This window comes from Streptomyces bikiniensis (assembly GCF_000716625.1).
In the GTDB taxonomy this organism is placed as follows: Bacteria; Actinomycetota; Actinomycetes; order Streptomycetales; family Streptomycetaceae; genus Streptomyces; species Streptomyces bikiniensis.
Genome location: NZ_JNXJ01000015.1, coordinates 229,211 through 286,881, shown reverse-complemented (window position 1 = coordinate 286,881; position 57,671 = coordinate 229,211). Strand labels below are relative to the sequence as shown.

Annotated in this window: 38 protein-coding genes and 3 pseudogenes (2 of these 41 running past the window's edge); 22 read left to right on the top strand and 19 right to left on the bottom strand. The window is 74.1% G+C overall.

Features of this window, described 5'->3' with window-relative positions:
- Positions 1-1,331 carry the 3' portion of a cytochrome P450 gene (locus OO47_RS14400; protein ID WP_030213796.1) on the top strand. Its footprint begins 115 nt before the window's first position, so 1,331 of the gene's 1,446 nt are visible here — the last part of the coding sequence; the start codon falls outside the window, past its left edge; its stop codon occupies positions 1,329-1,331.
- A gap of 39 nt (positions 1,332-1,370) precedes the next feature.
- Here OO47_RS14400 and OO47_RS14395 read toward each other — a convergent pair whose 3' ends face one another.
- The 3 genes from OO47_RS14395 to OO47_RS14385 all read right to left on the bottom strand — a co-directional run bounded on the left by OO47_RS14395 (position 1,371) and on the right by OO47_RS14385 (position 4,664).
- Positions 1,371-2,402 carry a terpene synthase family protein gene (locus OO47_RS14395; RefSeq protein ID WP_030213793.1) on the bottom strand — a complete coding sequence of 344 codons (1,032 nt, stop codon included), beginning with the start codon at positions 2,400-2,402 and terminating at the stop codon, positions 1,371-1,373.
- A gap of 695 nt (positions 2,403-3,097) precedes the next feature.
- The gene (locus OO47_RS14390) at positions 3,098-3,862 is read right to left on the bottom strand and encodes a GntR family transcriptional regulator (protein WP_033209062.1); all 765 of its coding nucleotides are present in this window, start codon (positions 3,860-3,862) and stop codon (positions 3,098-3,100) included.
- A 34-nt stretch (positions 3,863-3,896) separates the two neighbouring features.
- Positions 3,897-4,664, bottom strand: a complete 768-nt coding sequence (locus tag OO47_RS14385) for a GntR family transcriptional regulator (RefSeq protein WP_030213788.1) — start codon at positions 4,662-4,664, stop codon at positions 3,897-3,899.
- A 209-nt stretch (positions 4,665-4,873) separates the two neighbouring features.
- On the opposite strand from OO47_RS14385, the gene OO47_RS14380 reads away from it, so the two are divergent.
- The 8 genes from OO47_RS14380 to OO47_RS37775 all read left to right on the top strand — a co-directional run bounded on the left by OO47_RS14380 (position 4,874) and on the right by OO47_RS37775 (position 15,648).
- A complete protein-coding gene (locus OO47_RS14380; protein ID WP_030213785.1) occupies positions 4,874-6,130 on the top strand; it encodes an extracellular solute-binding protein in 1,257 nt (418 codons plus the stop codon).
- A complete protein-coding gene (locus tag OO47_RS14375) occupies positions 6,127-7,026 on the top strand; it encodes a carbohydrate ABC transporter permease (protein WP_234323173.1) in 900 nt (299 codons plus the stop codon). The genes OO47_RS14380 and OO47_RS14375 overlap by 4 nt, the downstream gene beginning before the upstream one ends.
- 14 nt (positions 7,027-7,040) lie before the next feature.
- The gene (locus OO47_RS14370) at positions 7,041-7,874 is read left to right on the top strand and encodes a carbohydrate ABC transporter permease (RefSeq protein ID WP_030213779.1); all 834 of its coding nucleotides are present in this window, start codon (positions 7,041-7,043) and stop codon (positions 7,872-7,874) included.
- Between the two features lie 9 nt (positions 7,875-7,883).
- Positions 7,884-9,383: a beta-N-acetylhexosaminidase gene (locus tag OO47_RS14365; protein WP_030213776.1), complete on the top strand. Its 1,500-nt coding sequence runs from the start codon at positions 7,884-7,886 to the stop codon at positions 9,381-9,383.
- 23 nt (positions 9,384-9,406) lie between these two features.
- Positions 9,407-10,834: a cellulose binding domain-containing protein gene (locus OO47_RS14360; RefSeq protein WP_030213773.1), complete on the top strand. Its 1,428-nt coding sequence runs from the start codon at positions 9,407-9,409 to the stop codon at positions 10,832-10,834.
- Positions 10,835-11,034: 200 nt separating this feature from the next.
- On the top strand, positions 11,035-12,615 hold the full coding sequence (locus OO47_RS14355; RefSeq protein ID WP_030213769.1) for an oleate hydratase: 1,581 nt from the start codon (positions 11,035-11,037) through the stop codon (positions 12,613-12,615).
- A gap of 30 nt (positions 12,616-12,645) precedes the next feature.
- Positions 12,646-14,646: a SpoIIE family protein phosphatase gene (locus OO47_RS14350; protein WP_051736391.1), complete on the top strand. Its 2,001-nt coding sequence runs from the start codon at positions 12,646-12,648 to the stop codon at positions 14,644-14,646.
- 102 nt (positions 14,647-14,748) lie between these two features.
- Positions 14,749-15,648, top strand: a complete 900-nt coding sequence (locus tag OO47_RS37775; RefSeq protein ID WP_030213763.1) for a TIGR04222 domain-containing membrane protein — start codon at positions 14,749-14,751, stop codon at positions 15,646-15,648.
- Positions 15,649-15,823: 175 nt separating this feature from the next.
- On the opposite strand, the pseudogene OO47_RS38760 reads toward OO47_RS37775, so the two are convergent.
- Positions 15,824-16,504: pseudogene (locus OO47_RS38760) on the bottom strand (TIGR04222 domain-containing membrane protein); the annotation flags it as partial.
- A gap of 331 nt (positions 16,505-16,835) precedes the next feature.
- Between OO47_RS38760 and OO47_RS35005 the strand changes: the two are divergent.
- The 4 genes and pseudogenes from OO47_RS35005 to OO47_RS14320 all read left to right on the top strand — a co-directional run.
- Positions 16,836-17,087: pseudogene (locus OO47_RS35005) on the top strand (GlsB/YeaQ/YmgE family stress response membrane protein); the annotation flags it as partial.
- Positions 17,088-17,185: 98 nt separating this feature from the next.
- Complete coding sequence (locus tag OO47_RS14330) at positions 17,186-17,905, top strand: GvpL/GvpF family gas vesicle protein (protein WP_030213754.1); 720 nt, start codon at positions 17,186-17,188, stop codon at positions 17,903-17,905.
- A gap of 4 nt (positions 17,906-17,909) precedes the next feature.
- Positions 17,910-18,707: a GvpL/GvpF family gas vesicle protein gene (locus OO47_RS37265; RefSeq protein WP_078489651.1), complete on the top strand. Its 798-nt coding sequence runs from the start codon at positions 17,910-17,912 to the stop codon at positions 18,705-18,707.
- Positions 18,708-18,946: 239 nt separating this feature from the next.
- Positions 18,947-19,108: a hypothetical protein gene (locus OO47_RS14320; RefSeq protein ID WP_030213748.1), complete on the top strand. Its 162-nt coding sequence runs from the start codon at positions 18,947-18,949 to the stop codon at positions 19,106-19,108.
- Positions 19,109-19,267: 159 nt separating this feature from the next.
- Here the strand turns inward: OO47_RS14320 and OO47_RS14315 are convergent, their stop codons facing one another.
- Positions 19,268-19,495 carry a DUF5133 domain-containing protein gene (locus OO47_RS14315; RefSeq protein ID WP_030213745.1) on the bottom strand — a complete coding sequence of 76 codons (228 nt, stop codon included), beginning with the start codon at positions 19,493-19,495 and terminating at the stop codon, positions 19,268-19,270.
- 340 nt (positions 19,496-19,835) lie between these two features.
- Here OO47_RS14315 and OO47_RS14310 point away from each other — a divergent pair, with 340 nt between their 5' ends.
- The 4 genes from OO47_RS14310 to OO47_RS14295 all read left to right on the top strand — a co-directional run bounded on the left by OO47_RS14310 (position 19,836) and on the right by OO47_RS14295 (position 28,138).
- Entirely contained in the window at positions 19,836-23,852 is a 4,017-nt protein-coding gene (locus OO47_RS14310) for a HAMP domain-containing protein (RefSeq protein WP_030213742.1), read from the top strand.
- Between the two features lie 92 nt (positions 23,853-23,944).
- On the top strand, positions 23,945-26,479 hold the full coding sequence (locus OO47_RS14305) for a SpoIIE family protein phosphatase (protein WP_030213739.1): 2,535 nt from the start codon (positions 23,945-23,947) through the stop codon (positions 26,477-26,479).
- 46 nt (positions 26,480-26,525) lie between these two features.
- Positions 26,526-26,894, top strand: coding sequence for an STAS domain-containing protein (locus tag OO47_RS14300; protein WP_030213736.1), 369 nt, complete (start codon positions 26,526-26,528; stop codon positions 26,892-26,894).
- Between the two features lie 44 nt (positions 26,895-26,938).
- Positions 26,939-28,138: a PP2C family protein-serine/threonine phosphatase gene (locus OO47_RS14295; protein ID WP_030213733.1), complete on the top strand. Its 1,200-nt coding sequence runs from the start codon at positions 26,939-26,941 to the stop codon at positions 28,136-28,138.
- Between the two features lie 180 nt (positions 28,139-28,318).
- On the opposite strand, the gene OO47_RS14290 is transcribed toward OO47_RS14295, so the two are convergent.
- On the bottom strand, positions 28,319-28,834 hold the full coding sequence (locus OO47_RS14290) for a MarR family winged helix-turn-helix transcriptional regulator (protein ID WP_030213731.1): 516 nt from the start codon (positions 28,832-28,834) through the stop codon (positions 28,319-28,321).
- 377 nt (positions 28,835-29,211) lie between these two features.
- Here OO47_RS14290 and OO47_RS14285 point away from each other — a divergent pair, with 377 nt between their 5' ends.
- From OO47_RS14285 to OO47_RS33980, 4 genes are all read left to right on the top strand, one after another.
- A complete protein-coding gene (locus tag OO47_RS14285) occupies positions 29,212-30,102 on the top strand; it encodes a PP2C family protein-serine/threonine phosphatase (protein WP_234323171.1) in 891 nt (296 codons plus the stop codon).
- Positions 30,103-30,216: 114 nt separating this feature from the next.
- Positions 30,217-30,660, top strand: a complete 444-nt coding sequence (locus OO47_RS14280) for an ATP-binding protein (RefSeq protein WP_030213723.1) — start codon at positions 30,217-30,219, stop codon at positions 30,658-30,660.
- Positions 30,661-30,818: 158 nt separating this feature from the next.
- Positions 30,819-31,664, top strand: coding sequence for an RNA polymerase sigma factor SigF (locus OO47_RS14275; RefSeq protein ID WP_407696304.1), 846 nt, complete (start codon positions 30,819-30,821; stop codon positions 31,662-31,664).
- 622 nt (positions 31,665-32,286) lie between these two features.
- The gene (locus OO47_RS33980) at positions 32,287-32,676 is read left to right on the top strand and encodes a hypothetical protein (RefSeq protein WP_051715995.1); all 390 of its coding nucleotides are present in this window, start codon (positions 32,287-32,289) and stop codon (positions 32,674-32,676) included.
- Positions 32,677-32,730: 54 nt separating this feature from the next.
- Here the strand turns inward: OO47_RS33980 and OO47_RS14265 are convergent, their stop codons facing one another.
- The gene (locus OO47_RS14265; RefSeq protein ID WP_030213715.1) at positions 32,731-34,347 is read right to left on the bottom strand and encodes an ADP-ribosyltransferase domain-containing protein; all 1,617 of its coding nucleotides are present in this window, start codon (positions 34,345-34,347) and stop codon (positions 32,731-32,733) included.
- Positions 34,348-34,486: 139 nt separating this feature from the next.
- A complete protein-coding gene (locus OO47_RS14260) occupies positions 34,487-35,137 on the bottom strand; it encodes a macro domain-containing protein (RefSeq protein ID WP_234323170.1) in 651 nt (216 codons plus the stop codon).
- Positions 35,138-35,377: 240 nt separating this feature from the next.
- Between OO47_RS14260 and rph the strand changes: the two genes are divergently transcribed.
- Positions 35,378-37,981, top strand: coding sequence for a rifamycin-inactivating phosphotransferase (gene rph, locus OO47_RS14255; protein WP_030213709.1), 2,604 nt, complete (start codon positions 35,378-35,380; stop codon positions 37,979-37,981).
- A gap of 16 nt (positions 37,982-37,997) precedes the next feature.
- Here the strand turns inward: rph and OO47_RS14250 are convergent, their stop codons facing one another.
- From OO47_RS14250 to OO47_RS34995, 11 genes and pseudogenes are all read right to left on the bottom strand, one after another.
- On the bottom strand, positions 37,998-39,191 hold the full coding sequence (locus tag OO47_RS14250) for an MFS transporter (protein ID WP_030213700.1): 1,194 nt from the start codon (positions 39,189-39,191) through the stop codon (positions 37,998-38,000).
- Between the two features lie 46 nt (positions 39,192-39,237).
- The gene (locus OO47_RS14245; protein WP_030213697.1) at positions 39,238-41,187 is read right to left on the bottom strand and encodes a sigma-70 family RNA polymerase sigma factor; all 1,950 of its coding nucleotides are present in this window, start codon (positions 41,185-41,187) and stop codon (positions 39,238-39,240) included.
- A gap of 431 nt (positions 41,188-41,618) precedes the next feature.
- Complete coding sequence (locus OO47_RS14240) at positions 41,619-41,891, bottom strand: GlsB/YeaQ/YmgE family stress response membrane protein (protein WP_030213694.1); 273 nt, start codon at positions 41,889-41,891, stop codon at positions 41,619-41,621.
- A gap of 105 nt (positions 41,892-41,996) precedes the next feature.
- Positions 41,997-43,493 (bottom strand): MFS transporter, encoded by a 1,497-nt coding sequence (locus tag OO47_RS14235; RefSeq protein WP_030213691.1) that lies wholly within the window; start codon positions 43,491-43,493, stop codon positions 41,997-41,999.
- A 121-nt stretch (positions 43,494-43,614) separates the two neighbouring features.
- A complete protein-coding gene (locus OO47_RS14230) occupies positions 43,615-44,265 on the bottom strand; it encodes a 4'-phosphopantetheinyl transferase family protein (RefSeq protein WP_078489649.1) in 651 nt (216 codons plus the stop codon).
- A 6-nt stretch (positions 44,266-44,271) separates the two neighbouring features.
- The gene (locus OO47_RS14225) at positions 44,272-44,895 is read right to left on the bottom strand and encodes an isochorismatase family protein (protein WP_030213684.1); all 624 of its coding nucleotides are present in this window, start codon (positions 44,893-44,895) and stop codon (positions 44,272-44,274) included.
- A gap of 67 nt (positions 44,896-44,962) precedes the next feature.
- A complete protein-coding gene (locus OO47_RS14220) occupies positions 44,963-46,630 on the bottom strand; it encodes a (2,3-dihydroxybenzoyl)adenylate synthase (RefSeq protein ID WP_280923821.1) in 1,668 nt (555 codons plus the stop codon).
- The gene (dhbC, locus tag OO47_RS14215; protein ID WP_407696300.1) at positions 46,627-47,898 is read right to left on the bottom strand and encodes an isochorismate synthase DhbC; all 1,272 of its coding nucleotides are present in this window, start codon (positions 47,896-47,898) and stop codon (positions 46,627-46,629) included. The genes OO47_RS14220 and dhbC overlap by 4 nt, the downstream gene beginning before the upstream one ends.
- Positions 47,899-47,974: 76 nt before the next feature.
- Positions 47,975-48,790, bottom strand: coding sequence for a 2,3-dihydro-2,3-dihydroxybenzoate dehydrogenase (locus OO47_RS14210; RefSeq protein ID WP_030213677.1), 816 nt, complete (start codon positions 48,788-48,790; stop codon positions 47,975-47,977).
- 144 nt (positions 48,791-48,934) lie between these two features.
- Positions 48,935-56,227 (bottom strand): amino acid adenylation domain-containing protein, encoded by a 7,293-nt coding sequence (locus tag OO47_RS14205; protein WP_030213674.1) that lies wholly within the window; start codon positions 56,225-56,227, stop codon positions 48,935-48,937.
- A gap of 20 nt (positions 56,228-56,247) precedes the next feature.
- Positions 56,248-57,671: pseudogene (locus tag OO47_RS34995) on the bottom strand (amino acid adenylation domain-containing protein); its annotated part runs 4,483 nt beyond the window's last position; the annotation flags it as partial.

Genomic DNA, 57,671 nt, shown 5'->3' with positions numbered 1-57,671 from the left:
CGGCGGCGACGGACCCCATGGGCCTGTACGAGGAACTGCGCGCCGCCCACGGCCCGGTGGCGCCCGTCCTCCTCGACGGCGACGTGCGCGCCTGGCTCGTCCTGGGGTACCTGGAGAACCGCGACGTGGCCAGCCGCCCGACCCAGTTCTCCCGCGACCCCCGCGTCTGGCACGGCTGGCGGACCGGGGAGATCGACCCCGCCACCTCGCCGCTCATGCCGATGATCGGCTGGCGCCCCGACTGCGTCTGCGCGGACGGCGAGGAGCACCAGCGGCTGCGCGGCGCGGTCACGGCCGGCCTCGGCCAGTTCGACCACCGGGGGGTCCGCCGCCACATCACCCGCTTCGCCCACCAGGTGATCGACGGGTTCTGCGAGAAGGGCGAGGCGGAGCTGGTCGGGCAGTTCACCGAGCACCTGCCCATGCTCACCCTCATCCACCTCCTCGGCATGTCGGACGAGGACGCCCCCGAACTCGTGCACGCCGCCCGGGACCTCTTCAAGGCCACCGAGACCTCGCTCGCCAGCAACGCCTTCGTCCTGGAGAGCCTCGAACGGCTCGTCACCGCCAAGCGCGCCCACCCGGGGCACGACATCGCCTCCGCCCTGATGGCCCACCCCGCCGGCCTCACCGACGAGGAGGTCAAGCACCACCTGCGCCTCGTCCTGCTCGCCGGGTACGAGACGACCGCCAACCTCATGTCCAACGTCCTGCGGATGGTCCTCACCGACCCCCGGTTCCGCGGCTCGCTGGCCGGCGGCCAGATGACCCTGCCCGAGGCCGTGGAGCAGGTCCTCTGGGACGAACCGCCGCTGATGGTGTGCCCGGCCCGCTGGGTCAACAGCGACACCACCCTCGGCGGACAGGAGATCAGGACGGGGGACATGCTCCTCCTCGGCCTGGCGGCCGGCAACGTCGACCAGGCGATCCGCCCGGACCCCGCGGCCCCCGTGCACCACAACCGGGCGCACCTGTCCTTCAGCGCCGGCACGCACGAGTGCCCCGGCCAGGACATCGGCCGCATCATCGCCGACGCCGGCATCGACATCCTGCTCACCCGGCTGCCGGACGTGGCCCTCTCCGTACCGGAGGAGAGCCTCGCCTGGCGCTCCAGCACCTGGGCCCGGCACCTGACGGCGCTGCCCGTGAGCTTCTCCCCGCGGCCTCCCCGGGCCGACGACGGTCCGGCCCCGCTCCCGGCCCCGCCCGTCCAGAGCGACGGGGTCCCGCCGGTGCCGCCGATGCCGCCGGGCGCGCCCGGCGGGGCGCGCCGGCCCGAGGCCCGCGCCTCGTGGTGGACGCGCCTGAAGCGCCTGCTGGGCGGAGGGTAGGAGCCGGGAGGGCGGGCGGGGGTCCGGCCCCCGCCGCCCTCACTCCGGGAAGGAGACGTCCGAGGAGGTGTAGCGGGGCGCCCCGGTGTACCAGGCGTGGATCCCGGAGAGGAACCCGCAGGCCCCCCGGAGCCACGCCTCCAACTCGGCCCGTTCGTCCGGGCGCAGCCCGGCCCGCCGCACGAGCGGCGGCACCTCGTTCCGCCGGAGGTGCTCGAAGTCCCGCAGCCGCGCGTTCACCAGGTTCAGGGCGGCGGGCACGGCGTCGTGGAGGGCGATGCCGAGGGACGTCCCGACGACCACGACCAGGTTGTTGACGTCGTTCTCCTCGTGCACCTCCCGCTCGTAGGAGGCGATGTCGTTCGCGAGCCCCATGAAGTCCATGAAGGCGTCGAGGAGGGCGCGGACGGTCCGGTCGTGCCGTATCTGTTCGGGTATGCGCGCGCCGGTTGCCAGCTCGACGGAGTAGGGGGCGGTGTGGGCGGCGAAGCTCTCCCGCCGGAACGGCGCGTAGTCGATCAGGTGGGGGACGCGGCCGGTGCGGCTGTTGGCCAGTTCCTCGACCCCCGCGTCGACGTACCTCGCCAGGGCCCGGTTGAAGTCGTGCCGCCAGTGCGCGAGGCCCGGCGGGAAGAGGTGCCGCTGCAGATCGGCGATGCCCCGCTCGACGGCGTTCACCGGCTCGGGCAGCCGGGCGTCGGGCTCGGGCCGCAGGAAGGCGTGCAGCCGGGCGGTGAAGAGCCGCGCGCCGGCCAGGTCGCCGGTCTGCTTGAAGGCGGCGGCGAAGTGGTCGTCCCAGGCCAGGGCCCAGATGTTGAACCGGTGGTTGAGCCGGAGGGCGGGCAGCGGGGCGTCGGGGAGCGTCCAGGCGGTCAGCTGGTCGACGGTCATGGCGTGGAACTTGGCCCGGGACCATATGGCCGGGTGGCCGGGCAGCTCTCCGTGCCCCTCCAGCATCCCCATCTCGCGTGCCCAGGTCTCGCTCTCCTCGTGCAGCTTCGACAGGTGGGGGTTCACCCGCAGCGGATGGGGCATCCACAGCTGCGGGGGTTCGGCGATGCGCACGGTCACGGGGACCGACCTCCTTCTCTCCTCGGGCCCGCCCCGGTGTGCGGACCACCATGCGGGCGGTGCCTGAGGGATGGCGGTGCGCTGCGCGCGCCCGTACGTGACGACGGCCGTCCCGGCCGTGGGGCCGGAGGGTTCCCACCCCGCAACCCTCCAAACCTGCCCGCCACGAACGGCCGGCAATCGCCCAACAGTCGCTGACCCACCATCAGAACAGGTTCGCTCGCGGAACGGAACGATCCTTCCCGTGCGCATTCCGTAAACCGGGAGCGGATCCGATCGCTCCACCCCCCCTCGCGGGTGCCCGCGGAGACACCCGGGAGCCCGCCCCGGAGGAGGACGGCGATCCTGCCCGCCGGGCCTCCCCGGCGAAACCGCTCGTGGGCGGCCCGTACCGCCCGGCGACCGGGGACGGAGTGCCCGCGCGGCCGCGGGGCGCCGCCGTCGGCGGGCCGGCTCGGCCCCGCACCGTACCGGCGGACCCGGCGGACCCGCCGGACGGCGGTGCGCGTCCCGGGGGAGCAGGGGACGGGGACCGGCCCGGCCCGGGCGGCGATCGACGCGTACCGGCCATCCCCGGCCGTCCCTGGCCGTCCCGGCCGTCCCCGGCCCCGGAGGGCACGGCAGCCCCGGAGAGCGCTCGGCCCGGAGAGCGCTCGGCCCCGGAGAACGCTCGACCCCGGAAGGGGAGCGCGCGGTCAGTCCACCGTCCCCCACCACGCCCCCGCGCGCCCCGCCCCGGGTTCCGGGTGGTCGGGGAGGCGGGTGTCCAGGGTGAGGCGGGAGACGATGCGGTAGCGGTCGCCGCGGTAGAGGGCGCGGACGTACTCGACGGGGCGGCCGGTCGTGTCGGAGGTGGTCCGGTCGAAGAGGAGGGCGGGAGAGAGGACCGGGACGCCGAGGAGGTCGGCCTCCTCCTCGCTCAGGACGGTCGGCTCGATGGACTGCACCGCGTGCGCCGTGCGGATGCCGCGCCGCTCGCGCAGATGCGCGTAGAAGCCGCCCTCCATGTCGGCGGCGGTGAGGCCGGGGACCAGGTCGGCGGGGACGTGGAGGTGCTCCAGGGCGATCGGGGCGCCGTCGACGTGCCGCAGGCGGGTCACGTGCACCAGCTCCGCCGCCGGGGAGACCGCCAGCTTCCGGCCGATCCGGGCGCCGGCCCGTACCGTCCGCAGGTCGAGCACCGTGCTCGTCCAGTCGCCCCGGCTTCGGGGCGCGCCCGCCGCGTGGCGCTCGGCGACCAGCTCCTGCGTCACCTTGTCGGGGGCCACGAACATGCCGCGGCCGTGCTCCCGCACCAGCAGGCCCGTCGCCACCAGCTCGTCGACGGCCGCACGGAGCGTGGGCCGGGAGACGCCCAGGGCGGCGCAGAGGGTGCGCTCGGAGGGAATGGCGTCGCCGGGGCGGCGCCCGTCGATCACGGTCAGCAGGTGCTCCCGTACCCGTTCCCGCTTGAGCTCCATGCCCGCCCCTCCCCGCCGTGCCGTCCGCCGCCGGTCAGTATGCATCCCCCTCGGTGGAGGAGGTCACGACGCCGTCGCGGGTGAAGTCGAGGCGGGAGACGATGCGGTACCGGTCGCCCCGGTAGACCGAGTGGACGTACTCGACGGGCCGGCCCTCCGTGTCCAGGGTGAGGCGCTCGATGAGGAGGGCGGGGGAGAGGACGGGGACGTCCAGGAGCGCGGCCTCGTCCTCGCTGACGACGGTCGGCTCGATCGACTGGGTCGCCTCCTTGACCCGGACCCGGTGGTGCTCCCGCAGGTGGTCGTAGAGGTCGCCCGCCTCCAGCTCCTCCGGGGTGAGCGCCGAGCCGACGAGGGCCGCCGGGATGTGCAGGTGCTCGATGGCCATGGGGGAGCCGTCGACGAGCCGGAGCCGGGCGACGTAGAGCAGTTCGGCGGCGGGGGAGAGGCGGAGCCGGCGTCCGATCCGGGCGCCGGCCCGGACCGTGGCGGACTCCAGGACGGTGCTGGACCAGGTGCCCGACGCGCGGGGCACGGCGAACGCCGCCTCGTCCGGGGCGAGTTGCTGCACGATCTTGGCGGGCGCCACGAACATGCCGCGGCCGTGCTCCCGTACGAGCGCGCCCGTGGCGACGAGTTCGTCGACGGCCGCGCGCAGGGTGGGCCGGGAGACGCCGAGGGCGGCGCAGAGGGTGCGCTCCGACGGGATGGGGTCGCCCGGACCGCCCGCCTCGATCAGGCCGAGCAGGTGCTCCCGTACCCGCTCCCGCTTCAGCACTCCGCTGGAGGAGCCGTCCTTCATCCCGTTCTCCCTGGCATGCCGTTCTCCCTGACTGATCGGTTGATCCTGACTGGTCAACTGGTAAGTCCGATGGTAACCCGGCGCCTTGACCTGTCGTCGAGTGAACGGCACATGTTTTCCGGGGGATTGACGGCCAGAACGGTCCGTGCCACCTTCTGCTCACACGCCTGACCACTTGACCAATTGGTCAAACAAGCAGCGAGGTGCCCGTGAACATCCGTCCCCTCGGCAGAACCGCCGCCCTCGCGGCGGCCGTCGTGCTCGCCGCCACGGCCTGTGGCGGCTCGGACGATCCGAAGGCCTCCGGAGGACCGGAGAAGGTCACCGTCTGGATCATGAAGGACAGCGTCACCGACGCCTTCCTCGACCGCTTCCGCGCCGGCTTCGAGGCGGAGCACCGGGACATCGACCTCGACATCCAGATCCAGGAGTGGGACGGCATCGGCGAGAAGGTCACGGCCGCCCTCGCCAGCAAGGACGCCCCGGACGTCATCGAGGTCGGCAACACCCAGGTCGCCCAGTACGCGGCCAGCGGCGGCGTCCGCGACCTCGGCGACAAGGTCGCCGAACTGAACGGCGCCGACTGGGTCCCCGGCCTCGCCGAGCCCGGGAAGGTCGACGGCAAGCAGTACGGCATCCCCTGGTACGCGGCCAACCGCGTCGTGATCTACCACAAGGACCTCTTCGCCGCGGCCGGCGTCACCCCGCCGAAGACCCAGGACGAATGGCTCGCCGTCACCGCGAAGCTCAACAAGGGGAAGGTCCAGGGCATCTACCTCCCCGGCCAGAACTGGTACACCCTCTCCGGCTTCGTCTGGGAGGCCGGCGGCGACCTCGCCGTCCGGGAGGGCGGGAAGTGGAAGGGCGCGCTCGACACCCCGCAGGCCCTCGCCGGCATGGACTTCTACCGCAAGCTCCAGGCCCTCGGAAAGGGTCCCGAGGACGCCGACGAGTCCAAGCCCCCGCAGGCCGAGGTCTTCGCCAGAAGCGACGTCGCCCAGATCATCGCCGTCCCCGGCGGCGCGAAGATCGTCGAGGAGATCAACCCCGCCCTCAAGGGCAGGCTCGGCTTCTTCCCCGTCCCCGGCCGCACGGCCGACAAGCCCGGCGCGGTCTTCACCGGCGGCTCCGACCTCATCGTCCCCGAGGCCTCCGCCCACCCCGACGCCGCCTACGAGGTGGTCAAGGCGCTGGCCGGCGAGAAGTGGCAGACGGACATGGCCAGGACGATGAGCTACGTCCCCAACCGCACCTCCCTCGCCCGGGCCGTCCAGGACGACGAGGGCACGGCCGTCATGGCCGCCGGCGCCGCACAGGGCCGGGCCACCCCCAACTCCCCGCAGTGGGCGGCCGTCGAGGCCACCAACCCGATCAAGCAGTACATGACCGCCGTGCTCACCGGCACCGACCCCGCCGCCGCGGCGCGCACCGCGTCCGAGAGCATCACCAGGACCCTCGGCTCGTGAGACGCCCCCACGGGCCCGCCCTGTGGCCCTACCTCCTCGTCGCCCCGACCGTCCTCGGCGGCGTCCTCCTCCTCGGCTACCCCCTCGTGCGCAACCTGCTGATCTCCTTCCAGGAGTACGGCATGGGGGAACTGATCCGCGGCGGCGCCGGGTTCACGGGGTTCGACAACTACCGGACCGTCCTGGCCGACCCCGTCTTCTGGGAGGTCGTCCGGCGCACCTTCTGGTGGACCCTGGTCAACGTCGTCCTGATCATGGTCATCGGCACCCTGGTCGCCCTGATGACGCAGCGGCTCGGCCGCCGCATGCGCGTCCTGGTGACCAGCGGGCTCGTCCTCGCCTGGGCCAGCCCGGTCATCGCCACCACGACCGTCTTCCAGTGGCTCTTCGCCTCCCGCACGGGCGTGGTCAACTGGGTGCTCGTCCGCCTCGGTTTCGAGTCCTTCGAGGGGTACTCGTGGCTGGCCGACGGCCCCGCCGCGTTCACCGTCCTGGTCCTGCTCGTGGTCTGGCAGTCGGTCCCCTTCGTCGCCATCACCCTGCACTCGGCGCTCCTGACCGTCCCCGCCGAGCTGTACGAGTCGGCCCGGCTCGACGGGGCCGGCGCCGGGCGGATCTTCCGCTCGGTCACCCTGCCCCTCCTGCGGCCGGTCTTCGGCCTGGTCCTCTGCCTCGAAGTCATCTGGGTCTTCCGCTGCTTCGCCCAGATCTGGGCCGTCACCAAGGGCGGCCCCGGCGACGCGACGACCACCCTGCCGGTCTACGCCTACCGGGTGGCCCAGTCCCTGCACCGCTACGACCTCGGGGCGGCCGTCTCCACCCTCACCGTCCTCCTCCTCGTGGCCGTCCTGATCGCCTACTTCCGCCAGCTGCTCCGACAGGAGGCCGACCGGTGACCCCCGCACGACGGGTGACCCCCCGCGCCCTGCGTCGGCTCCCCCTGAACGCCGCCGCCGCGATCACCTTCCTCGCGGCCGTCTTCCCGGTGTACTGGATGGTCCTCACCGCCTTCCGGCCCACCCGCGACATCCAGTCCGAGACCCCCGGCTTCCTGCCCCTCTCCGTCACCCTGGAGCACTTCGAGCGCGCCGTCGCGGCGGACGGCTTCTGGACCTTCTGGCGCAACAGCCTGCTCGTGACCGCCGGTTGCGTCCTGCTCGCCCTCGTGGTGGCCCTCGCCGCCGCCTTCGCCGTCGCCCGGATGCGCTGGCGCGGCCGGCGCGCCTTCCTCCTCATGGTGTTCGTCGCCCAGATGGCGCCCTGGGAGGCGCTGCTCATCCCGATGTACGTCATCGCCCGGGACGCCGACCTGCTCGACCGGCTCCCCACCCTCAGCCTGATCTACTTCATGATCACCCTGCCCTTCACCGTCGTCACCCTCCGCTCCTTCCTGGCCGGCGTCCCGGCCGAGCTGGAGGAGGCCGCGCAGGTCGACGGCTGCACCCGGGCCGCCGCCTTCCGCCGGGTGACCCTCCCGCTCCTCGCCCCCGGCCTCCTCGCGACCTCGCTCTTCGGATTCATCACCGCCTGGAACGAGTTCGCCTTCGCCAACATGCTCATCATCAAGAACCAGGACGACCGCACCCTGCCCGTCTGGCTCTCGTCCTTCTCCAACGTCTTCGGCACCGACTGGGGCGCCACCATGGCCGCCTCCACGCTCTTCGCCCTGCCCGTCCTCGTCCTCTTCCTGGTCCTGCAGGGCCGGGTCGCCGCCGGAATGACCGGCGGAGCCGTGAAGGGATAACGCACCGCGATGCCCCTGCCCCGCCTCGTCCCCGACCCCACCCACCTCTCGCCGCTGCCCGGCCGCTTCACCTTCGACGCCGCGACCGCCCTCAAGGTCACCCCCGGCGCCGAGGGCGCCGCCCGGCTGCTGCGCACCCTGATCGGCCCGGCCACCGGCCTGCCGCTGCCCGCCCGCCCGGACGGCTCCGTGGTCCTCGCCCTCGACCCCGCCCTCACCGGCCTCGGCGAGGAGGGCTACGGCCTCACCGTCGGCACCGGGGGCGTCCTGCTCCGGGCCGCCGGCCTCCGGGGCCTCCTCGCCGGCGTCCAGACGCTCCGCCAGCTGCTGCCCGTCGAAGCCCTCGCCGACGGGCCCGTCGCCGGCGTCGCGTGGACCGTCCCCTGCGTGCAGGTCACCGACACCCCCCGCTTCCCCTGGCGCGGCTCCATGCTCGACGTCGCCCGCCGCTTCCGCCCCGTCTCCTACCTGCGCCGGTACGTCGACCTCCTCGCCCTCCACAAGCTCAACGTCCTCCACCTCCACCTCACCGACGACCAGGGCTGGCGCATGCCGGTCCCCGCCCTGCCCCGCCTCACCGAGGTCGGCGGAGAACCCCACGGCGGCGCCTACACCCGCGCCGAACTCACCGGACTCGTGGCCTACGCGGCGGAGCGCGGCATCACCGTCGTGCCCGAGATCGAGATGCCGGGCCACGTCCGCGCCGCCCTCGCCGCCCACCCCGAACTGGGCAACACCCCGGGCCGCACCTATGACGTGTGGGACCGGTGGGGCGTCTGCGACACCATCCTCGGCGTCCACGACACCGCCCTGGACTTCTGCCGCACGGTCCTGGACGAGGTGATGGACGTCTTCCCCTCCCCGTACGTCCACATCGGCGGCGAGGAGTGCCCCACCACCGAGTGGCACACCTCCCCGGACGCCCTCCGGCGGGTCGCCGAGGAAGGCCTCCCCGGACCCGACGCCCTGCACGGCTGGTTCATGGGACGCATCGGGGAGCACCTTCTGCGGGCCGGGCGCCGCCCGCTCAGCTGGACCGAGAACGGCGCGGACCTCCCGCCGTACTTCACCGTCATGCCCTGGCGCGACTCCGACCACGGCCGCACCGCCGTCCGCCGCGGACACCGGGTCGTCATGGCGCCCCACCGCACCACCTACCTCGACTACCCCCAGTCCACCAGCCCCGCCGAGCCGCCCGGCCAGGCCGGCGAGGTGGTCGACCTGCGGACCGTCCACGGCAACGACCCGGCGCCGGCCGACTGGACCCCCGAGGAGGCCGCCCGGGTCCTCGGCTCCCAGGTCCAGCTGTGGACCGAGTACGTCCCCACCGCCGCGCACGCCGAGTACCTCACCTTCCCCCGGCTCTGCGCCCTCGCGGAGGTCGTCTGGACCGGCCGCCACGACTGGCCCGGCTTCCAGGAGCGCCTGCGCCACCACAGGACCCGGCTCGACGCCCTCGGGGTGCCGCGCCGTCTCTCCACCACCGCACCCCCCGTCCCCCGCCCCTGACACCTCCGAGGAGAGGAACCCCCATGAGCGACCAGACCAGGACGCGCACCGTGCGCCTCCGCGCCGCGCTCGCCGTCGCCGCCGTGACCGGGCTCGGCGCCACCGCCCTCACCGCCCTCCCGGCCGCCGCCGCCGGCGAGGCCGTCACCGTCCGGTACCGCCAGAGCGCCACCGGGAGCGACCAGGCCGAGCCCTGGCTCAAGGTGGTCAACACCGGGACGACCGGCGTCCCGCTCAGCCAGGTCAAGGTCCGCTACTACTTCAAGGCCGACGCGGGAGCCTCGTACACCTACGCCTGCTCCTGGGCCGTGAAGGGCTGCGCCCACATCACCGGCACCTTCGGGACCCTGGCCAACCCCACCGCGACCGCCGACCGCTACCTGGAGGTCGGCTTCACCGCCGGGGCCGGCACCCTCGCCCCCGGCGCGGACACCGGCGACATGCAGCTGCGCTTCCACCGCTCCAACTGGCAGCCGCTGAACCAGAGCGACGACTACTCCTTCGGCCCGGCGCAGACCGCGTACGCCGACTGGACCAAGGTCACCGCGACCGTCGGCGGCGTCCCGGTCTGGGGCACCGCCCCGGCGGGCAACGAGCCCACCCCGACCCCCACGCCGACCGGCCCGACCACCCCGCCGCCCACCGGCGCCGCGCTCTTCGACGACTTCGACTACACCGGGCACACCGACCCGGCGATCGGCGCCCACGGCTGGAGCGTCCGCTCCAACGCGGGCGGCCCCGGCGTGCCCGGCGCCACCTGGGCGCCCGAGAACGTCACCTTCGCCAAGGAGGGCACCAACTCGATCATGAACCTGCGGACCTCCACCGCCGGGACCGGCGAGTCCACCCGGCACACCGAGGTCCTGACGAAGGCCACCAAGTTCAGGAACGGCACCTACGCCGCCCGGGTCCGCTTCTCCGACGCCCCCGTGTCGGGTCCCGACGGCGACCGGGTCGTCCAGACCTTCTTCACCATCAACGACCTCAAGGCCCCGATGGCCGACGACTACGCCGAGTACGACTTCGAGTACCTGCCCAACGGCGGCTGGGGCGAGCCCGCCAACATCCTCTACACCACCTCGTGGGAGACCTACCGGCCCGACCCCTGGGAGGCCGTCAACCAGCACTCCGAGGTCCGGGCGAGCTACGCCGGCTGGCACGACCTCGTCCTGACCATCGACGGCGACAGCATCGTGTACTACGTCGACGGCCAGGAGTTCGGCCGCCACGACGCCCGCTACCTGCCCGAGCGCCCGATGTCGATCAACTTCAACCAGTGGCTGATCGACCTGGCCGGCCAGACCTCGACCACCCCGCGCTCCTACGACCAGAAGGTCGACTACGTCCTGCACGTCAAGGACCAGGTCCTGACCCCGGCGCAGGTGGCCGCCAAGGTCGCCGCCTACCGCTCGGCGGGCACCGCCTTCGAGGACACCGTCCCGGCGTCGTAGCCGGCGCGTCCCCGCCCCCGTGACCCCGTCCCTCGTCCCGCCGCACGCGCGTGCGGCGGGACGAGGGACGTCCCCCCTCACCCGTACGGCCCCCGCCGCCTCGCCCGCCCCACCGGCCCGCGCGAGGGTCGACACCGGGGCCGCGCCCGACCGCCCGACCGCCCGCGTCGCGTCCGTCCACCGAAACCGGAGGTCAGCCCGTGCCGGCATCGAAGCACTCCAAGGTCCACCTGGTCGGCGGCGGCCTCGCCTCGCTCGCCGCGGCCGTCTTCCTCGTCCGGGACGCGGGCGTCCCCGGCGAGAACGTGCGCGTCCTGGAACAGCTGCCGGCCGCGGACGGCGCCCGCGCCCCGACGCGCGAGGGCGGACACGTCGTCCGGTACGACCCGGTGTTCGGGGACGAGCACTGCGTCTGCCTGTGGAACCTCCTGGAGACGATCCCGACCCTGGACGACCCGGCGGTCTCCGTACGGCAGGAGATCCGCGCCTTCGACGCCGAACGCCCCCCGCACGCCAGGGCCCGGATCATCAACGGCGACCGCACGATCGCCGACGCCTCGAAGCTCGGCCTGGACGTCCGCGACCGCGCCGACCTGACCCGGCTGCTCGCCCTGCCCGAGCGGCTGATCGGGGCCCGGAGCGTCGAGGACCTCTTCCGGCCGCACTTCTTCACCACCCACTTCTGGTGCATGTGGCGCACCACCTTCGCCTTCCAGCCCTGGCACTCGGCCGTCGAACTCAAGCGGCACCTCCTCGCCTTCGTCCAGGAGTTCGACCACCTCCACACCCTGTCCGGGCTCCGGCGCGGCAGGTACGACCCGTACGACTCCGTCGTCCGCCCGATCCGGGAATGGCTCACCGCCCGGGGGGTGCGCACCGACTTCGGGACCACCGTCGCCGACGCCGACTTCTCGGGACCCGCCGCCCGCCGCCTCTCCCGGCTGCACCTCCGGAAGGACGGGACCGAGGCCGGGACGATCGAACTGGGCGAGGACGACTACGCCTTCCTGACCCTCGGCTCGACGGCCGCCGACACCGCCTACGGCGACAGCACCACCGTCCCCGAACTGGTCCGCGGCAGACGGGACGGCTCCTGGCGCCTGTGGGAGTCGATCGCCAGGAACGCCCCCGACTTCGGGCGTCCCGCCGCCTTCTGCGGGAACGTCGAGGAGACCGGGCGGGAGTCCTTCACCCTCACCACGACCGGCAGCCTCCTCCTGGACCGCATCCAGAAGCACACCGGTGACGTCCCCGGCGAGGGCGCCCTGATGACCTGGAAGGACTCCCGCTGGCTGCTCTCGGTCGCGGTGCCGCCCCAGCCCCACTTCCGCGACCAGGAGGAGGACACGTACACCCTGTGGGGGCACGCGCTGTCCGGCGGCGTCCCCGGCGACCACGTGCCGAAGCGGATGGGCGACTGCACCGGCGCCGAGATCCTGGACGAACTCCTCGGCCACCTCGGCTTCGACGACATCGCCGACGAGGTCCGGGAGACCACCCGGGTCACCACCGTCCAGATGCCCTACGCCACCGCGCGGTTCCAGCGCCGCGCCGCCTCCGACCGCCCCCTCGTCGTCCCGGACGGCGCCGTGAACTTCGCCTTCCTCGGCCAGTTCGTGGAGCTCCCCGAGAGCGCCGTCTCCACCGCCGAGTACGCGGTCCGCTCCGCGATGACCGCCGTCCACCACCACTTCGGCGTCGACAGGGGGATCCCGGCCGCGTACCACGGCCTCGCCGACCCGGAGGTCGCCCGGTCCGCGCTGAGAACCGCCCTGGCCTGACATGTCCGGCCCGACACGGAAGAGGGACGCATGAACGCGGACCCCGGACGGTCCCCCCGCCCCGCCGCCCCGGACCAGTGGGACGAGGCGGTCCTGGACGCCATCTTCACCCAGTCCGACGTCGGCCTCCACGTCCTCGACACGGAGCTGCGCGTCGTCCGCGTCAACCCGGTCGCCGTCGGCGTCCGCGGCATCCCGGCCGAGCGGATCGTCGGCCTGCCCGCGTCGGAGGCGTACGCCCCCCTCGGCGTGGACGTGGACGAGGAGATGCTGCGGGAGGTCCTCGCCACCGGCCGCCCGGCGCTCGACCACCTCGTCACCGGACACCCCTTCACCGACCCGCGCAGCGAGTACGTCTTCTCCGTCTCCGCCCATCGCCTCCTGGACGACGCGGGACGGGTCCTGGGCGTCGTCCTCACCAGCACGGACGTCACCGAACGCGAACGGGCGCAGGCCCGCCTCCGGCTGCTGCACGACGCCCACGAGCGGATCGGCTCCAGCCTGGACGTGGAGCGCACGGCCCGGGAACTGGTCGACGTCACGGTGCCCGGGTTCGCCGACACGGTGGTGGTCGCCCTCACCGACGCCGTACTGCGGGGCAGGGAGCCCGGCCTCCGCTCCCACGACCCGGCGCCCCTGCTGCGCTGCACCGCGACCGGCGCGACGGAGACCGGCCCCCGGATCCCGACGGCCGGCGCCCTGCTGCTCCCCGGGATCTTCGGGAGGGTGCTGCCGACGGAACCCCGGCTGCTCCCCCCGGAGGAGGGCGGGGCCGGGGGCACGCGGCTCGTCGCCCCGCTGCTCGTCCGGGGCCAGGTCTTCGGGGCCGTCGTCTTCCAGCGCGCGGAAGGGGCCGAACCCTACGACGAGGACGACCTCGAACTGGCCGAGGGCATCGCCACCCGCACGGCGACCTGCCTGGAGAACGCCCTGCGGTTCACCCGCGAGCACATCGTCATGACGGCGCTCCAGAGCTGGCCGCTGCGCCAGGAGGAGGCCACCCAGAAGGCCGTCGACATCGCCCGGCGCAACCAGCCCGACGGCAGCGGCGTCGGCTCCTGGTACGACGTCGTCCCCCTGTCGGGGGCCCGGGTGGCGCTCGTCGTCGGCCAGGTCGACCGCGCCGGGCTCAGCGCCGTCGCCACCATGAGCCGGCTGCGGACCGCCGTCTACAGCCTGACCACCCTCGACCTGGAACCGCACGAACTGCTCGCCCGCCTCCACGCCACGACCCTCCGGCTCGCCGGGGAGCAGGAGGCCGGACCCGGGGGAGACGGGGCGACGGCGAGCTGCACGGTCGCCGTCCACGACCCGGTCGACGGACGGCTCGACGTCGCCCGCGCCGGCACCTCGCTGTTCGCCGTCGTCCGCCCCGACGGGTCGGTCGACACCCGGCCGGTCGACGACGGCCCGCTGCTCGGCGGGGAGGGGCCGCCCTTCGCCTGCGCCTCGCTGGTCCTCCCCGAGGGCAGCACCCTCTGCCTGGCACCGGGCGAGGGCGGTCCGCGGACGGAGGACCTGGTGAACGCCCTCGCACACCCCGGGCGCTCCCCTGAGGCGATGGCGGACGACGTCGCCCGGCTCCTCGACCCCGACCGCGTCCTGCTCCTCGCCCGCACCCGGCACCTGTCGCCGCACGAACTGGCCGAGTGGACCGTCCCCTTCGACTTCTCCGCCGTCGGCATCGCGCGCGGGCACGTCGAGGAGCAGCTCCGGAAGTGGAACCACCCCGTCGACCCGTTCACGGCGACCCTCGTCGTCAGCGAACTCGTCACCAACGCCCTCCGCTACGGCGCCGCCCCGATCGTCCTCCGCCTCATCGCCGACTCCACCACCCTGATCTGCGAGATCGGCGACACCGGCCAGGCCGCACCCCACCTGCGCCACGCCAAGGCCGTCGACGAGGGCGGCCGCGGGCTGCTCATCTGCGCCACCCTCGCGGAGAACTGGGGCATCCGCTACACGCCCGGCGGCAAGACGGTCTGGGCCGAGATCGGGGCGGAGGAGGAAGCGGAGGCGGCGGACGGCTGAGGAGGGCGCCCGGACGGCGCCGGGACGGACGAGGAATGTCTCGTACCGGCCCGGCACGGGCAGGAAGGGCGTGAAGGACACCGTTCCACGGAGGGGAAGCACATGGGGACGTGGTGGGGGAACCTCTTCGGGGCCCTGCTGTTACTGGCCTCGCTCGTGACCGCGTCGGCCACGGCGGCGGCCCTGCGGCGCGCCCGTCGCGCCATGACGGCCGGGATCCGGCCGCCACGGCCGCCGGAACAGCGCCTGGACCTGTACGAACTCGCCTACCTGCACGGGCAGGGCTCCCGCGTCGTCCACGTGGCCCTGCTGCGCATGCACCGGGGCCGGCGCCTGGACGTGCGGCGGACCGCCGCCGACCGCGTCGAGCTCCGCCCGTCGGGCCGGGGCCCCCGGGACGACGTGGAGGCCATGGTGCTCGACCTCGTGGCCGGGGACGCGGACGGGGAGGGCGGCCTCCGCCGGCCGCCTGTCGTCGGAGACCGGCACCCCCGGATGCGGGCCCTGCGCGACCGGCTCGTCCTGGACGGCCTGATGACCGACGACGGCTTCCCCCTCGGCGTCCTCCGCCGGTCCCCGGCCACGCAGCGCTGGCTGGCCGCCCGCAACCGCCACGCCACCGTCGTGCGGTGGCTCCCCGCGGCCGCCGCGGCCGGCGTCGTCCTGGCGGTCGCCGCCCACGCCCCGCTGCCGTTGTCGGGATACCCGCTGCTGCTGTGGTGGGCCCGCGCGGTGCGGGAGCGGGCCGAGGGGTCCTTCACCCCGTTCTCCGTCACCGACGCCGGGCGCGCGGCGATGAGGGCGGCCGAGCGCCCCGAGTGGATCCGCCCGGGCGAGAACGCACGGCTGCGGGACCTCGCGGTCCACGGTCTCGCCGTCCTCTCCGCCCGGCACCCCCTGCACCTCCCGGAACCGCCCCGCCGGGCCGATCCGCCCCCGCGACCCGAACCGCCCGAGGAACCGGTGGTGATCTACGAGGGCCCCGGCCTGGGCGGCCTGTGACCGGGTGACGTCCCGGGGAGGCACGCCGGCCGGGTGCCCGCCCGGCTCCGGGAACACCCCTAGAGCCCCACCCGCCCAGTCCCGGCGGGTGGTCGTCCGGCCGGTGGTCCGACGGGGCCGGACGCCACAGGGCGCGGCGGAGGTCCTGCGGCATGACGGACGATCCGGTGCCCAGGGCGGCGACCTGGTACAGCACCCGGTCGGTGTCGGACGTCCCGGTCGGGAGGGTCTCCGTCAGGCGGCGGCCCGCTTCGGTGGGGCCCCGTGGAGTGACGGGGACGCGAACGGCGGGCACCAGCGACAGCAGCCCGAGGACCGGGGACAGGACCGCCGTCCAGGCCGCGCCGACACCGTCGGGGCCGTCCAGTGCGCCCACGGCGACCATGCCCACGACGAAGGCCGAGAGCCCCGTCATGAACACGGCCGACTGCCAGTCCTCCAGCCGGGCCGCCGGACGGGTGCGGAAGAGCAGGCCCTCCTCTCCCAGCGAGGTGCCGAGCCGGCGCACGGCCCGGCTCCTCTCGACGCGTCCCTCCGTCCTCGTGCCCCGCTCGCCGCGTCCGGACCGGCACAGGGCCAGCGCCGCCGCCTCGACGGGGTCGGCCGGGAGGCCGCGGCCCGCCGCCCCGGCCGCGTCCACACGGACGATCCGGTTCCCCACGACGGTGACGAGCCCTGCCAGGTACAGCGCCGTCAGCGCCGTCTGGGCGGTCGCCCGGGCACCGCCGCGGAGGTACGCGCACGCGTGCGGACCCGGCGGAACGTCCGTGGGCGCGGCCCGGGGAGGGCGGTGGGCCAGGAGCCGGTGGTGGGCCGCCCGGAAGCCGAGCGACGCCACGCACACCGCGGTCCACATGCCCCCGCCCAGCCACCACCACATGAGCCCACCCCCGTGACCGGAGCGCCGCGAGCGCCCCTCGAGCCCATTGTCCGCGGGGCGCGCACGTCTGCACAGACCGCCTGGCACGCCGTCACATCCGGAACGGAGCGCCGCCCCGGCGGCGAGGGCGGCGGCCTCCCCGTGCCGGCGGCCGACCCGGCCGACGCCGTCCGTCACGCGGACGGCGTCGGTGGGGGAACCGTCCGGGAAGGGGCCGTTCGCGCCCTTTCGCGGTGGACGGGGCGTGGAGTCGCGTCCGGCGGGCAGGCGGATGCGGAGCACCCGTCCGGAACCCGAGGAGGCGGCCGTGGAGATCTCAGGCGTCGTCAGCGCCCTGCTCGTCGGAGCGGTCGTCGGAGTGCTGGGGCGGCTCGTCGTCCCGGGGCGCCAGCACATCGGCACGCTGTGGACCGTCGTCGCCGGCATCGCGGCGGCGCTGGCGGGAACCGCGATCGCGCGGGCGACGGGACTCTCCGACACCTCCGGCCCCGACTGGGCCGAGTGGTCGGCGCAGGTCCTGCTCGCGGCACTCGGCGTCGCCGCGCTGACCCGGGTGAAGGGCCTGGACCGACCCCGGCCCGCGAGGAGAGGAACAGCAGCGGGAGCAGCGCCGGCGGGCCGCGCCGCCGCGCTTCCGCACCACCGGGAGGAGAAGGAATGAGTACGTACGTCTACGGCATCGCCCCCGCCGACCGGGAACTCCCCGACGCCATCGAGGGCATCGGCGACCCCCCGAGGCCCGTGCGCACCGTGCGCGGCGGCGACCTGGTGGCCCTGTGCAGCGACGCGACGACCGAGGTGAAGGCGGACCGCCGCGACCTCCTCGCCCACCAGCACGTCGTGATCGAGGCCGGGAGGGAGGGCCCGGTCCTGCCCCTGCGGTTCGGCAGGATCTCCCCCGACGACGCGACGGTCGCCGCGATCCTGGAGGAGCACCACGACCTCTACGCGGAGCGCCTGAGGGCGCTCGCCGGCAAGGACGAGTTCAACCTGAAGGTCCACCACGACCGGGAGGCGTTGCTCCACGCGGTGCTCGCCGAGGACCCCGACCTGACGGCCCGGCACGCCGCCGACCGCGCGTCGGGCTGCACGGGCCGCGAGGAGCGGAGCGTCTTCGACGAACTGGTCGCACGGGCCGTCGCCGAACGCGAGAGGGCCGACGCCCTCCTCGTGGAGCGGACCCTCTCCGCCCACGCGGCGGCGACGGTCCACGGGCCGGGGGACACCGGCCACCTCGTCAACCTGTCGTTCCTCGTGGAGCGCGAGCGGCGCGACGCGTTCCTGGAGGCCGTACGCGCCCTCCACCAGGAGCACGAGCACCTGCGGGAGCAGGTGATGGGGCCGCTGCCCCCGTACAGCTTCGTCGAGGAGGGCTGAGTCCGTGGAACCGCTCACCGGCGGGGAACCGCTGCTGTACGTGTACGCCGTCGTCCGCTCCGCCGCCGTGGACGGGCCGCCCGCCGACCCCCCGCCCGACGTGACCCTGGGCGGGGGGCTCACGACCGTCGAGCACCGGGGCCTCACCGCCCTGGTCGAACCGGTCCCGGCGGCCGACTTCGGCGAGGCGCCCCTGCGCGAACGGCTGGAGGACCCCGACTGGCTCGCGAGGATGGCCAGGGCCCACCACGGCGTGCTGGCCGCGGCGGGCCGCCGGACCACCGCCGTCCCCCTGCGGCTCGGGACCGTCCGCCGCGGCGAACCGGGCGTGCGCCGCCTCCTCGAAGAGGGGGAGGACGGTTTCTCGAAGGCCCTCGGCCGACCGGCGGGCGCCCACCGGCCGCGGCCGGGCCGTACGCCCGGCGAACTCCGTGGAAAAGGGTTTGCTCCCGCCCGGTCCGGCTACACGGATGACATGAGCGCATCGGAGAAGAACAGCGAGAAACCGGCCTCGACGGGAAATGCCGGAAAGGCCGAAAAGGGTTCCGAGGGGACCGGGGGAGCGGCGTCCGGAGCGCTGTCCGCGCTTCCCGCGCCCCTCGCGGAGAAGACCCTCGCGGCCGTTCACGCCGTCCGGGGCGTCGGCGGCCTCGCGTGGAACGCCGTGCGCACCCGCAAGGCGCTCACCGGCGGCACCGCCGCCTTCGGCGCGGCCGCGCTCACCGGTGCGTACGCCCTGGGACGCCGGACCGGGACGCGCTCGCGCGGCCCGCTCACCCGGCTCACCGGCGGCCGCATCTGACATGCGCCGAGGGCCGGCCCCGGGGTCGGGGACCGGCCCTCCCGGCGGGGTGACATCCTTTTCCGAAGGTGCTCCCCTTCATTCCTTGACTTCATTCTTTGACGTTCTGTGCAGTATCCCGGATCCGTTTCCCCGACCACCGGAGAAGAAGTAGCCGCATTCCCGTCCGCGTGACGGGGATGCCCGGTGGACGGGAGAACGGGCGTGGGAGTACGTGAAAAATTCGGAGGTTGACGGAAATGGTTCCTCTTCTGCTGGTTCTGCTGCTCGCGCTGATCCTCTTCGGCGCCGGTTTCGCGGTGAAGGCCCTCTGGTGGGTGGCCGTGATCGTGCTCGTCCTCTGGCTGCTCGGCTTCGTGGCCCGGCCGAAGGGCGGCACGGGCCGCTGGTACCGCTGGTAGACCGCGTACCGCGTACCGCAGACACGGCCGGCGCCCGCCACCGACACCGGTGGCGGGCGCCGGCCGTGTGCCGTTCACGGATGCCGTCCACGGGCCCGGAAACGCCGGAACCCGGCACACCCCCACGGAAGGGGGCGTGCCGGGTTCCGGCGTACGGAATCAGGCCATCAGCACCGAGTCGTCCTCGGGGCGCGCGCCGGGCAGCCGGTGGCGGGCGGCGACCAGCGCCGTGTCCACGTCGCGCGTGCCGGTCGAGACGCACAGCGTGTACGCGATGTCGTCCATGCGCTGCCGCACCTCGGGGCTTCCGTCCTCCGCGTGCAGCACCCTCAGCGTCTCGTACTGCTCGATCAGGTTGCTCAACACCGCGGGATGGGCCATCAACACAGCGGGTCTCCCCTCTCCGTCAGGGCGCCGACCGCCCGGTTCGATGCGCCGCATACCCCGGCCTCCCCGTTGTATGCGACCGGTGTGCGCGACCGGGACGGCCGGGCGCGGTGGCGAGGACACGACACCCCCGGGACCGGCCGGCCCGCCGCACCGGCGCGTTCCGGCCGCTTGATTCCCGCCGCCCTCCTCGCGACGATCACGGGGGAGTAGGGTCGTCGTTTATTGTCGTACGACAACGATCGAGGTCGGATTCGCGCCGGGAGAGGGGCGGCCCGGCCGGCGGTCGGGGTGGTGCTCAGGACCGCTGTGGTGCCTGGCTAGCGAACGAGGATGAGGCATGTCTGAGACGACGATCGAGGGCTCCTCGGCCGCACGGCGGCCGGGACCGGCCGCCGTGGGAGAGGCGGAGCTGCGCCAGCTCCTGGCCGGCCTCACCGCCGTGCGCGACGGGGACTTCGGCACCCGCCTGCCGGACGAGGCGGGCGGGCTCCTGGGCGAGATCTCCGGCGTCTTCAACGGCATGGTCGACCAGCTCTCCCTCTTCACCTCCGAGGTGACGCGCGTCGCCCGCGAGGTCGGCACCGAGGGCACCCTGGGCGGCCAGGCCGAGGTCCCGGGCGTCTCCGGCACCTGGGCCGACCTCACCGACTCCGTCAACGCGATGGCCGGCAACCTCACCACCCAGGTCCGTGACATCGCTCACGTCGCCACCGCCGTCGCCAAGGGCGACCTCTCCCAGAAGATCGACGTCGACGCCCGCGGCGAGATCCTGGAGCTCAAGAACACCATCAACACGATGGTCGACCAGCTCTCCTCCTTCGCCGACGAGGTCACCCGCATGGCCCGCGACGTCGGCACCGAGGGCATCCTCGGCGGCCAGGCGGACGTCAAGGGCGTCTCCGGCACCTGGCGCGACCTCACCGACTCCGTCAACTCCATGGCGGGCAACCTCACCGCCCAGGTGCGCTCCATCGCCCACGTCGCCACCGCCGTGGCCAAGGGCGACCTCTCGAAGAAGGTCGACGTCGACGCCCGCGGCGAGATCCGGGAGCTGAAGAACACCATCAACACGATGGTCGACCAGCTCTCGGCCTTCGCCGACGAGGTGACGCGCGTCGCCCGCGAGGTCGGCACCGAGGGCAACCTCGGCGGCCAGGCCACCGTCCGGGGCGCCTCCGGCACCTGGAAGGACCTCACCGACAACGTCAACGTGATGGCGTCCAACCTCACCGGCCAGGTGCGCTCCATCGCCCAGGTCGCCACCGCCGTCGCCCGCGGCGACCTCTCCCGCCGGATCACCGTGGAGGCCAAGGGCGAGGTTGCCGCGCTCGCCGACACCATCAACACGATGGTGGACACCCTCTCGGCCTTCGCCGACGAGGTGACGCGCGTCGCCCGCGAGGTCGGCACCGAGGGCCGCCTCGGCGGCCAGGCCCGGGTGCCCAACGTGGCCGGCACCTGGAAGGACCTCACCGACAACGTCAACTCGATGGCGAACAACCTCACCGGCCAGGTCCGCAACATCGCCCAGGTCACCACCGCCGTCGCCAACGGCGACCTCTCCAAGAAGATCGACGTCGACGCCCAGGGCGAGATCCTGGAGCTGAAGACCACCATCAACACGATGGTCGACCAGCTGTCCTCCTTCGCCGCCGAGGTGACGCGCGTCGCCCGCGAGGTCGGCAGCGAGGGCCGCCTCGGCGGCCAGGCCGAGGTCGAGGGCGTCTCCGGCACCTGGAAGCGCCTGACCGAGAACGTCAACGAGCTGGCCGGGAACCTCACCCGCCAGGTGCGCGCCATCGCCGAGGTCGCGAGCGCGGTCGCCGAGGGCGACCTGACCCGCTCCATCACCGTCGACGCCTCTGGCGAGGTGGCCGAGCTCAAGGACAACATCAACGCGATGGTCGGCTCGCTGCGCGAGACCACCCGCGCCAACCAGGAGCAGGACTGGCTCAAGTCCAGCCTGGCCCGCATCTCCGAGCTGATGCAGGGCCACCGCGACCTGGCCGTCGTCGCCGAACTCGTCATGGACGAGCTGACCCCGCTGGTGTGCGCCCAGTACGGTGCGTTCTACCTCGCCGAGGACGGCGCGGAGGGCGTCGAGCTCAAGCTCGTCGGCTCCTACGGGCGCCCCGCCGACAGCCGCGACCGCTTCCGGCTCGGCGAGTCCCTGGTCGGCCAGGCCGCCCGCAGCCGCCGCACCATCGCCGCCGAGAACGTGCCCGGCGACTACGTCTACATCACCTCCGGCCTCGGCCAGGCCTCGGGGGGCAGCCTGATCGTGCTGCCGATCGTCGTCGAGGACCAGGTCCTCGGCGTCATCGAACTGGTCTCCTTCACCCCCTTCACCTCCGTGCACCGGGACTTCCTGGAACAGCTCATGGAGACGGTGGGCGTCAACCTCAGCACCATCGTCGCCAACGCTCGCACCGACGAGCTCCTGGAGGAGTCCCAGCGCCTCGCCGACGAGCTGCGGGCCCGCTCCGAGGAGCTCCAGGTCCAGCAGGAGGAGCTCCAGCGCTCCAACGCCGAGCTGGAGGAGAAGGCGGCCCTGCTCGTCTCGCAGAACCGCGACATCGAGGCCAAGAACCTGCAGATCGAGCAGGCCCGGCAGGAGCTGGAGGACCGCGCCCAGCAGCTCTCGCTGGCCTCCAAGTACAAGTCGGAGTTCCTGGCCAACATGAGCCACGAACTGCGCACCCCGCTCAACAGCCTGCTCATCCTGGCCCAGCTCCTCGCCCAGAACCCGACCCGCAACCTCACGGCCAAGCAGGTCGAGTACGCCGGCATCATCCACTCCGCGGGCTCCGACCTGCTCCAGCTGATCAACGACATCCTCGACCTGTCCAAGGTGGAGGCCGGGAAGATGGACCTCAACCCGGAGCGGGTGGCGCTGCGCCGCCTCCTCGACTACGTCGAGGCGACGTTCCGGCCGCTCACCTCGCAGAAGAGCCTCACCTTCACCGTCTCCACCGCCGCCGGCGTCCCCGTGGACCTCGTCACCGACGACTCCCGGCTCCGGCAGGTGCTGCGCAACCTGCTCTCCAACGCCGTCAAGTTCACCGAGCGCGGCAGCGTCGAACTGCGCATCGAGCCCGCCGCGGACGACGAACTGCCCGCCACGGTCCACCGCGGCGGCCCCGTCGTCGCCTTCCGGGTCAAGGACACCGGCATCGGCATCGCCGCCCAGCACCTGGACGCCATCTTCGGTGCCTTCCAGCAGGCGGACGGCACCACCAACCGGAAGTACGGCGGCACCGGCCTCGGCCTGTCCATCAGCCGGGAGATCGCCTACCTGCTCGGCGGCGCCCTCACGGTCGCCAGCGAGCCCGGCGAGGGCAGCACCTTCACCCTCTACCTGCCGGTCGCCCGGGCCGACTTCAAGGAGCAGTCCGCCCACGCCCCGGCCGTGCGGTCCGACGAGGACGAGGAGCCCGCGGCGCTCTCCGACGCCTCCGCCGCCCGCCCCGCCCTGCCCGCCGCACCGCCGGCCCGGCAGATCCGGCGCCTCCTCGTGATCGAGGAGCGCCCGCGCGGACTCCTCTCGCTCGTCGCCGAGAACGCCGTCGTGGAGCTGACCGCCGGCCGCGACCGCGCGGACCGCGAGGACATCGAGCTGATCACGGCCGTGGGCCCCCAGGAGGCGGCGACCGCCCTCGCCACCCAGCCCTTCCACTGCGTCGTGCTCGAGGTCGACATGGCCCACGGCGAGGCCCTGCAGTTCCTGGACGCCATGGACGGCGACGAGGCGCTGCGCACCGTCCCCGTCCTCGCCCACAACAACCGCAGGCTCACCCCCGAGCAGGAGCGGGCCCTCCAGACGCGCGCCCGCATGCGCCCGCTCGAGCTGCTCTCCAGCCTCGACGAACTGCGCGAGCGGATCGCCCTGCACCTGTCGGCGGACCAGCCGGGCGACGTCGTGCCCCTGGTGCGCGGCGAGCACCGGCCCCCGGCGCCGCAGACCATCGACACCGCCCTGCAGGGCCGCACGGTCCTCGTGGTCGACGACGACGCCCGCAACCTCTACGCCCTGAGCGGCATCCTGGAGCTGCACGGCATCAAGGTCCTGCACGCCGAGAACGGCCGCAAGGGCATCGAGGCGCTCACCGCGCACCCCGACATCGACCTGGTCCTGATGGACGTCATGATGCCCGAGATGGACGGCTACACCGCCACCTCGAAGATCCGGCAGATGCCCGTCCACGCCGGGCTGCCGGTCATCGCGGTCACCGCCAAGGCCATGCCCGGGGACCGCGAGAAGAGCATCGCCTCGGGCGCCAGCGACTACGTCACCAAGCCGGTCGACGCCGACGACCTCATCGCCTGCATCCGCCGGTGGCTGAACGACGGGTAGGCCCCGGCCCTCCCCCTACCGCCGCCCCTTCCCCGTCCCGTCCGTTCCGTCCGTCCCGCGGCCCAGGCCGCCGTCTTCGAGGAGTCCGCGTCATGAGCGCTCCCCACCGCCACGGCGGAGAACCCGCCGTCGGTCCCCCAGGAGACGGCGCTCCGACACCGGCCGGACCGGCTCTGCCCCCCGGGCGGGAGGAGGAGCCGCTGCCGGACGACCATTCCGCCGTGGGCCGCCTGGCCGCCACCGTGGAGCGGCTGCGCGAGGAGGTGCGCGCCGCGCACGCCGCGGCCGAGGGGCGCGCCCTGATCGAGCTGGCCAAGGGCGTCATCGTCGAGCGGCTCGGCTGCGGCCCGGCCCAGGCCGCGAAGCAGCTCGCCGAACTGGCCGGGCAGGCCGGGCTCTCCCAGCTGGAGCTGGCCGCGGACATCATCAACCAGGCCGCCCACGACCGGGTCGCCGAGGTCGCCGAGGGCTTCGTCAGGGCCGTACGGCAGCCGGACGGGCCCGGGACCGCCGGGACGGGCCCGGACGCCGGCGGACCGGACGCGCAGGTGAACGCCGGCGGGACCGGTGCGACGGGTGCCGCCGCGGCCGGCGATTCGGTCGCCGTGCGCCTGCGCACGGCCGAGAGCGCCGCGCTCAACGCCGGGGACAGCCAGGCCGTCGCCGAGTCCCTCCTCGAACACGCCCTCGCCCCGCTGGGCGCCGTCGCCGTCGCCATCTGGACCACCGGCCCCGACGCCTCCCTGACCCTCTGCGGCCACGCGGGCTTCGGCGCCGACGAGCCCGCCCGCTGGCGCTACGTGCCGCCCGGCGTGGCCACCGTGGCCCGGGAGGCCCTCACCGCCCGCCGGACCGTCCGGTTCCCCTCGCTCGGGGCCGCCGGCGTCCCCTCGATCGGCCACACCCGCCACCCCGACGGCGGCCGGGTGGCGGTGCCCGCCGGGACCGGCGGGCGGATCCACGGCGTCCTGGAGATCTGCTGGCACCGGCCCCTCGAACCCCAGCCGCAGGCCGTGGAGCGCCAGATCGAGGCCCTGGCCGAACTGTGCGCCCACACCCTGGAGACCCTTCCCGTCCAGCCGGTGCCGACCCGGGCGCTCTCGTCCGCGGCCGCCGGTGCGTCGGAGCTCGTGGAGCTCGCCGACGGCCTCTACGACCCCGCCCTGGTCCTGACCCCGCACCTGGACGGCGAGGGGCGCCTGCGGGACTTCCGCATCCGCCACGCCAACGAGCACTTCCAGGACCCGGCGGGCCGCTCGCGCGGCGCCGTCGACGGAGCCCTGCTCCTGGAGGCGTACCCCACGACGGCCGGCGAGAACGAGCTCTTCGAGCGGATCGAGCGCGTCTACGCCACCGGGGAGCCCTTCCGCGCCCGGCGGACCCGCCTGACCGCCCTCGTGGACCAGGTGCCGCTCGCGTCCGCCGCCGACCTCAGCATCAGCCGGCACGGCGACAGCGTCCTCCTCATCTGGCGCATCGAGGACGAGTCCGCCCGGCTCGCCAGCCTGCTCCAGCACGCCCAGCGCCTCGGCCGCATCGGCGGCTTCGAGGAGGACGTGCTGACCGGGGAGATCACCTGGAACGGACAGCTCTTCGACCTCTTCGGGCGGGACCTCACCGAGGGCCCGGTCTCCCTGCGCGACCTCACCGCCCACGCCCACCCGGACGACGAGGTCGCCATCGGCCGCTTCCTCCAGGCCGTGCTGCACCAGCGGCGGGCGAGCTCGGCGGCCTTCCGCATGCTGCGCCGGGACGGGGTGACCCGCCACATCCGGGTGATCGCCGAGCCCTCCCTCGGTGCCGACGAGCGGCTCCTCGCCGTGCGGGGCGCCTACCAGGACATCTCCGCGCAGCACTGGACGGAGGTCGCCCTGGCGGCCACCCGCGACCAACTCGCCGTCACCGAGCAGGAGTCGGCGGAGCGCAACCGGCTGGCCCTCCAGCTCCAGCACGCCATCATGCCGCCGACCACGGCCCCGCTCGACGCCCCGGGCCTCGACGTCGCCGTGCGCTACCGGCCCGCCGAGACCGAGTCCCTGGTCGGCGGCGACTGGTACGACGCCGTCGTGCTGCCGTCCAAGAAGATCCTGCTGTGCGTCGGCGACATCGCGGGCCACGGCATAGAGGCCGCCACCGGCATGGTCGTCCTGCGCAACGCCCTGCGCGGCCTCGCCGTGACCGGCGCGGGCCCCGGGCAGCTCCTGTCCTGGCTGAACAACGTGGCCCACCACCTGACCGCCCAGGTCACGGCCACCGCCGTCTGCGGCGTCTTCGACCCCTCGACCCGCACCCTGCGCTGGGCCAGGGCGGGCCACCTCCCGCCCGTGCTCGTACGGGGCGACCGGGCCGCCAAGCTGCCGCTGCTCCAGGGGCTGCTGCTCGGGGCCCTCGCCGAGGCCGAGTACGAGGAGGCGGAGATCCAGCTGGAGCCCGACGACACCGTACTGATGTACACCGACGGGCTCGTCGAGCGGCGGGACACCTCCGTGCACGACTCCCTCGACCAGCTGCTCGCCACGGCCCAGACGCCGGCCGACGGCCTCGAACGCCGCCTCGACCTGCTGCTCACGCACAGCAAGTCCGACACCGACGACGACACGTGCCTGATCGGCGTGCGGGTCACCTGACCCCGTGCCCGACCGACCATCACCTCATTTGTGGAAAGCAGGGAGCATGCCCGAGCGCGAAGTGAACCTGGACGTCGAAGTGGAGATCCACGACGCCGACACGGCGGTCGTGTCCGTGGGAGGAGAGCTCGACATCGAGACGGCCACCATGCTCCACCACCACCTGGCCAACCAGTTCCTGCACGGCCGCCGCCACCTCGTCCTGGACCTCTCCGCCCTGGACTTCATGGATTCGTCCGGCCTCAACGTCCTGATCAGGGCGGGGCGGGACGCACGGGAGTCCGGGGGCGACCTCCATCTCGCCGCGCCGACCCCGGCCGTGCGCCGCATCCTGGAGATCACGGGCCTGACGATGACGACGCCCCTGCACGCCGACGTGGCGGACGCGCTCGTCGCGGCCGGGCACGAGGGCTAGGGGTCCGCGCCGCGGGCGCGGACGAGAAGGAGAAACCGGAACACGTGGACGAGATCACCGGTGTCGAGCGGGCCCTGCGCCGGGCCGCTCCGCACCTGCTGGTGGGCGTCGTGGCGGACGCCCTGCGCAAGCACTGCGGGGCGCTGCGGGTGGAGCTCCGCCTCGCCGACTACGCGCTGCGCTCGCTCCAGCTCGTCGAACGCGTGCCGCAGACCACCCCGCCGGTCCTCATCCACGACAGCCCGCAGGGACGCGCGTTCGGCGCCCAGGAGCCGTACGTCACCCGTGACGCCGACGCCGTCTCCGTCCACCTGCCGGTCACCGTCCGGGGGGACCGGATGGGCGTCCTCACCGCCGCCCTGCCGCCGGGCAGCGACCTCGTGCCCCTGCTGCCCGAGCTGCGGCACGTCTGCGAGGCGCTCGGCCACGAGATCCTGGTGGCCGAGCGCGACACGGACCTGTACGACCTCGCGCGGCGGGCCACCCGGCTGACGCTGGCGGCCGAGATGCAGTGGCAACTCCTGCCGGGCCGCTCCTGCGTGCGTCCCGAGTTCGCCCTCGGCGCGCACCTGGAGCCCGCCTACGCGATCTTCGGGGACAACTACGACTGGTCGGCCTCGGCCGACCACCTGACCCTGACGGTCACCAACGGCATGGGGGAGGGCATCGAGGCCGCCCTCCTGACGAACCTCGCCCTCAACGCGCTCCGCAACGCCCGCCGCGCCGGCCTCGGCCTCGCCGACCAGGCTGCCCTGGCGGACCAGGCCGTGTACGCGCAGTACCGCGGCGAGGCCTTCGTCTCGGTGCTCCTGCTCCGCTTCGACCTCGCCACGGGGGAGGTGGAGGCCGTGGACGCCGGATCGCCGCGCCTGTGGCGGCTGCGGGACCGCTCCGTCGAGCCCGTCTCCTTCGAGGCCCAGCTGCCCCTGGGCATGTTCGAGGACACCGCCTACGAGACGCAGCGCCTCGCGGTCCGCCCGGGGGACCGGCTGCTCTTCGGCAGCGACGGGGTGTACGACGCGGCCTCCCCGGACGGGGAGAGCTACGGGGACCGGGCACTGGCCCGCGCGCTCACCGCCACGAAGCTGCTGCCGCCCTCGCAGGTCCCCGGCGCGGTCCTGCGCGAACTCGCCGCCTACCACGGCGACGCCCCGCTGGAGGACGACGCGCTCGTCGTCTGCCTCGACTGGTACGGACGGCAGGACGGACACGGCTCCGGCTCCCCGGAACCCGCCGACGCCTGACCCGTCCCTCCCGTCCCTCCCGTCCCTCCCGGGCCTCCCGGGACACCCGGCGTCAACAGTTGCCGTGCGGCAACTGTATCCTTGAGGCAACACCTGGCTCGTGTCCGGGGTGGACGCGTCGTGGACGGGCAGAGGGTGACAGGTGGGACATGGGGTGCGCAACCGGACGGCGCGCGGGGGTCAGGCGGACCGGACGTCCTTGAGCGGCGCGCCCCGGTGCACCGGGGGCGCCGACGGTCTCTCCTTGTCCAGCGCGTCCTGGAAGCCCGTCAGACCGCGCAGCAGCGCCTTCCGGCTCGTCGGCGACATGCCGGAGATGACGGCCAGCAGGGCCTCTTCCCGCTGGACCCGCAGATCGCGCAGGTACGCCTTGCCGCGGACCGTCAGGTGCAGTTCGAGCTGCCGGCGGCTGACGGGGCTGGGCAGCCGCTGCACGAACCCCAGCGCCTCCAGGCGGTCGCACATGCGGCTCACCGAGGGCGGCGCGGAACCGAGCAGTTCCCCCAGGGCCCGGAGGTTGATGCCCTCCTCGCGGTCGAGGCTGTAGAGCACGCGGAGCTGGGACGCCGACACCGGCGTCGACGACGCCATGTCCCGGCCGCGCTCCCACAGCACCTCCAGAAGCTCGATGAGCTCCCGGGCGGCCTGTGCCGTCTCCTGCGGCTCCCGCTGGGACGGGGCGGGGTTCGCGTCCATGGCTACCGACACTCCTCAGGCGTCCGGGGCGGAAGGCGTCGGCCTCGCGACGCGCCGGTCATCTCCACATCTCTCCAGAAGGCGGTACGGATTCGGTGGATCGACACGTGACAGTGGAATGCGCTCTGCGCGGGGCGCCGCCACACCGCCTCCTGGACTCCCTCCGTGTCGATCTGGCGCGGCGGTTCGCCGTGCTCTCCGCCGATCTCCTGCTCCTCGACTACGGGCACACGTCGCTGCGTCCCGTCGAGCCCGTGCAGGCTCCGGCCGGGATGCGGCACGTGGCCGTGGGGCCGGGGCCCGCAGGTCGCGCTCTTTCCACACAGCAACCATATCTTTTCGGTGGTGACGGGCCCACGGCGACCGCGTACCTTCCTGTGACGGTTCGGGGCGAGCGGTGCGGCGTCCTCGTGGTCGTCCTCCCCTCGGACCTGGCCACTCCCGAAGCGACCGAGGAGCTCGCGGACGTCGCCGAGACGCTCGGACACGCCCTGCGCGTCGCCGACCGCCACACCGACCTGTACCGCCGGACGCGCAGGGCGAGCGCCCTCAGCGTCCCGGCGGAGATGCAGTGGGGCCTGCTCCCCGGGCGGGGGTGCGCGGACGCCGAGTTCGACCTGCACGCCCACTGGGAGCCCTCCTACACCTCGGGCGGACACGTCCTCGACTGGTGCGTCACCGAGGAGGAGCTCACCCTGGTCGTCGCCGACAGCACCGGTACCGGCACCCCGTCCGCCCTGGTCGGCAACCTCGCCCTGAACGCCATCCGCAACGCCCGGCGCGCCGGGCTCGACCTGGTCGGCCAGGCCAGCCTCACCGACCAGGCCCTCTACGGGCAGCACCGGGGCGAGCGGTCCCTCTCCGCCCTCCTGCTGAGCTTCGCCCGTGCCACCGGCGAGGTGCGGGTCGTCGACGCGGGCTCGCCCACGGTCTGGCGGGACCGCGCCGCGACGACCGAGCGGATCGGCCTGGAGCGCCAGCTGCCCCTCGGCATGTTCGAGGACACCGTCTACGCCGCCCAGCGCCTCCGCGTCCTCCCCGGCGACCGGCTCGTCTTCGTCGCCTGCGACCGGGGCGAGCCCCCGCCCGGCGGCGACACGGCCCTCGACCGCCCGGTGCGCCGCGCGATCGAGCGGACCCGCGGCACCGCCTGCGCGGACGCCCCCCGGGCCGTCGTCCGGGCCCTGCGCGAGGAAGCCCCCGGCGAACTGCCGGACGACGTTCTCGTACTCTGTCTGGACTGGCACGGCCGCCGCTCCGCCGGATGAGTACGGTCGGGTCCGCGTTCTCGGATGCGGACGGTGTGGAAAACGCAAAGGAGGGAAGGTGCGCAGGATGAGGTACGGAGCACGGCACCGAGCCGTGTGAGGGGAGGCAGGCCGATGACGGACGCGATCGCCGCGGAGCGCGCGACACAGGAGCCCTTGCTGTACGCGAGCGTCGACTACGACGGTGCGGACGCCGACGACGGCATGGTCGCGTCCGCCCGCGACTTCACCGCCGACTTCCTCACCGCCTCACCGGCCTCGGGACACCCGCGGGTCGCCCGCGAGCGCGTCGACCTCGCGCGCCTGGTGGTCAGCGAGCTGGTGACCAACGCCGTGCGCCACGCGCCCGGCCCCTGCCGCCTGCTGCTCGAACTGTTCGAGGACGCTCTGGAGATCTCGGTGTTCGACCGCCTGGAGACCTCTCCCGTCCCCCGGGGCCACGACCCCGGCCGCATCGGCCAGCACGGCGTCGAGATCGTCGTCGCCGTCTGCGAGAGCGTCAGCGTGGAGCCGCAGCCGTCCGGGAAGCGGGTCAGGGCGCGCCTCTCCCTCGTCTGAACCCGCACGGCGGACGCGTCCGCCCGCCCGGAGGAAAACGCTCGGAGAGAAATTTTCGAGAAGGTGTGCATGCTCCGTGAGGTCCGGGGTATGCGGGCCGTCCGGGGGAAGACGGGTTGTCGACGAAAGAGGGGGTCACCGAAGTGCCGACCACAGTGCTGACCGAGACGAAGACCGGCGCCGAGCGGACCGTGGGGGGGCTTCCCGTGCTCGAAGCCCCCGACAAGGTGGCGCCGAAGGACGCGCGTGAACTGTCGAAGCTCTTCTTCGACCGGATGGCGGTACTGGAGGAGGGAACGCCCGAGTACCAGTACGCCCGCAACACGCTGATCGAGATGAACATGTCGCTCGTGCGCTACGCGGCCGGCCGCTTCCGGGCCCGCGGCGACGACATGGAGGACATCGTCCAGGTCGGCACCATCGGACTGATCAAGGCGATCGACCGCTTCGACATCTCCCGCGAGGTCGAGTTCACCACCTTCGCCGTCCCCTGCATCGTCGGCGAGATCAAGCGGTTCTTCCGTGACACCTCCTGGGCCGTGCACGTCCCCCGCCGCCTCCAGGAGGCCCGGGTGGAACTGGCCAAGGCGACGGAGGAGCTCAGCTCCCGCCTCGGCCGCTCGCCGAGCGTGGCGGAGCTCTCGGCCCTGATGAACCTCTCCGAGGACGAGGTGATCGAGGCGCGGATCGCCTCCAACGGCTACAACTCCACCTCGCTGGACGCCGCGGTCGGCGGCGAGGGGGAGGAGAGCGGCGCCATGCTCTCCGACCTCATGGGCGAAGAGGACCCGGCGCTCGAACTCTTCGAGGACTTCCACGCACTCGCCCCCCTCGTCGCCGAACTCGGCGAGCGGGACCGCCTGCTGCTCCACCTCCGGTTCGTCGAGGAGCTGACGCAGTCGGAGATCGGCAAGCGGCTCGGCATCTCCCAGATGCAGGTCTCCCGCCTCCTCTCCCGCAACCTGGCCCGCCTCCGCAAGGGCATGCTCGCCCCCATGGAGTGACGCCTCCTCCGCTCTCCCCCCTTCCCCCCCGCGGGAACCGAACGGCCTCACCGCCCCCCCTTCCGGTGAGGCCGTTCCCCGTATCGCCGTCTCCGCCCGGGCCGTGAACGGGCCGTGCCACCTCGGGCCGCATGCGGCCACAGCAGCCCCGCACCACCTCCGCCCCGACCGCCTCCGCCTCCTCCACGCAGCCCCGCAACCGCACCAGGGGCCCGGTGCCCGCCCTCATGGCAGGGCTCCTGCTCGGCGCCGCGGGCACGGGCGCCGCCCGGGCGTTGAGCACGGACACCGCCCCCGGCGGGGGGAGCCCGGCCGCGGTCCGGGCCGTTCGCGCGTGCGGCGTCAGGAGGAGGGCCGGTCCCGGCCTCCGCCCAGGGTGCGGGCGAGGAGGGGCGACAGGCGGTCCCGGTGGCGCCGCAGTGTCTCGATGAGCAAGATCATCCTTTCTCCGGCCCACGACCCTGCCCAACGGCCCTGGCTCCGGGCGGAGTCGAGCGCCCCGCCGGCGGCACCCGGGACGTCGTGGCGCGCCCCGGACCGCGACGCCCCGGTACCGGGCGGTGGCCCTCAGTATCGGGAAAAGCGCCCGGCGCCCCGGGTCCCTCGGACTATCGTGCCTTCCATGAGCCCGGACGAGATCGACCCCGGCGACGAGTGGCCCCTGCCTCCGCCCTGGATGTGGGACTGCGACGAGTGCGCCGACCTCTACCGAACCATGCGGGACGTCGGCGACCGGATCGCCGAGCTCCGCCTCACCGGCGAACGCGGCGTCGACTGGGACCCGTTCGACAGCACCGTCACCACCCAGATCGCCCTCGGCGCCCACCTCGCCGCCCGCCACCCCGACCTCCTGCCCGACTGGGACCCCGACTGCGGGACCTGTGCCGGTCACCGGGAGCGGATCGCCCGCGAGCGGGAGCCCGGTCCGCACCGGGACTTCGACGTCCGCTGCGGCCGCGAGCACCTCGCCCGCCACGTCTACGCCCCGCCCCGGACCGTCGGACTGCTCTGAGCCGCGCCGCTCCGAACGGCCTCCTCCGCACCGGGCCGCCCGGGAGCCGTCCGCTCAGGACACCGGGCCCGGCCCCTCCAGCTCCGTCAGCCGTACGGTGCACAGGCCACCGCGCTCGGCCTTCACCTCCGTCACCTCCAACCGCGTTCCCGGCGTGAGGATGTACTCCTCCTCGCCGGTGAACGCGGAGAACCGCCGGATCCCCACCGCCCGCGCCGGCGTCACCTCGAACAGGGTCCGTCTGCCCCGGTTCCCGAGGAACCCCCGGGCCACGGCCGGCTCGGAGGTGCACGAGGACACGCCCCACCAGGTCACCGTCCGCCCCACCGGGTACTGCGACCGCAGGTCGAGCGCCACGCCCCGCCACAGGGGCTCCTTCCGCACCGGCAGCCCGGACACCGCCGAGAACAGCAGCCGCAGGTACGGCAGGTACGGCACCAGCCGCTCCCGGTCCGGGGAGCGCAGCACGGCGTTGATCTCGCGGTAGAACGCCGACTCGCACGTGTACAGGTGGAGCGCCGCGATCGCGTCGGCGGACAGTCCGCCCGCGTCCTTCTCCGCCGCGACCCTGGCCTCCCCGAACCGGATCGACCGCTCGACGTACCCGTCCAGGTTCCGGAGGACCCCCGACACCGGCTCGACGGCCTTCCGGAAGTCCAGCAGCGGAGTGTCGAACACGCCGGTGATCGGCGGCAGGACGAGCCCTTCGTCCTTGACGCTCGTGAGCCGCTCCAGATACAGCTGGTGCAGCTCCATCGTCGACGCGATGAACGCCCCCATCCGCTCGGCGACACCACCGCCCTCCGGTCCGCCGGCCCCCGGCGCCTCCCGGTCCCAGCCCTTCGCCGGAAGCCAGTCGACCGGCTCGGCCCCCACCGCCGCCAGCGCGTCGTTCACCCGCGCGAAGTGGTCGCCCTCGCAGAAGAGGTCCCCCTGCGCCGCCGGGTTCGCGTGGTCCAGGTGCCGGACCTCCACCCCCGGGTACTTCTTCTCCAGCCGCTGGACGACCCGCTTCAGGCTCCGGGCGTGCGCGCCCCACCAGGCGAACACCACCCCCCGGTCCTCCTCCGCGGCCTCCTGCTTGGCCCGGAGGATCTCCTCGACGATCCGCTCGGCCACGGGTCGCCAGAACGCGGTGTGCCGGTCGGTCGGCACCGCCCCGTCCGCGCTCGCCGTGAGCGACGCGTTGAGCAGCAGCACGCCCTGGGTCAGCATCGCCTGGAACCACTCCGGCGGAGAGACCGTCTCCTCCTTCTCCAGCAGGGCCCGGACGTCGGCGACCGGCGTCTTCGCGGCGATGCCGTACTTCCACATCGCGGCGGCCTTGATGAGGCAGCGGACGCTGACCACCCGGCCGAACCGGCTGTCCCTCCAGTCGGTGAAGGTGTTGTCGAACATGGCGATGCCGGTCGCGCTCTCCGCCCGCGGATACGGGTTCTGGCCGAAGGCGACCACCTTCCACTTGTGCGGCGGATGCGGCTTCAGCGCCTGGAACGTCAGCTCCCGCACCGGCACCACCTCCGGGCTCCGCTTCGGGCCGATGAACTCGACGGCCCCGGGCTGTGCCTCGATCACCGGTCCGAGCAGCGGAAGCCACGGCTCGCCGCCGCCGGTGAACAGGTCCGCCAGGCTCAGCGGGTCGCCCGCGGCGGGAACGTCGGCGTCGGTCATGGGTGCGGAACTCCCTTGATTCGGTACGGAGACGGCGGGGGCGGTGGGGGCGGCGCCGCTCCCCGGGGCCTGCGGAGTCTGTGAGGCCTGCGGAGTCTGTGGGGCCTGTGGGGCCTGCGGCGTCTGCTGCGTCTTCGGGTCAGTGGCGAAAGGAAGGCCGCCGCGGCACGTCGATCCGGACCCGCCGCGCGGACCCCGCTCCCCGGATGTCGTCGAGCTGCCCCAGTACCGCGGCCCTCAACTCGTCGTAGTCCGCGAACCCGTGGTCCTGGAACAGGGTGTAGCCCGTCCACATCAGGTTGGCGCACACCTGCGCGGGCACCCGCCCCGTCTGCGCGCCGAGCCCCACCAGGGCCACCGACCGGATGCTGCCGGGCTCCACCCGGTTCTGCAGGTGCACCGCCTGGAACGCGGCCGCGCACGCCAGCGCCACGTTCATGGTCTCGCCGACGTCCTGCGAGGACCGGTACATGGTCGGCGTCGAGATCAGATACCGGGGCACGGCGGCCCCGGACGGGACGCACACCGCGCTGCCCACCGGCAGGCTCCCGCCGAACCGGTCGCGGATCGCCCGCTGCACCCGCACCTGGATGCCGGCGCCGAGGTACCGCTTGACGACGGCGTCGACACCGCCGTCCATCCGCCCCTTCGCGTTGGTGGGGGACACCCACGCGTCGACGTCCACGTCGAGCAGGGAGCCCCGCCGGATCTCCACCTCGGGCGTGTCCGCGAACGCGGACCGCCAGGCCGCCACCACCCCGGCGTTCACATCGACCAGTACGACTCTCAACGCATGCCGGACACCCACGAGTCCGCCCCTCTCGCACAGCTTCTCGAACAACTCCGAAGCTATAGCGCCCCACTGACAACGCCCCGGCGCCTCGGTCCGCCCGGAGAGGGAACGACGAAGGCGAGGAGATCACTCTCCTCGCCATGCTCAAGGTATAGCGCACCGGGGGGCTTGCGGCAAGGCCCCGGCCATGGCGCAGAATCGGCGACCTCGGCCACGACCTGCGGAAAAAGGAGCACGATGAACGCGCGGTACGTGTGGGACCTCCAGGAGATCGACGAGACGCGGATCGCGCTCGTCGGCGGCAAGGGCGCGCACCTGGGCGCGCTGTCGCGGCTCGACGGCGTCCGCGTGCCGGCCGGCTTCTGCGTGACGACGGACGCCTTCCGGCGGGTCGTGGAGCGGGCGCCGGCGCTCGACGGCCTGCTCGACCGGCTGTCCCGCCCGGACGCGGACGACCGGGAAGGGCTCCGTGCGCTCGGCGCGGAGATCCGCCGTACCGTCGAGGCGACCCCCGTCCCGGACGACGTCGCGGAGGCGATCACGGGCGCCCTCGCCCGGTTCGGCGCGCACGACGCCTACGCCGTCCGCTCCAGCGCCACGGCGGAGGACCTGCCGACGGCCTCCTTCGCCGGCCAGCAGGACAGCTATCTGAACGTCGTGGGCCCGGCGGAGGTCCTCCGGCACGTCCGCCGGTGCTGGGCCTCGCTGTTCACCGAGCGGGCCGTCGCCTACCGGCGGCACCACGGCATCGACCACCGCGCGGTCCGCATGGCCGTGGTCGTCCAGCGGATGGCCCTCCCCGACGCGGCCGGCGTCCTCTTCACGGCCGACCCCGTCACGGGCGACCGGAGGACCGCCACGGTGGACGCCGGCCTCGGGCTCGGCGAGGCCCTGGTCTCCGGCCTGGTGGACCCGGACGTCTTCACCGTGCGGGACGACCGGGTCGTCGCCGAGACGATCGCCGCCAAGCCGCGCGCCCTCCGGCCCCTGTCCGGCGGCGGCACGCGGGAGGTGGAGGTCGACGCGGGGCGGCGGGAGCGCCCGGCGCTGACGCACGAGCAGGTCCTGCGGCTCGTGCGGCTCGGCCGGCGGATCGAGGCGCACTTCGGCCGCCCGCAGGACATCGAGTGGTGCCTGGTGGACGACGACTTCCGGATCGTCCAGAGTCGGCCGATCACCACGCTGTTCCCCGTGCCCGGGGCCGAGGACGCGGACAACCACGTCTACGTCTCGGTCGGCCACCAGCAGATGATGACCGACGCCATGAAGCCCCTGGGACACTCCATGTGGCGGCTGACGGCCATGGTGCCGATGCACGAGGCCGGCGGGCGGCTGTTCGTGGACGTCACCCGGCGCCTGGCCTCGCCCGCGAGCCGCGCCGCCCTCCTGGAGGCCGTCGGGAAGGGCGACCCGCTGATCAGGGACGCCCTGGAGACCGTCCTCGACCGCGGCGACTTCGTCCCGTCCCTCCCGGACGAGGCCCCTGCCGGACCCGCACCCGTACCCGGCGCCGCGCCCGCCCCGATCGACGCCGACCCGGCGATTGTCACCGAACTGGTCGAGCGCAGCCGGGCGTCCGTCGCCGCCCTGGAGCGCGACATCCGGACCAGGCGCGGACCGGAGCTGTTCGACTTCCTCCTCGAAGCCTTCGAGGAGCACAAGCGGGTCCTCGCCGACCCGCTGAGCTTCCGGGCGCTCATGGCGGGCATGGAGGCCGCCTGGTGGCTCAACGACAAGCTCCTCGCATGGCTGGGCGAGAAGAACGCGGCCGACGCGCTCACGCTCTCCGCCCCCGGCAACATCACCTCGGAGATGGGCCTCGACCTGCTCGACGTCGCGGACGCGATCCGCCCCCATCCGGAGGTGGTGGCGTTCCTGGAGCGCGTCGAGGACGACGACTTCCCGGACGGGCTGGCGAAGCTCCCGGGCGGGGCCGGGGCGCGCGACGCCGTCGAGGCCTACCTCGACCGGTACGGCATGCGCTGCGTCGGCGAGATCGACATCACGCGGCCGCGCTGGCGCGAGCGCCCCGCCGCGCTCGTGCCCGCGATCCTCGACAACGTCAGGAACTTCGGCCCGGGCGCCGCCGAGCGGCGCTTCCGGAAGGGCCTGGAGGAGGCGCGGGAGAAGGAGCGGGACGTCCTGACCCGTCTGCGGGCCCTGCCCGACGGGGAGCGGAAGGCCGAGGAGACCAAGCGGATGATCGACCGGGTCCGGACCTTCGCCGGCTACCGCGAGTACCCGAAGTACGGCATCGTCAGCCGGTACGCCGTCTACAAGCGGGCCCTGATGGAGGAGGCCGGACGGCTCGTGCGGGCCGGTGTGCTCGCCGAGGCGGAGGACGTCTTCTTCCTCACCTTCCAGGAGTTCCACGAGGCCGTGCGCACGGGGCGGGTGGAGGAGGGGCTCGTCCGGCGGCGCGAGGAGGAGTTCCGGGCGTACTGTGCGCTCACCCCGCCCCGGGTGCTGACCTCGGACGGCGAGGCCCTCACCGGGTCCTACCGGCGGGACGACGTCCCGGCCGGCGCCCTCGCGGGCCTGCCGGTCTCCGCCGGCACCGTCGAGGGCAGGGCCCGTGTCGTCCTCGACATGGAGGACGCCGACCTCGAAGCGGGCGACGTCCTGGTCACGTCCTTCACGGATCCCAGCTGGTCGCCCGTGTTCGTCGGCATCGCCGGCCTGGTCACGGAGGTCGGCGGCCTGATGACCCACGGCGCGGTGATCGCCCGGGAGTACGGCCTGCCGGCCGTCGTGGGCGTGGCCGGGGCCACCCGGCTGATCGAGGACGGGCAGCGGATCCGCGTGCACGGGACCGACGGGTACGTCGAGATCCTGTCGTGACGTCCCGGCGGCCGTCCTACCGCGCCCCGGCCCGTACCGGCCGCCGGAGCAGATAGGCGCCCGCGCAGGCGACGAGCAGCAGCATGCAGCCGGTGAACACCAGGCCGGCCCGCTCCAGACCGAGCGGGCCGGTCAGCAGGCCGACGCCGATCACGGGGAGCGAGATCCCCGTGTACGCGACCAGGAACAGGGTCGAGATCACCGCCGCGCGCCGGTCCTCCGGCGCGGCCCCTGCCACGGCGGACAGGGCCGCGCGGAAGGTCAGCCCCTGACCGGTGCCGCCGACGACGGCGGCCAGGACGACGAGCGCGAACAGGTCGGTGGCGAGCGCGCCCGCCAGGAGGGCCAGGCCGGCGAAGAGCACGGCGCAGCCCAGGGGCAGGGACCGGGGCACCCCGACGCGGCCGACGGCGAACTGCCCGGCCGTCGAGGAGAAGAAGGCGAGGGCCACGACCAGGCCCGTCACGGCGTGGCTGTCCACGTGCAGGAAGCGGGCGAGGAAGGCGGGGCTGACCGAGGTGAACACCCCGAACAGGGCGAAGCCCACGAAGGAGGCGAGCGCCGCCGGCACGAACACCGGCCGGACCGGCGCGGGCAGGGCGGGCCACCGGGGCCGTACGGCGGACAGGGGACGGCGCTCCCGCACGGTCTCCGGCAGCCGCAGGACGACGACGGCCGAGAGCAGCGCCAGGGCGAGGTGCACGGCGAACGGGAGCAGCAGCGGCTCGGGGGCGTACTCCGCGAGCAGCCCGGCGAGCAGGGGGCCGCAGCCGAGGCCGCCCATGTTGGCGGCCGTGGCCACGAGCGTCGCCCGGGACGCGCCGCCCGGCGGCGCCAGGTCCATGACGTACGCCGTGGCGGCCCCCGTGAACAGGCCCGCCGACAGGCCCGAGAGCAGCCGGCCCGCGTACAGCCACCCCAGGCCGTCGGCGCACAGGAAGCAGACGGCGCTCGCCACCGCGAACCCGAGGCCCCACAGCAGCGCCGGGCGCCTGCCGACCGTGTCCGAGGCGTCGCCCGCCAGGAGCAGCACCCCGATGACCCCGAAGGCGTACACGGCGTACACCACGGTCACGATCAGCTCGGAGAACCCGAACGCCTCCTGGTAGAGCGGGTAGAGCGGGGTCGGCAGCGTGGTGCCGGCCATCCCCACGACGAACACGGCCCCGCCGAGCAGGCACCGGAGCCACCCTTGACGATCACCAGCCATGCCGCCGACCGTAACCCCGCGGCCGGACCGGGCGCGGGACCCCGGGTCAGCGCGCGCCGAAGACCTGGGTCCAGTAGGGGCCGCCGTCGCCCGTGTGCAGGCCGACGCCCAGCTCCTTGAACGAGCAGTTCAGTATGTTCGCGCGGTGGCCGGGGCTGTTCATCCAGGCCTCCATCACCTGCTCCGCCGTCCGCTGGCCCATCGCGATGTTCTCGCCGTAGGTCGACCAGCCGTACCCGGTGGCCGTGACGCGCTCGCCGGGCCCGGCGCCGTCCGGGTTGGTGTGGTCGAAGAAGTCCCGCGCGGCCATGTCGTCGGAGTGGCCCTGGGCGGCCCGCGCCAGGAGGGAGTTCCCGGTGACGGCGCCGCAGCCCTCCTTGGCCCGCTCGGCGTTGACCAGGGCGATCACCTGCTCCTCGACGGAGGTGTGACCGGAGTCCTGCTTCGTGGCCGTGGGGCTGCTCGGGGCCGTCGGCCTCTTGGTGACGGGTGCCTGCGTGGGCTTGTGGACCGGCCGGTCCGCGGTCGGCCGCACGGTCTGCGAGGCGGTGGTCGGCGCGGCGGTCGGGGCCGACGCCGTGGGCCTGGCCGAGGGCGTGGCGGAGACGGTCCTGCTGGGCCGCGGCGTGCCCGACGGCGTGGCCGTCGGGGTGACGGAGGCCGAGGCGGTGGACGCCGAGGGGGAGGAGGCCGGGGCCGACGCGGAGACCGTGAGGTCCACGGTGGAGGCGCGCGGCGCGTCCAGGGCCGTCAGCTCGTCCTCGTCGGGGCCGTCGACCAGGGTGAAGGCCCCGCCCGTGACGGCGGCCACCGCCATGCCCGCGGCGATGGCCACGCGGCGGCGCCCGCGCTGCTGTTCCTGCCGCCTGCGGCGCCGCGTGTTGCGGGCGCTGCGGGCGCCGACGACGGGAGAGGGGCCCGTGCCGGGCGCTCCCGCCGCCTCGTACGCGGCCGTCTCCACCGGTTCGTGCGTGTACGGGGCCGGCTCGGCCGCCTCGTACGCGGATCCGGCCGTGGCTGCCGGTTCGTGCGCGTCACCGGGTGTGCCCGACGTGCCGGTCGGCCCGTATCCGTGTCCGTACTCGTGCCCGTACCCGGACGTTCCGGTCGGCTCGTACGGGTTCGGTTCGTACGGGTTCGGCTCGTACGAATGGGGCGCGTACGCGGGGCCGCCGAGCGGTGCCGTCGCGGTGGCGAGGTCGAGGCCCGCCCGCTCGCGGAAGGACGCGAGCAGCAGTCCGGCCGGGGGGACGAGCAGCAGCCCCGCGAGCAGGCCCTCGGCCGGGTAGAGCCCGTGGGACAGGCCGGCGCAGTGCACGCACGCACGCGCGTGCCTGGCTATTCGCTTGCGCCAGAGCCCGGAGGGGCGTCCGTCCCAGCCGCCGAGCTCGTACCGCAGGTCGGGGCACGGCGGGTTCTCCGTCAGCGCCCGGACGACGACCCGGGCGGCGTCCAGCTGCGCCTTCATCCGCTGGACGCGGACCGCCGTGTGCTCGGGGGAGAGCTGGAGGGCCGAGGCCACCTCGTAACGGGTCAGGTCGCCCGTGCACTCCAGCCACCACAGCGACAGCAGGGCCCGGTCGTCCGGCTCCAGCCAGCGGGTCGCCTCGGCGGTCTCGCGCCGCTGTCCGGACAGGTTCAGGCGGACCACCGTCAGGCCGACGAAGTCGGCGCCCGGCTGCGGCAGGTCGCGGGCGTCGTCGAGGCCGCCCGTGACGAAACCGTTCTGCTGCCGGTGCCAGTGGGTGCGGACGACGTTCATCGCGATGGCCACCAGCCAGGAGCGGAAGCTGTCCGGGGCGCGCAGGTCGCCGAGCCCGCCGAGCGCCCGGAGCATCGTCTCCTGCACGACGTCGTCCACGTCGTGGTGGCCGTTCATCGCCCGGCCCACGATGTTGTAGACCAGGGGCAGGTGGTGGGTGAGAAGCCGGTCCTGCGCCTGCGGATCCCCGCTCTGCGCGGCCCTGACCAGCTCCGTGAGCTGCTGTGTACTCATGCTCGAATCACCCTGCCTGTTCCGGTCGTCCTCGGGGGCCAACACATGGGAGACCGCCGGGCGCCGGGCCGATAACAGAAATCCCCCGGCTTTCCGGAGGAGATCCGGGAAGCGGGGGTCGGCCGGTACGTCCGGCGGTCCTTCGGGTCGGTAGTGGAGCGCCGCGGTCCGCGCACGCGCCGGGGGGAGGGACGGGGGACACGCGGACCTCCTCGGCGTGCGGGACGGAGCGCCCGGACGGGGTGGGTCCGGGCGCGGAGCGCGCCCCACGGTAGCGGACGGGCCGGGGGAGCGGGCCGCCGGCCGCCGGACGTGCGGCGGCCCCGTCCTCGTCGTGATCGAGGGCGGGGCCGTCCGCGGGGCCCGGTGGCGGGCCGTGCGCGCGTGGTGCGCGGATCGTGGGCGGGTCCGGGTGACCGGGCCTCACGCCGTCACGCGTGGCGTCGCGAGCCGCCGGTGAAGAGGCGGTAGAGCAGGAGCAGGATCACCGAACCCACGATGGCCGCGATCCAGGTCGACAGCTCGAAGAAGCCGTCGATGGAGTCGACCCCGAAGATCACCTTGCCGAGCCAGCCGCCGAGGAGGCCGCCCGCGATGCCGAGCAGCGTGGTGATGATGAACCCGCCCGGGTCGCGACCCGGGGTGAGGGCCTTCGCGATGAGGCCCGCCAGCAGTCCGATGATGATCCAGGCGATGATGCCCATGATGTCCGTCTCCTTCGCGGGTACCGATCGGCCCGTTCCGCACTTATGGAACGCTTACATCGAACGCCTGCACGGAATCCGCGGATCCAAACGTCCCCGGCGCCGTCACTTCTCCGAGGGGGCGGCGGACCGTGCCGTCGACAGGGGCTCCGCGATGTCCTCCAGGGAGCGCCGCTCGGCGTTGACCGCCAGGAAGGCGGCGACGAGCCCGGCCGCGCACATCAGGCCGGCGCCGATCTGGAAGGCGAGGACCGTGTCGCCGACGACGCCGGACTCGGTGAGCTCGGCGAAGATCAGCGGTCCGCTGATGCCGCCGGCCGCCGTGCCGAGGGCGTAGAAGAAGGCGATGGCCATGGCCCGGGTCTCCATGGGGAAGATCTCGGAGACGGTCAGGTACGCGCTGGACGCGCCCGCCGACGCGAAGAACAGCACCACGCACCAGCAGGCGGTCAGCGTGGTGGCGCTGAGCGAGCCGCGGTCGAAGAGCCAGGCGGTGCCGAACAGGAGGATGCCGGAGAGCAGGTACGTCGACGAGATCATGATCCGGCGGCCGACCGTGTCGAAGAGCTTGCCGAGGAGCAGCGGCCCCATGAAGTTGCCCGCGGCGATCACGGCGAAGTAGTAGCCGGTGCTGCCCGTGGGCACGTCGAAGAACGTGATCAGGATGGTGCCGAAGCCGAAGGTGATGGCGTTGTACAGGAACGCCTGCCCGATGAAGAGCGAGAGCCCGAGGACCGCCCGGCGCGGATAGGTGTGGAACACCGTCCTGGCGATCAGGCCGAAGCCGATGCTCTTGCGCTGGTGGATGGTGATCTCGCGGTCCGGCGGGGGCAGCGGGGCGCCCTTCTCCTTCTCGATCTCCTTCTCCACGGAGCCGACGAGTTCCTCCGCCTCGTCGCCGTGGCCGTGGATGAACTGCCACCGCGGACTCTCCGGGACGTGCCGGCGCACGAGGAGGATGACCAGGCCGAGGACGACGCCGAGGGCGAAGCTGAGCCGCCAGCCGAGGTCCTTCGGGAAGATGTCGGTGTCCAGCATCACGATGGACAGCAGGGAGCCGCCGATCGCGCCCAGCCAGTAGCTTCCGTTGATGATGAGGTCGACCCGGCCGCGGTAGCGCGACGGGATCAGCTCGTCGATGGCGGAGTTGATGGCCGCGTACTCGCCGCCGATGCCGAAGCCGGTGAGGAACCGGAAGAGGAAGAACCACCAGGACTCGAACGACAGCGCCGTCATCGCGGTCGCCGCCAGGTAGACGGCGAGCGTCACCATGAAGAGGCGTCTGCGGCCGTAGCGGTCGGTCAGCCAGCCGAAGAACAGCGCGCCGGAGCAGGCGCCCGCCACGTACAGGGCCGCGGCGACGCCGGTGATCTGCGCGGCGGTGATGTCCAGGCCGCTGCCGTCCTCGGCGATGCGGCCGGCGACGTTGCCGACGATCGTGACTTCGAGGCCGTCCAGGATCCAGACGGTGCCGAGGCCGATCACGATCATCCAGTGCCACCGCGACCACGGCAGGCGGTCGAGGCGGGCCGGTACGGCCGTGGTGACCGTCGACGTCTCTCCCGGGCCCGGTACGGGCGCCCGTGACGCTCCAGAATCCATGACTGGTTCCCTCTCCGTCGCGTGATCCCCCACAGGACCCCTTCCCCCGGGTGCCCGGAAGCCGGTGGCCCATGCGGGTGAGAGAACGCGCCGCGGGGGTGGCGGAGAGGCGTGCGGCGCGTCAGGGAGTCAGCAGGGCCAGGGCGGCGGCGTGGCCGTCGAGCGGGGGGAGGTCGGCGAGGCGGAGGCTGGGGACCGGGGCCGGCCGGTCGGCGGCGCTCACGTACGGCTCGGCGGCGCCCCGGGACAGGCCCGCTCCCCAGGCCTTGAGCGCGGCCTCCTTGCGGGTCCAGCAGCGGGCGAACGCGGCCGGCCGGGCGGCGTCCGGGAGGGCCTCCAGTTCCGCCCGCTCGCGCGGATGGAGGGCGCTCGCCAGGTCCCGCACCAGGCCGGGCTCCGGGACCGCCTCGACGTCCACGCCGACCGGCACCGGGGCGACCGCCACCAGGACCCGGTCGCCCGCGTGGGAGAGCGAGAAGTGCGCGTCGTGGCCCCGGAGGTACGGCTTGCCGTGCGGCCCGCCGCAGCCGGCGCACGGCCGCCGGAGGAAGACGAGCCGCTCGGGGGGCTCGTCCACGTGGCGGCCCAGGACCAGCCGGAGCAGCACGTGGGCGACCCGGTGCCGGTCCGCGTCCGCCGGGAAGCGGAAGCGGGCGGCCCGGGCGCGCTCGTCGGCGTCGAGCACGGACGCGAGCGCGCGGGCCGGGGCCGCGGCGCGCGCCACGGAGGCCGTCACCACCCCCGGGTGGCCCGGGACCTCCTCGTAGAACATGGCCGGTCAGAATACCCGTTCGGTCGTGGTGACGACGGCGCAGCGGCCGGCCGCCCACTCCAGGGCCATCCGGTGCTCGCGCTCGGAGAAGTCGGCCACGGCGTCCGCGACGACGAAGGCCCGGACGTCGCTCATCCACGCGTCGCAGGCCGTCATCAGGACCCCGATGTGCGCGTACACGCCGGTGATCACGAGCTGGTCGCGGCCCTGTTCGCGCAGCAGCTCCAGGAGGTCGGTGCGGACGAAGGCGCTGTACTTCCACTTGGTGAGGCGGATGTCGCCGGGCTCGGGCGCGACGGCGTCCGCGATCGCCACGGCGTGCGGGTCGTCCGGGACGCCCGGGCCCCAGAAGTCCTGCTGGAGGCCGCGCTGCTCGGGCGTCTGGCCGCCGGGCTGGGCGGTGTAGACGACGGGCACGCCGAGCCGGGCGGCCTCCTTGCGGAGCACGTTCAGATTGGCGAGCAGCGCGGTGAGCGGCTCGGCGCCGTCGTCGAACGGGGTCAGGAAGTGGTTCTGGAGGTCGTGCACGAGGAGCACGGCGCGGTCCGGGTCGACGGTCCAGTCCACCCGGTTGGCCGGCAGGTCGCCGGGGCGGGGCATCGGGTAGGGCGGGACGGCGGGGAGGCTCATGACGGTCCGTTTCGGAGGGGCGGGGCGGTGGGGGTGGACTGCCGGCGGGGCCGGACGGAGGGGGCGGTCAGGCGTTCGCGCTCTCGGCGCGGAGGTCCTTCTTGGAGATCTTCCCGACGCCCGTCGTCGGGAAGGCGTCGACGAAGACGATCCGGTCGGGGACCTTGTAGGCGGCGAGGCCGCGCTCCCGCACGAACCGCTTGAGGGCGAGCGCCCTGACCTCCTCCGTCCCCGGGCGGCGGATCACGTACGCGCAGCTGCGCTCGCCGAGGTACGGGTCGGGCTCGGCCACCACGTTGGCGTCGTGCACCGACGGGTGGGCCAGGAGGTGGTTCTCGACCTCCTCGGCCGCGATCTTCTCGCCGCCCCGGTTGATCTGGTCCTTGGCGCGCCCCTCGACCACCAGGTGGCCGCTCGGGGTGAGCCGGACGAGGTCGCCGGTCCGGTAGAAGCCGTCCGCGGTGAACGCGCGGGCGTTGTGCTCCGGCGCGTTCCAGTAGCCGCGGATCGTGTACGGCCCCCGGGTCAGCAGGTGGCCGGTGGTGCCGACCGGCAGGTCCTCGTCCTCGTCGTCCACGACCCGGATCTCGTCGTCCGGGGAGATCGGTCGGCCCTGGGTGGTGACGACCGTCTCCGGGTCGTCGTCCAGGCGGGTGTAGCAGACCAGGCCCTCGGCCATCCCGAAGACCTGCTGGAGGGTGCAGCCCAGGGCGGGCCGGACCCGGCGGGCCACCTCGTCGGCGAGCTTGGCGCCCCCGACCAGGAGCACGTCGAGGGTGGAGAGGTCGTACGCGGAGCCGGGGGCGGCGTCGATCCAGACGAGCGCGAGCGGCGGCACCAGGCCGGTGATGGTCACGCCCTCGTCCTGGATCAGCGGGAACGCCACGTCCGGGGCCGGCTGCGGGCACATGACGACCCGTCCGCCCGCGTACAGCGTGCCCAGCGAACCGGGGGAGGAGAGCGGGAAGTTGTGGGCGGCGGGCAGCACGCACAGGTAGACGCTGTCCTCGTCGAGCGCGCAGATCTCGGCGGAGCCGCGCAGCGAGTAGACGTAGTCGTCGTGTGTCCGGGGGATCAGCTTGGGCACGCCGGTGCTGCCGCCGGAGAGCTGGAGGAACGCCGTCTCCGAGGGGTCGCGGTCGGGCAGGTCGACCGGCTCGGCCGGGACGTCGGCCAGGGCCTCGAAGGCCCCGGCGTTCTCGCCGACGACGAACACGTGCCGCAGCCCGGGGGAGCGGGCGAGGACCGTGGTCGCCAGGGCGCGGTGGTCGAAGCCGCCGTGGACGTCGGGGATCACGTAGGCGACGGCCCCGGTGAAGGAGCAGAAGTAGGAGATCTCCGACTCGCGGTGGGCGGGCAGCGCGAAGACGGGGAGCGCGCCGAGGCGGAAGAGCGCGAAGACCACTTCGAGGAACTCGGCGACGTTGGGCAACTGGACGACGACCTTGTCGCCGGCGCCGATGCCGCGCGCCGCGAGGCCGGCCGCGAGCCGGTCGGCGCGCAGGTCGAGTTCGGCGTAGGTCCAGGCGCGCCGGGTCCCGCCGGGCCCGGCGTGGTCGACGACGGCGACGCGGTCGGGGTGGGCCTCGGCCCGGGTGCGGAGCATCGTCCCGAAGGTGACGCCCTCCCACCAGCCGGCCGCCCGGTACCGCTCGGCGAACTCCGCCGGCCAGGTGGGCGTGGTGTACGGCTCGGGCACGGCGGCGTCCGGGCGGGCGGGGGTCGGTGCGGTCACAGCTCGGCTCCCACGGCGTGGAGGAAGGTGCGGAACTTCGCGGCGGTCTCGGCGGTCTCGTCCTCCGGCACGGACGCGGCGACGACGCCGGCCCCCGCGTACAGGCGCAGGGTGCGCTCCTCGGCCTCGGCGCAGCGGATGGTGACGACCCATTCGCCGTTGCCGTCCGCGTCGCCCCAGCCGACGATGCCGGTGAAGAAGCCGCGGTCGAAGGGCTCGGTCTCCCGGATGACCTCGCGGGCCAGCGGTGTCGGGGTGCCGCAGACCGCCGGGGTGGGGTGGAGCGAGGAGGCGATCTCCAGGGCCGACACCTCGGGGTGGGCGAGGGTGCCGGTGACCGTGGTGGACAGGTGCCACATGGCGGCGGTGCGGATCAGCGACGGCCGGGCGGGCACGTCGATGGTGGAGCAGTACGGCGCCATCGCCTGGTGCACGGCGTCGACGACGACCGCGTGCTCGTGCAGGTCCTTGGCGGACTCCAGGAGGGCCGCCGCGCGCCGCACGTCCTCGGCGAGGTCGTCGCTGCGGGGGGTGGAGCCGGCCAGCGGGTTGGAGACCAGTTGGTCGCCGCGCCGGGAGACCAGGAGTTCGGGGCTGGCCCCGAGCAGGGTGCGGCCGGGGCGGGTGGGCAGCGCGAAGGTGTAGCCGCAGGGGTCGCGGCGGGCGAGCCGGCGGAGCATGGCGGCGATGTCCGGCTCGTCGGTGCCGGTGACCTCCAGGGTGCGGGCGAGCACCACCTTGCTGAACTCGCCGTTCCACATGCGGTCGACGGCGGCGGCGACGCCCTTGGCGTAGACCTCGGGCGCCGGGTGGGGGCGGACCGTCCACGCGCCGGCGCGGGGCGCGTCGGCGGGCAGCGCGACGAGCGGGTCGGAGGCGAGGGCCGGTCCGGTGCGGACCGTCTCGGGCACGACGAGCGCGGCGGGGGCGTCCTGGTCGAAGGGGATGGCGCCCATCACGACGGGGGCGCTGTGGCGTCCGGCGCGGGCCTCGGCGAGGGCGTCGGCCACCCGCTCGGCGATCGGGTCGGTGCCGTGCGGGACCTCGCTCAGGACGCCGTGGGCGAGCAGGGTCCGGGTGGGCGTGGCGAGGAAGCGGTCGCCGGCGTGGAAGGCGTCGAGCAGCCCGGTGGCGGCGCCGACGGCGGAGGACGTGGGGGAGGCGGCGCGGACGGGCGCGGGGGCCGGCGCGGCGGGGGGCGCGGGGGAGGGCGTGGGTATCGGGGCGGACGCGGGCGGGTGCGCGGCGACCTGGGGGACCGTCGACACGGGTGGGCTCCTTGGTTCGGTGAGGTGGGTGGGCGGCGCGGACCCCGGGGGCCGGGGGGCCGGGCCGCGCGGGCCGTCAGCGCAGGGTGGCGCCGCCGTCGACGTAGAGGTCCTGCATGGTGATGTGGCGGGCCCGGTCGGAGGCGAGGAAGACGACCGCCTCCGCGACGTCCTCCGGCTGGGCTATGCGGCGCAGGGGGATGCCGGTGCGGTGGGCGGCGAGGTCGCCGTCGAGGACGCTGTCGGGGACGGAGTCGCCGTCCCACAGGGAGCGCTGCATCGGCGTGTCGGTGGAACCGGGACAGACGGCGTTGCAGCGCACGCCCCGGGCGGCCACCTCCAGGCCCAGACACTTGGTGAAGGCCACGGCGGCCGCCTTGGAGGCGGCGTACACGCTCATGTCCGCGCGGGGTATCCCGGCGGCGTTGGAGGCGACGGTCACCACGGAGCCGGAGCCCCGGGCGGCCATGCCGGCGACGACGGCGCGCGACAGGTGGAAGACCCCGGTCGTGTTGACCGCGAAGACGTCCGCCCAGTCGCGGTCCGTCGTCTCGACGGCCGGGCCGGTCCGCAGCACCCCGGCGACGTTCACCAGGATGTCCACGGGGCCGAGTTCGCGCGAGACGCGCTCCACGGTCTCCGCCACGTCGTCCGGTGCGGTGACGTCGAGCCGGTACGGGACGACCGGCCCGGCGGCCGGGTCCGGGCCGGTCTCCTCGGCCAGCCGGGCGACGCTCCGCTTCAGCTCCCGCTCGGAGCGGTCGGTCGCCGCGACGGCGGCTCCGCGCGCGGAGAGGGCGCGCACCACCGCCTCGCCGATGCCCCGGGCGGCGCCGGTGACCAGCGCCACGCGGCCCGCGAACTCGCCGTGCGGACCGGTGCCGTTCGGCACGTGGCCGCCCGGTGCCGCGCCGTCCGGCCCGCTTCCGCCCGGTCCGGGTCTGCCCGGTCCGTTGATATCCGTCACGATCTCTCCTCGTACTTAGGTAAGCCTAGCCTAAGTCTCGCTGGTTGCCCATCGGTTCCCGGGGGTCGTTCAAAGGCGCTCGGGCTCCGGGACCTGTCGAACCTCCCCCGCCCGCGCGGAAACCGGCCGCTTCTCCGCGACGGCGCGCAGCGCCCCGTCCAGGAGCGGGCCGATCTCCGCCAGCGCCTCGGGGGCCATCAGCTCGTCGTGACCCCGGTCCAGGACGTGCTCGGTGAACTCGCCCGACACGTACGCCGGCCACACCGTGCCCGGCGCGTCCTCCGGCGCGGTCGTGCGCGAGGCCGTGAAGAACAGCACGTCGCCGTCGAAGTGACGGGTCGTGCTGCGCGAGAGCAGCCGCACGCAGTGCACGTTGGTGTCCACGATCGCCCGCAGCAGCTCCTCGTCGAACCCGGCGAGCAGGCCCTGGCTGTCCCGGATCGCCGCGACGGCCTCCTCCCGGGTCACCCCGCCCCGGCCGGTCTCCTCCGCGCCCAGGCCCGCCACCGAGAGCAGGAAGCCGTTCTCCTCCCGCTCCAGGCGTTCGCGCCAGTCCGGCCCGTCCAGGTACGACCAGTCGTCCCGCTCCGGCGGATAGGCGTCGAGCAGCGCCAGGAAGGCGACCTCCTCGCCCCGCTCCTGAAGCATCGAGGCGAGGGTGTGCGCCACCGTCCCGCCGAAGGAGTAGCCCGCGAAGTGGTACGGACCCTCCGGCTGCACCTCGCGGATCGCCGCCAGGTACAGCCCGGCCAGCTCCGCCACGTCCGCCGCGTCCGGCAGCGCCCCGGCCAGACCCGGCGACTGCACGCCGTACAGCGGCCGGTCCGCGTCCAGGTGGCGCAGCAGACCCGTGTACTGCCAACTGAACCCGGACGCCGGGTGGAAGCAGAACAGCGGTTCCTTCGCGCCCCGTTCGCGCAGCGGCAGCAGCACCCGCAGCGCGTCCCGGCGCGAGTCCGACCCGATCCGGGCCGCCACGTCCGCGACCGTCGGCGCCGACATCACCGTGCCCACCTGCACCGGCACGCCCAGCTCGTCGCGGATGCGCCCCACGAGCCGCATCGCGAGCAGCGAATGCCCGCCCAGCTCGAAGAAGTTGTCCTCCACGCCGACCCGCTCCAGACCGAGCACGTCCGCGAAGATCCCGCAGAGCAGCTCCTCGCGGGCGTCCTTCGGCGGCCGGCCGCCGCCCGCGTCCGCGAACACCGGGGCGGGCAGCGCCGCCCGGTCCACCTTGCCGTTCACCGTCAGCGGCAGCGCCGCCAGTTCGACGAACGCCGACGGCACCATGAACTCCGGCAGCGTCGCCGACAGCAGGGCGCGCAGCGCGGCCGTCTCCGCCTCCGGGTCGGTGCGGACCGCGTCCGAGGCGGGCACGGTGTACGCCACGAGCCGCTTCACGCCGTTCGCCCCGGTGTGCACGACCACCGCGGCGGCGGCCACCCCGGGAGCGGCGGCGAGCGCCGACTCGATCTCGCCCAGCTCGATCCGGAAGCCGCGGATCTTCACCTGGTGGTCGGCCCGGCCCAGGTAGTCGATCTGCCCGTCCTCGCGCCAGCGCACCAGGTCACCCGTCCGGTACATCAGCGTGCCCGGCTCCCCGAACGGATCGGCCACGAAACGCTCCGCCGTCAGCGCCGGACGCGCGAAGTAGCCCCGGGCCAGACCCGCGCCCGCCAGGTACAGCTCGCCCGGCACCCCGCGCGGCACCGGCCGCAGCGCGCTGTCGAGCACGTAGGCCCGGGTGTTGTAGATCGGTCGGCCGACGCAGGACGACGCGCTCTCGTCCACGTCCGCGCCCAGCGCGTTGATCGTGTACTCGGTGGGCCCGTACAGGTTGTAGCCCATCGTGCCCTCGGTCTCCTCCAGGAGCGACCAGAGGGAGTCCGGCACGGCCTCGCCGCCGAGCAGGACCAGCGCCGGGCGGTGCCGGTCCGCGTCGAGCAGGCCTGCGTCGACCAGCTGCTGCCCGTACGACGGGGTCACGTTGACGACGTCGATGCCGACCCGGTCGTAGTGCGCCGTCAGAGCCGCCGGGTCGAGCCGCAGCTCCTCGCCGATGACGTGCACCTCGTGCCCGTCGACCAGCCAGAAGAACTCCTCCCACGACATGTCGAACGCGAACGACACCGTGTGCGCGACCCGCATCCGGCGCCCGCCCGCCAGCTTCACCGCCGGGTCGAAGATCCGCTCCCGGTGGTTGAGCAGCATGTTGACCAGACCCGAGCCCGGCACGACCACGCCCTTGGGGCGGCCGGTCGAACCCGAGGTGTAGATCAGGTACGCCGGGTGGCGCCCGTCGCGCGGCTCCGTCAGCTCCTCCTCCGCGACCGGACCGCCGGACAGCGCCGCCAGTTCGGCCACGACCGCAGGGTCGTCCAGGGCGAGCGGCGGCACGCCGTCCACGACCGGGACCCGGCCCCGTACGGCGTCCACGGTGACCAGGCAGACCGGCACCGCGTCCTCGACCATCGCGGCGAGCCGGTCCACCGGGTGGTCCAGGTCAAGGGGCAGGTACGCCGCCCCCGCCTTGAGCACCGCGAACAGCGTGACCACGAAGTCCGCCGAACGCGGCAGGCCCAGGGCCACCGTCCGCTCCGGACCCGCCCCGCGCGCGATCAGCGCCCGCGCCAGGCGGTTGGCCCGCTCGTCCAGCTCCGCGTAGGTCAGCCGCTCGTCCTCGAAGACGAGGGCCGTGGCCTCCGGGGTCCGCGCCGCCTGCCGGGCGAACAGGTCCACCAGCGGCACGTCCGGCACGTCGTGCCCGGTGTCGTCGCCCAGGGCGAGCAGCGCGTTCCGCTCGGCGGTCTCCAGGGTCCGCAGCCGGCCCACCGGCGTCGCCCCGCCCGCCGCGAACTGCTCCACGAGCAGCCGCAGCCGGCCCGCGAGCCGCTCGGCGGTCTCCCGGTCGTACAGGTCCGGCCGGTAGGCCAGGCTCAGTTCGAGCGAGCGCTCCGGGGTGACGGCCAGGGTCAGCGGGTAGTGCGTGCCGTCGACGCTGTGCGTCCAGCCGATCCGGTGCCGCTCCACCGCCTCCTCGCGCGCCGCGTCGTCGAGCGGCGTGTTCCGGAACACGTACAGCGTGTCGAAGAGCTGCCCGATCCCGGTGCCCTGCTGGATCGGGCCGAGCCCCAGGTAGTGGTGGGGCAGCAGGTCGGCGTGCTCGCCCTGCATCCGGACGAGCAGGTCCCGCAGCGTCTCCGAGGGGCGCAGCGTCACCCGGAACGGCAGCGTGTTCATGAACATGCCGATCATCCGGTCGACGCCCGGCACGTCCGCCGGACGGCCCGAGACCGTCGCGCCGAACACCACGTCGTCCCGGCCGGTCATCCCGGACAGGGACAGCGCCCAGGCCGCCGAGAGGACCGTGTTCAGGGTGACGCCGCAGCCCCGCGCGAACGACCGCAGCCGGTCGCTGGTCTCCGCGCCGAGCGCGATGTCCACCACCTCGGCCGTCACCGGCTGCCGGGCCGGATCGGCCGGCGCCACCAGGGTCGCCTGGTCCAGGCCCGACAGGTGGTCGCGCCAGGCGGCCCGCGCCGCCTCCTTGTCGGTGCCCGCGAGCCAGCGCAGGTACTCCCGGTACGGCGTGACCGGCGGCAGGATCTCCTCGCGCCCGCCCGCCCCGTACAGCGCGAACAGCTCCTCGAAGAACAGCGACTCCGACCAGCCGTCGGTGAGGATGTGGTGCTGCGTCACGCACAGCATCCAGCGGTCCTCGGCGAACTTCAGCAGCGTCACGCGCATCAGCGGCGGCGCCGACAGGTCGAACCGGGTCGCCGCGTCCGCGAGGGAGAACTCCCGCTGCGCCTCGTCCTGCGCGGCCCGGTCCAGGCCCGTCAGGTCGCGGACCTCCCACGGCAGCTCCCACGCGGCGGGCACCACCTGCACCGGGCCCGGCAGGCCCTCGTGCCAGAACGCGGAGCGCAGGTTCGGGTGGCGGCGCAGCATCGCGTCGAACGCCGAGCGCAGCGCGGCCGTGTCCACGGCGTGCCGCAGCTCCACGAAGTTCTGCATCAGATAGACGTCGAGCGCCCGGTCGTCGTACTGGGCGTGGAAGTACAGGCCCTCCTGGAGCGGAGCCAGCGGCAGCACCTCCTCGGCGCCCGGGAACACCTCCGCCAGGACCGTCCGCCCGGCCTCGTCAAGCTCCACCAGCGGGGCGTCCGCGTCCGGGGAGGCCGTGCCCGCCGCCTTCTCCTCCGGCGTCCGGGCCGCGAGCGCGAGCGCCGCGACCGTCCGCCGCTCGAACACGTCGCGCGGGGAGAGCACCAGGCCCTCCTTGCGGGCCCGGGTCACCAGCTGGATGGAGACGATGCTGTCGCCGCCCAGGGCGAAGAAGTCGTCGTCCACGCCCACCGACGCGAGCCCCAGGACCTCGGTGAAGACCCGGCACAGGGCCTCCTCGCGCTCCCCGCCCGGCGCCCGCGACCCCTCGGAGCCGCCGAACACCGGCGCGGGCAGCGCCGCCCGGTCCAGCTTGCCGTTGACCGTGAACGGCAGCGCGTCCAGGACCACGACCGCCGCCGGGACCATGTAGTCGGGCAGGCCCGCGGCCAGCTCCTCGCGGACCGCCACCGGGTCCGCCGTGCCCGTCACGTACCCGACGAGCCGCTTCACCCCCGGCGTGTCCTCGCGGACCACCACGGCCGCCGCGCCGACCCCGGCGACCGCCGCGAGCGCCGACTCGACCTCGCCGGGCTCGATCCGGAAGCCCCGGATCTTCACCTGGTCGTCGGCCCGGCCCAGGTACTCGATCTCCCCGTCGGCGCGCAGCCGCGCCAGGTCGCCCGTGCGGTACATCCGCGACCCCGGGGCCCCGTACGGGTCGGCCACGAACCGCTCGGCCGTCAGCGCGAACCGGCCCAGGTAGCCGCGCGCGATGCCGTGCCCCGCGAGGTACAGCTCGCCCGTCGCCCCGGCGGGCACCGGCCGCAGCGCCGAATCGAGCAGGTACGCGCGCGTGTTGCCGATCGGCCGGCCCACCACCGGCGTGGCCGAGGCCGCCAGGTCCGCCGCGAGCGCGTCCACCGTGTACTCGGTCGGCCCGTACAGGTTCACCGACATCACACCGGTCGCCGCCCGCACCGCCGACCACAGCGCCTCCGGCACGGCCTCGCCGCCGAGCAGCAGCAGCGCCGGACGGTGCGCGGCCGGGTCCAGGAGCCCCTGGTCGAGCAGCCCGAGCGCGTACGTCGGGGTGACGTCCATCGTCTCGATCCGGTGCTCCCGCACGTACGACACGACGAACTCGGCGTCCCGCCGGCCCACCTCGTCCAGGACGTGCAGCTCGTGCCCGGCGACCAGCCAGAACAACTGCTCCCAGGAGGTGTCGAAGCTGAACGACGCCGTGTGCAGCGCCCGCAGGCGCCGGCCGCCGGTCGCCTCGACCACCGGCCCGAACACGTCCGCGACGTGGTTGGCGTACAGGTTGGACAGACCGCCGTGGGTCAGGACGACGCCCTTGGGGCGCCCGGTCGAGCCGGACGTGTAGATGACGTACGCCGGGTGCCCGTCCGCGACGGCCGGGGAGGCGAACTCCGCCGGGGCCGCGGCCAGGGCGGCGGCCGTCTCCGGCGCGTCCAGGACCAGCCGCTCGGGCCCTTCACCGGCCTCCGGAAGCAGCTCCAGACCGCGCGCGGTGGTCACCACGCACACCGGACGCGCGTCGTCGATCATCAGACCGAGCCGCTCCGCCGGATAGTCCAGGTCGAGCGGCAGATACGCGCCGCCGGCCCGCAGGACGGCGAGGATCGCCACCACCGTCTCCGCCGAGCGCGGCACGGCGAGCGCCACCACCGACTCGGGGCCCACGCCCCGCGCGGCGAGCAGCGACGCGAGCCGCGCGGACCGCGCGGAGACCTCCGCGAAGGTCAGCGACTCCCCGCCGCACACCACCGCGACCTCGTCGGGGGTACGGGCCGCCCGCTCCGCGAACACGTCCGCGACCGTGCCCGCCGGCACGTCCCGCACCGTCCCCGGCCAGCTCCCGCGCACCCGCGCGGACTCCGCCTCGGGCAGCAGGGGCAGCGCCCCGACCGCCGTGCCGGGCTCCTCCGCGATCCGGTCCAGGACGTGGGCGAGCCGGTCCGCGATCAGGCCCGCGCGCCGGTCGTCGAAGACGTCCGGGCGGTACTCCAGGCGGAGCAGGGCCCGCTCGTCCAGGGACACCGCGAGGGTCAGCGGGTAGTGGGTGGCGTCCTCCGCCTCGACCCCGGTCACCCGCACCCCGGCGGCGACGGTCTCGCGCGCCGCCGGGTCCACCGGATAGTTCTCGATGACGACGAGGGTGTCGAACAGCTCGCCCGCGTCGCTCTGCTTGCGGATGAGCCGCAGCCCGAGGTGGTGGTGGGCCAGGAGGGCGTTCTGCTCGTCGCGGAAGCGGCGGAGCAGCCCCTCGACCGTCTCCTCGTTGCGGACCGAGAGCCGCACCGGCACGGTCGTGATGAACAGGCCGAGCATCGACTCGACGCCGGGTATCTCGTCCGGACGGCCCGACACGGTCAGACCGAACAGCACGTCCCGGCGGCCCGTCAGGCCGCCGACGAGCAGGCCCCAGGCGCACTGGATCAGGGTGCTCGGCGTGGTGCCGAGGCGGCGGGCCGCCGCCGTCAGCCGGGCGGTGGCCTCCTCCGACAGCTCCAGGGACCGCACGCCCGGCCGGACCGGGGTGCGCGCCGGGTCGGGCTCCGCGACCAGCGTCGCCTCCTCGACCCCGGCCAGCGCCCCGCGCCAGGCGGCCTCGGCCGCCGGACCGTCCTGCTCCTTCAGCCACTTCAGGTACGCGCGGTACGGGCGCACCGGCGGCAGCCCCGAGGCGTCCCCGTCCGCCGCGTACAGGGCGAGCAGGTCGCCCACGAGCAGCGGCATCGACCAGCCGTCGACCAGGATGTGGTGGACCGTGATCACCAGGCGGTGGTCGTCCTCGCCCACCCGGGCCAGGACCAGGCGAAGCAGCGGCGGCCGGTGGAGCCGGAAGCGGCGGGCCAGCTCGGCCCGGCGCAGCCCGGCGAGCCGGTCCTCGACCGAAGCACCCGAAGGGCCCGAAGCACCCGCGGCACCGGACGGGCCCGAAGCACCGGACCGGCCCGGAGCGCCGCCCTCCGTCAGATCCACCCGCTCCAGGGCGAAGGGGACCTCCGCCGGCACGAACTGCACCGGCTGCGGCACCCCCTCGTGCCAGAAGCCGGCCCGCAGGTTCGGGTGCCGGCGCAGCAGCGCCGCGGCCGCCCGCTCCAGGCGGTCGGCGTCGACGGGGCCCGCGAGCCCCACCGACACCTGCACGGTGTACACGTCGGCCGCCCCGTCGTCGTAGACGGAGTGGAACAGCATGCCCTGCTGAAGGGGGGACAGCGGCAGCATGTCCTCGATACGAGCCTGCGTCACTGCTGGGCCCTCCACATTTCTTCGAGCATGGTGATCTGGTTCTGGTCGAGGTCGAGCAGGTCGAGGTCGGACGGGGTGTGCCCGGCGGTGACCCCGCCCGCCGCCCAGGCCGCGAGCGCGTCGAGGGCGGCCGTCCAGCCGTCCGCGAGCGCCGCGACCGTGTCCTGGGACAGGGCGTCGCCCGCCCACAGGAAGGAGGCGGCCAGCTCCGGCCCGTCCGGGCCCTGCTCCACCTCCGCGTCCACCTGGAGGGGGTACGCGAGGGGGGCGTCCGGCTCCGGGCCGACGGCGAGCGCGTCGGCCTCCTCGGCCGGTCCCCAGGCGGACTGCCGGGCGGCGGTCTGCCGGCCCAGGTAGTTCCACAGGATCTCCGGGCGGTCCTCCGGGTCGAACAGCCCGGCGGTGGCGGCGTTGGCGTACCGCAGCAGCCCGGCGCCGATCCCGCCGTCCGGGATTCCGCGGATCCGCTCCTTGATCTCCTTCAGGGCCGCCCCGGCGTCCTGCGTCCCGCCCACGACCGCCCGCGCGTCGTAGGAGTCCGCCGTGAGCCGCAGCGGATACACACTGGTCAGCCAGCCGACCGTACGGGTCAGGTCGGCGCCCGGGACGAGGTCCTGCTCCCGGCCGTGGCCCTCGAGCTCCACGGTCAGCCCGTCCGCCGGCTTCCCGTGCCGGGCCGCCCAGTCGCCCACGGCGAGCGCGAGCGCGGTCAGGAGCGTGTCGTTGACCGTGCCGTGGAAGGCCTGCGGCACGGCGGTCAGAAGGGGTTCGGTGCGCTCGGCGGAGAGCCGTACGGTGAACCGCCGCGCGGTCGCCACCGTGTCCCGCGCCGGGTCGAGCGCACGGTCCGTCAGGAGCCGCCCGCCGGTCGCGGACTCGGCCAGCCACCGGTCCAGCTCGGCGGTCCGCCGGGCGCTCTGCGCCTCGGCGAGCAGACCCGCCGTCCAGGTCCGCAGCGCCGTCGGTACGGCGTCGAGGGCGTCCAGGGCGGGCTTCCGCCCCTCCGCCGCGGCCTCGCACGCGGCCCGCAGGTCCGGCAGCAGGATCTGCCACGACACCTCGTCCACCACCAGGTGGTGGGCGACCAGCAGCAGCCTGCCCGGCTCGCCGGGACCGGCGTCGAAGCGCACGGCCCGCACGGTCCGCCCGGACTCCGGGTCCAGCTCGCCCGCGGCCCGGTCCGACTCGCGGGAGACCAGCTCCCGCAGGGCCCCGGCGTCGAGCCCGGCCGCGTCCACCGTCCGCAGCAGCGAGCCCGCCTTCAGCGAGCCCACCGGGGCGACCTCGGCGCTCCACACCCCGGGCCGCGCCACGGTCAGCACCTGCCGCAGCCCGTCGTGCCGGTCCAGGACCGCCTGGAGGGCGGTCTCCAGATCCGCGTGCCGCACCCCGGCGGGCAGCAGCACCAGCCGGGCCTGGC

Excerpts from the sequence above, each read along its gene's own strand:
- OO47_RS14390 (WP_033209062.1), bottom strand. The coding sequence starts at position 3,862 with ATGGAGCTCAAGCGGGAACGGGTACGGGAGCACCTGCTGACCGTGATC.
- OO47_RS14385 (WP_030213788.1), bottom strand. The coding sequence starts at position 4,664 with ATGAAGGACGGCTCCTCCAGCGGAGTGCTGAAGCGGGAGCGGGTACGG.
- OO47_RS14365 (WP_030213776.1), top strand. The coding sequence starts at position 7,884 with ATGCCCCTGCCCCGCCTCGTCCCCGACCCCACCCACCTCTCGCCGCTG.
- OO47_RS14360 (WP_030213773.1), top strand. The coding sequence starts at position 9,407 with ATGAGCGACCAGACCAGGACGCGCACCGTGCGCCTCCGCGCCGCGCTC.
- OO47_RS14350 (WP_051736391.1), top strand. The coding sequence starts at position 12,646 with ATGAACGCGGACCCCGGACGGTCCCCCCGCCCCGCCGCCCCGGACCAG.
- OO47_RS37775 (WP_030213763.1), top strand. The coding sequence starts at position 14,749 with ATGGGGACGTGGTGGGGGAACCTCTTCGGGGCCCTGCTGTTACTGGCC.
- OO47_RS14330 (WP_030213754.1), top strand. The coding sequence starts at position 17,186 with ATGAGTACGTACGTCTACGGCATCGCCCCCGCCGACCGGGAACTCCCC.
- OO47_RS14320 (WP_030213748.1), top strand. The coding sequence starts at position 18,947 with ATGGTTCCTCTTCTGCTGGTTCTGCTGCTCGCGCTGATCCTCTTCGGC.
- OO47_RS14310 (WP_030213742.1), top strand. The coding sequence starts at position 19,836 with ATGTCTGAGACGACGATCGAGGGCTCCTCGGCCGCACGGCGGCCGGGA.
- OO47_RS14305 (WP_030213739.1), top strand. The coding sequence starts at position 23,945 with ATGAGCGCTCCCCACCGCCACGGCGGAGAACCCGCCGTCGGTCCCCCA.
- OO47_RS14300 (WP_030213736.1), top strand. The coding sequence starts at position 26,526 with ATGCCCGAGCGCGAAGTGAACCTGGACGTCGAAGTGGAGATCCACGAC.
- OO47_RS14290 (WP_030213731.1), bottom strand. The coding sequence starts at position 28,834 with ATGGACGCGAACCCCGCCCCGTCCCAGCGGGAGCCGCAGGAGACGGCA.
- OO47_RS14280 (WP_030213723.1), top strand. The coding sequence starts at position 30,217 with ATGACGGACGCGATCGCCGCGGAGCGCGCGACACAGGAGCCCTTGCTG.
- OO47_RS33980 (WP_051715995.1), top strand. The coding sequence starts at position 32,287 with ATGAGCCCGGACGAGATCGACCCCGGCGACGAGTGGCCCCTGCCTCCG.
- OO47_RS14265 (WP_030213715.1), bottom strand. The coding sequence starts at position 34,347 with ATGACCGACGCCGACGTTCCCGCCGCGGGCGACCCGCTGAGCCTGGCG.
- rph (WP_030213709.1), top strand. The coding sequence starts at position 35,378 with ATGAACGCGCGGTACGTGTGGGACCTCCAGGAGATCGACGAGACGCGG.
- OO47_RS14250 (WP_030213700.1), bottom strand. The coding sequence starts at position 39,191 with ATGGCTGGTGATCGTCAAGGGTGGCTCCGGTGCCTGCTCGGCGGGGCC.
- OO47_RS14245 (WP_030213697.1), bottom strand. The coding sequence starts at position 41,187 with ATGAGTACACAGCAGCTCACGGAGCTGGTCAGGGCCGCGCAGAGCGGG.
- OO47_RS14240 (WP_030213694.1), bottom strand. The coding sequence starts at position 41,891 with ATGGGCATCATCGCCTGGATCATCATCGGACTGCTGGCGGGCCTCATC.
- OO47_RS14235 (WP_030213691.1), bottom strand. The coding sequence starts at position 43,493 with ATGGATTCTGGAGCGTCACGGGCGCCCGTACCGGGCCCGGGAGAGACG.
- OO47_RS14230 (WP_078489649.1), bottom strand. The coding sequence starts at position 44,265 with ATGTTCTACGAGGAGGTCCCGGGCCACCCGGGGGTGGTGACGGCCTCC.
- OO47_RS14225 (WP_030213684.1), bottom strand. The coding sequence starts at position 44,895 with ATGAGCCTCCCCGCCGTCCCGCCCTACCCGATGCCCCGCCCCGGCGAC.
- OO47_RS14205 (WP_030213674.1), bottom strand. The coding sequence starts at position 56,227 with ATGCTGCCGCTGTCCCCCCTTCAGCAGGGCATGCTGTTCCACTCCGTC.